36 protein-coding genes, 1 tRNA gene and 1 pseudogene (1 of these 38 cut by a window edge) are annotated in these 44,000 nt (G+C 70.8%); 15 read left to right on the top strand and 23 right to left on the bottom strand.

What is annotated here, in order from left to right; genetic code table 11:
• Positions 1-251: the 3' end of an ABC transporter ATP-binding protein gene (locus SSP08S_RS11095; RefSeq protein ID WP_019067662.1), read on the top strand. The gene continues 466 nt to the left of window position 1, outside the view; 251 of the gene's 717 nt are visible here — the last part of the coding sequence; its start codon lies off the left edge, out of view; it ends in the stop codon at positions 249-251.
• A gap of 83 nt (positions 252-334) precedes the next feature.
• Here the strand turns inward: SSP08S_RS11095 and SSP08S_RS11100 are convergent, their stop codons facing one another.
• Positions 335-991 (bottom strand): ANTAR domain-containing response regulator, encoded by a 657-nt coding sequence (locus SSP08S_RS11100; protein WP_019062225.1) that lies wholly within the window; start codon positions 989-991, stop codon positions 335-337.
• 103 nt (positions 992-1,094) lie between these two features.
• Between SSP08S_RS11100 and SSP08S_RS11105 the strand changes: the two genes are divergently transcribed.
• Positions 1,095-1,167: transfer RNA gene (locus SSP08S_RS11105), tRNA-Leu, on the top strand.
• A 104-nt stretch (positions 1,168-1,271) separates the two neighbouring features.
• Positions 1,272-2,039, top strand: coding sequence for a hypothetical protein (locus tag SSP08S_RS11110; protein ID WP_026178385.1), 768 nt, complete (start codon positions 1,272-1,274; stop codon positions 2,037-2,039).
• A 10-nt stretch (positions 2,040-2,049) separates the two neighbouring features.
• Here the strand turns inward: SSP08S_RS11110 and pyk are convergent, their stop codons facing one another.
• Together pyk and SSP08S_RS11120 are read right to left on the bottom strand one after the other, a co-directional pair.
• Positions 2,050-3,486 carry a pyruvate kinase gene (gene pyk, locus SSP08S_RS11115; RefSeq protein ID WP_026178386.1) on the bottom strand — a complete coding sequence of 479 codons (1,437 nt, stop codon included), beginning with the start codon at positions 3,484-3,486 and terminating at the stop codon, positions 2,050-2,052.
• 145 nt (positions 3,487-3,631) lie between these two features.
• On the bottom strand, positions 3,632-4,351 hold the full coding sequence (locus SSP08S_RS11120; RefSeq protein WP_019067665.1) for an SIMPL domain-containing protein: 720 nt from the start codon (positions 4,349-4,351) through the stop codon (positions 3,632-3,634).
• 127 nt (positions 4,352-4,478) lie between these two features.
• On the opposite strand from SSP08S_RS11120, the gene SSP08S_RS11125 reads away from it, so the two are divergent.
• Positions 4,479-6,284, top strand: a complete 1,806-nt coding sequence (locus SSP08S_RS11125) for a bifunctional metallophosphatase/5'-nucleotidase (RefSeq protein WP_019067666.1) — start codon at positions 4,479-4,481, stop codon at positions 6,282-6,284.
• Between the two features lie 15 nt (positions 6,285-6,299).
• Here the strand turns inward: SSP08S_RS11125 and SSP08S_RS11130 are convergent, their stop codons facing one another.
• The 6 genes from SSP08S_RS11130 to SSP08S_RS11155 form a co-directional block, all read right to left on the bottom strand.
• Positions 6,300-7,751 carry a lysine N(6)-hydroxylase/L-ornithine N(5)-oxygenase family protein gene (locus tag SSP08S_RS11130; protein ID WP_019067667.1) on the bottom strand — a complete coding sequence of 484 codons (1,452 nt, stop codon included), beginning with the start codon at positions 7,749-7,751 and terminating at the stop codon, positions 6,300-6,302.
• A complete protein-coding gene (locus tag SSP08S_RS11135) occupies positions 7,748-9,115 on the bottom strand; it encodes a pyridoxal phosphate-dependent decarboxylase family protein (protein ID WP_019067668.1) in 1,368 nt (455 codons plus the stop codon). Before SSP08S_RS11135 ends, SSP08S_RS11130 begins: the two co-directional genes overlap by 4 nt.
• A 178-nt stretch (positions 9,116-9,293) precedes the next feature.
• Positions 9,294-11,891, bottom strand: coding sequence for an aminopeptidase N (gene pepN, locus SSP08S_RS11140; protein WP_026178387.1), 2,598 nt, complete (start codon positions 11,889-11,891; stop codon positions 9,294-9,296).
• Positions 11,892-11,947: 56 nt separating this feature from the next.
• A complete protein-coding gene (locus tag SSP08S_RS11145; RefSeq protein ID WP_019067670.1) occupies positions 11,948-12,478 on the bottom strand; it encodes a response regulator in 531 nt (176 codons plus the stop codon).
• 153 nt (positions 12,479-12,631) lie between these two features.
• A complete protein-coding gene (locus SSP08S_RS11150) occupies positions 12,632-12,982 on the bottom strand; it encodes a chorismate mutase (protein WP_019067671.1) in 351 nt (116 codons plus the stop codon).
• A 34-nt stretch (positions 12,983-13,016) separates the two neighbouring features.
• Positions 13,017-13,916 (bottom strand): helix-turn-helix domain-containing protein, encoded by a 900-nt coding sequence (locus tag SSP08S_RS11155; protein ID WP_019067672.1) that lies wholly within the window; start codon positions 13,914-13,916, stop codon positions 13,017-13,019.
• 95 nt (positions 13,917-14,011) lie between these two features.
• Between SSP08S_RS11155 and SSP08S_RS11160 the strand changes: the two genes are divergently transcribed.
• Positions 14,012-15,829: a glycoside hydrolase family 35 protein gene (locus SSP08S_RS11160; protein WP_019067673.1), complete on the top strand. Its 1,818-nt coding sequence runs from the start codon at positions 14,012-14,014 to the stop codon at positions 15,827-15,829.
• Here SSP08S_RS11160 and SSP08S_RS11165 read toward each other — a convergent pair.
• The 3 genes from SSP08S_RS11165 to SSP08S_RS11175 form a co-directional block, all read right to left on the bottom strand.
• Entirely contained in the window at positions 15,760-17,028 is a 1,269-nt protein-coding gene (locus SSP08S_RS11165) for a vWA domain-containing protein (protein ID WP_019067674.1), read from the bottom strand. The genes SSP08S_RS11160 and SSP08S_RS11165 overlap by 70 nt on opposite strands.
• Positions 17,025-18,266, bottom strand: coding sequence for an AAA family ATPase (locus SSP08S_RS11170; RefSeq protein WP_019067675.1), 1,242 nt, complete (start codon positions 18,264-18,266; stop codon positions 17,025-17,027). Before SSP08S_RS11170 ends, SSP08S_RS11165 begins: the two co-directional genes overlap by 4 nt.
• A gap of 90 nt (positions 18,267-18,356) precedes the next feature.
• A complete protein-coding gene (locus tag SSP08S_RS11175) occupies positions 18,357-19,733 on the bottom strand; it encodes a hypothetical protein (protein ID WP_019067676.1) in 1,377 nt (458 codons plus the stop codon).
• Positions 19,734-19,904: 171 nt separating this feature from the next.
• Here SSP08S_RS11175 and SSP08S_RS11180 point away from each other — a divergent pair, with 171 nt between their 5' ends.
• A complete protein-coding gene (locus tag SSP08S_RS11180; protein ID WP_026178388.1) occupies positions 19,905-20,786 on the top strand; it encodes a hypothetical protein in 882 nt (293 codons plus the stop codon).
• Between the two features lie 32 nt (positions 20,787-20,818).
• On the opposite strand, the gene SSP08S_RS11185 is transcribed toward SSP08S_RS11180, so the two are convergent.
• Together SSP08S_RS11185 and SSP08S_RS11190 are read right to left on the bottom strand one after the other, a co-directional pair.
• A complete protein-coding gene (locus SSP08S_RS11185) occupies positions 20,819-21,739 on the bottom strand; it encodes an SDR family oxidoreductase (protein ID WP_019067678.1) in 921 nt (306 codons plus the stop codon).
• Position 21,740: 1 nt separating this feature from the next.
• A complete protein-coding gene (locus tag SSP08S_RS11190) occupies positions 21,741-22,499 on the bottom strand; it encodes an SDR family oxidoreductase (protein ID WP_026178389.1) in 759 nt (252 codons plus the stop codon).
• Between the two features lie 85 nt (positions 22,500-22,584).
• On the opposite strand from SSP08S_RS11190, the gene SSP08S_RS11195 reads away from it, so the two are divergent.
• The 4 genes from SSP08S_RS11195 to SSP08S_RS11210 are packed head-to-tail and all read left to right on the top strand — an operon-like array spanning position 22,585 to position 25,974.
• Positions 22,585-23,349 (top strand): enoyl-CoA hydratase family protein, encoded by a 765-nt coding sequence (locus SSP08S_RS11195; protein ID WP_019067680.1) that lies wholly within the window; start codon positions 22,585-22,587, stop codon positions 23,347-23,349.
• Positions 23,346-24,194, top strand: coding sequence for a CoA transferase subunit A (locus SSP08S_RS11200; protein ID WP_019067681.1), 849 nt, complete (start codon positions 23,346-23,348; stop codon positions 24,192-24,194). The genes SSP08S_RS11195 and SSP08S_RS11200 overlap by 4 nt, the downstream gene beginning before the upstream one ends.
• Positions 24,194-24,922 carry a CoA-transferase subunit beta gene (locus SSP08S_RS11205; RefSeq protein ID WP_019067682.1) on the top strand — a complete coding sequence of 243 codons (729 nt, stop codon included), beginning with the start codon at positions 24,194-24,196 and terminating at the stop codon, positions 24,920-24,922. Before SSP08S_RS11200 ends, SSP08S_RS11205 begins: the two co-directional genes overlap by 1 nt.
• Positions 24,922-25,974, top strand: a complete 1,053-nt coding sequence (locus SSP08S_RS11210; RefSeq protein WP_019067683.1) for an NAD(P)H-dependent flavin oxidoreductase — start codon at positions 24,922-24,924, stop codon at positions 25,972-25,974. The genes SSP08S_RS11205 and SSP08S_RS11210 overlap by 1 nt, the downstream gene beginning before the upstream one ends.
• Before the next feature lie 16 nt (positions 25,975-25,990).
• On the opposite strand, the gene SSP08S_RS11215 is transcribed toward SSP08S_RS11210, so the two are convergent.
• Genes SSP08S_RS11215 through SSP08S_RS11225 form a run of 3 tightly spaced genes read right to left on the bottom strand, consistent with a single transcriptional unit; the run spans position 25,991 to position 28,614 of the window.
• Complete coding sequence (locus SSP08S_RS11215; protein WP_019067684.1) at positions 25,991-27,148, bottom strand: acetyl-CoA C-acetyltransferase; 1,158 nt, start codon at positions 27,146-27,148, stop codon at positions 25,991-25,993.
• A 26-nt stretch (positions 27,149-27,174) separates the two neighbouring features.
• Positions 27,175-27,786: a TetR/AcrR family transcriptional regulator gene (locus SSP08S_RS11220; RefSeq protein ID WP_019067685.1), complete on the bottom strand. Its 612-nt coding sequence runs from the start codon at positions 27,784-27,786 to the stop codon at positions 27,175-27,177.
• A gap of 39 nt (positions 27,787-27,825) precedes the next feature.
• Complete coding sequence (locus tag SSP08S_RS11225; protein WP_019067686.1) at positions 27,826-28,614, bottom strand: SDR family oxidoreductase; 789 nt, start codon at positions 28,612-28,614, stop codon at positions 27,826-27,828.
• 48 nt (positions 28,615-28,662) lie between these two features.
• On the opposite strand from SSP08S_RS11225, the gene SSP08S_RS11230 reads away from it, so the two are divergent.
• Together SSP08S_RS11230 and SSP08S_RS11235 are read left to right on the top strand one after the other, a co-directional pair.
• On the top strand, positions 28,663-29,802 hold the full coding sequence (locus tag SSP08S_RS11230) for an acyl-CoA dehydrogenase family protein (RefSeq protein ID WP_019067687.1): 1,140 nt from the start codon (positions 28,663-28,665) through the stop codon (positions 29,800-29,802).
• The gene (locus tag SSP08S_RS11235) at positions 29,802-30,944 is read left to right on the top strand and encodes an acyl-CoA dehydrogenase family protein (protein ID WP_019067688.1); all 1,143 of its coding nucleotides are present in this window, start codon (positions 29,802-29,804) and stop codon (positions 30,942-30,944) included. Before SSP08S_RS11230 ends, SSP08S_RS11235 begins: the two co-directional genes overlap by 1 nt.
• On the opposite strand, the gene qcrB is transcribed toward SSP08S_RS11235, so the two are convergent.
• The 3 genes from qcrB to SSP08S_RS11250 are packed head-to-tail and all read right to left on the bottom strand — an operon-like array spanning position 30,919 to position 33,911.
• Positions 30,919-32,568: a cytochrome bc1 complex cytochrome b subunit gene (gene qcrB, locus SSP08S_RS11240; protein WP_019067689.1), complete on the bottom strand. Its 1,650-nt coding sequence runs from the start codon at positions 32,566-32,568 to the stop codon at positions 30,919-30,921. The two genes, SSP08S_RS11235 and qcrB, sit on opposite strands and share 26 nt — an antisense overlap.
• 54 nt (positions 32,569-32,622) lie before the next feature.
• Entirely contained in the window at positions 32,623-33,186 is a 564-nt protein-coding gene (locus SSP08S_RS11245) for a HutD/Ves family protein (RefSeq protein ID WP_019067690.1), read from the bottom strand.
• Between the two features lie 5 nt (positions 33,187-33,191).
• Positions 33,192-33,911 (bottom strand): vWA domain-containing protein, encoded by a 720-nt coding sequence (locus SSP08S_RS11250; protein WP_019067691.1) that lies wholly within the window; start codon positions 33,909-33,911, stop codon positions 33,192-33,194.
• A gap of 115 nt (positions 33,912-34,026) precedes the next feature.
• Between SSP08S_RS11250 and SSP08S_RS11255 the strand changes: the two genes are divergently transcribed.
• Positions 34,027-34,866: a chitosanase gene (locus SSP08S_RS11255; RefSeq protein ID WP_019067692.1), complete on the top strand. Its 840-nt coding sequence runs from the start codon at positions 34,027-34,029 to the stop codon at positions 34,864-34,866.
• 127 nt (positions 34,867-34,993) lie between these two features.
• Here SSP08S_RS11255 and SSP08S_RS11260 read toward each other — a convergent pair whose 3' ends face one another.
• The 3 genes from SSP08S_RS11260 to SSP08S_RS11270 form a co-directional block, all read right to left on the bottom strand.
• Positions 34,994-36,457 (bottom strand): glutamate synthase subunit beta, encoded by a 1,464-nt coding sequence (locus SSP08S_RS11260; protein WP_019067693.1) that lies wholly within the window; start codon positions 36,455-36,457, stop codon positions 34,994-34,996.
• Positions 36,450-41,045, bottom strand: coding sequence for a glutamate synthase large subunit (gene gltB, locus SSP08S_RS11265; protein ID WP_078532406.1), 4,596 nt, complete (start codon positions 41,043-41,045; stop codon positions 36,450-36,452). The genes SSP08S_RS11260 and gltB overlap by 8 nt, the downstream gene beginning before the upstream one ends.
• Positions 41,046-41,410: 365 nt before the next feature.
• The gene (locus SSP08S_RS11270; RefSeq protein ID WP_019067695.1) at positions 41,411-42,142 is read right to left on the bottom strand and encodes a VIT1/CCC1 transporter family protein; all 732 of its coding nucleotides are present in this window, start codon (positions 42,140-42,142) and stop codon (positions 41,411-41,413) included.
• Between the two features lie 281 nt (positions 42,143-42,423).
• Here SSP08S_RS11270 and SSP08S_RS11275 point away from each other — a divergent pair, with 281 nt between their 5' ends.
• Positions 42,424-43,632, top strand: a complete 1,209-nt coding sequence (locus SSP08S_RS11275) for an ADP-ribosylglycohydrolase family protein (protein WP_019067696.1) — start codon at positions 42,424-42,426, stop codon at positions 43,630-43,632.
• Positions 43,629-44,000: pseudogene (locus tag SSP08S_RS63035) on the top strand (hypothetical protein); the annotation flags it as partial. The gene SSP08S_RS11275 and the pseudogene SSP08S_RS63035, both read left to right, overlap by 4 nt.

The following is a 44,000-nucleotide window of genomic DNA, read 5'->3' on the forward strand; positions in this document are numbered from 1 at the left end:
CGAAACTGCTCATGCTGGACGAGCCGTCCATGGGCCTCTCCCCGATCATGATGCAGAAGATCATGGCGACCATCGTGGAGCTCAAGGCCTCCGGCACGACGATCCTCCTCGTCGAACAGAACGCCCAGGCAGCCCTGTCCCTCGCCGACCAGGGCCACGTCATGGAGGTCGGCAACATCGTCCTCTCCGGCTCGGGCGAGGACCTGCTGCACGACGAGTCGGTACGGAAGGCGTACCTCGGCGAGGACTAGGTCCTTTCCGTTCGCTTCCTACGACGAGGCCCGCACCCCCAGCTTGGGGGGCGCGGGCCTCGTCGTAGTCGCTGTCCCGTGTGTCAGCCCTTCGAGGACTTCTTCTCGTCCGCGTCCTGGATGACCGCCTCGGCGACCTGCTGCATCGACATCCGACGGTCCATCGACGTCTTCTGGATCCACCGGAACGCGGCGGGCTCGCTCAGGCCGTACTCCGTCTGCAGAATCGACTTCGCTCGGTCGACCAGCTTGCGGGTCTCCAGCCGCAGCGTGAGGTCGGCGACCTCCTGCTCAAGCTGCTTGAGCTCGGTGAAGCGCGACACCGCCATCTCGATCGCGGGCACGACGTCACTCTTACTGAACGGCTTCACGAGGTACGCCATCGCACCGGCGTCCCTCGCCCGCTCGACGAGGTCGCGCTGCGAGAACGCGGTGAGCATCAGCACGGGCGCGATGCCCTCCTCGGCGATCTTCTCGGCGGCGGAGATACCGTCCAGCTTCGGCATCTTCACGTCGAGGATCACCAGGTCGGGCTTGTGCTCACGGGCCAGCTCGACGGCCTGCTCACCGTCACCGGCCTCACCGACGACGGTGTACCCCTCTTCTTCGAGCATCTCCTTGAGATCGAGCCGAATCAGGGCCTCGTCCTCGGCGATGACGACACGGGTCGTCAGCGGAGGCACGTGCGACTTGTCGTCGTCGGGCGCGTCTACGGGCTGGGGCGACTCGGGGGCGGTCACGGGGGCTCCTCGTTCAGGGCACGGGGGTAGTGCTGACAAGAGCCTACCTAGCTGCGATAAGGTAGGAGCACAGCGGGAGACCGCTGACCTTCGTTTCAAAGGGGCCCCGGTAGCCCAGCGGTAGAGGCAATGGATTCAAAACCCATCAAGCGTCGGTTCGAATCCGACTCGGGGTACTTTTCCTTCAAATCGAAGGCCGACATTTAAGCGGAGGTTCACGTTCGCGTGAACCTCCGCTTTTTGCTGCGTGTCGCGACGATCACTCTCACAGAGTGTCCACATGGAACAGCACAGCCCTTCGATTCGCGCTCAAGCTGTCGCACTCATGCGCCAGGGCATCCCCAACCGAATAGTCGCAGAGCGCCTCAACATCCCCCGCGGGACCGTCGGGTGGTGGCGCAGCGAGGACCGCAAAGCGCGCGGAGAAGCCTATGAACAGCCGACAGATTGCCCCCGCTGCACCACCCGCGACCTCGACGAGTCGGCGTACGCCTACCTGCTAGGCCTCTACCTCGGCGACGGCCACATCATCTCGAAGCGCAAGCAGCACCACCTGTCCATCTTCTGCAACGCAACCCAGACCGGCCTGGTCGCCGCCGCTGAGGACGCGATGCGCAAGGTGATGCCACTGCCCAGCGTCAGCCAGCGCCACAGGTCCGGGTGCACCGAGGTGAAGTCGTACACCAGACATTGGGCCTGCCTGTTCCCCCAGCACGCCCCCGGCAAGAAACACGAGCGCCGAATCGCCCTCGCCTCCTGGCAGCAGGAAATCGTCGACGCCCACCCCTGGGAATTCATCCGGGGCCTCATCCACTCGGACGGCTGCCGAATCACCAACTGGACGACTCGCGTCGTAGGCGGTGAGCGAAAGCGCTACGAATATCCCCGCTACTTCTTCACCAACCTGTCCGCGGACATCAGGCAGCTCTACACCGACACCCTCGACAAAGTCGGCGTCAGCTGGAAACAGGCGAACGCCCAGAACATCTCCGTCGCCCGCAAAGCCTCAGTAGCCCTAATGGACACCCACGTAGGCCCCAAACACTGACCCCCGCCGCCTACTTGGGACTGTCGTCCTCGCCGACATGGTGCACGCGGACGAGGTTCGTGGAGCCGGCCACCCCGGGGGGCGAGCCCGCCGTGATGACGACGATGTCGCCCTTCTGGCAGCGGCCGTACTTGAGGAGGAGTTCGTCGACCTGGTCGACCATCGCGTCGGTGGAGTCGACGTGGGGGCCGAGGATGGTCTCGACGCCCCAGGTGAGGGTGAGTTGGGCGCGGGTGGCCGGGTCGGGGGTGAAGGCCATCACGGGGATGGGGGACCTGTAGCGGGAGAGCCTGCGGACCGTGTCGCCGGACTGGGTGAAGGCGACCAGGTACTTCGCGCCGAGGAAGTCGCCCATTTCGGCGGCCGCTCGGGCCACCGCGCCGCCCTGGGTGCGGGGCTTGTTGCGCTCGGTCAGTGGGGGCAGGCCCTTGGCGAGGATGTCCTCCTCGGCGGCTTCGACGATGCGGGCCATGGTGGTGACGGTGGCGATGGGGTAGTTCCCGACGCTGGTCTCGCCGGACAGCATCACCGCGTCCGTGCCGTCGATGATGGCGTTCGCGACGTCGGAGGCCTCCGCGCGGGTGGGGCGGGAGTTCTCGATCATCGAGTCGAGCATCTGCGTGGCGACGATGACCGGCTTGGCGTTGCGCTTGGCGAGTTTGATGGCTCGCTTCTGGACGATCGGGACCTGTTCGAGGGGCATTTCGACGCCGAGGTCGCCGCGGGCGACCATGATGCCGTCGAAGGCGGCGACGATGTCGTCGATGGCCTCGACCGCCTGGGGTTTCTCGACCTTGGCGATGACGGGGAGGCGGTGGCCCTCCTCGTCCATGATGCGGTGGACGTCGTCGATGTCCTTGCCGCTGCGGACGAAGGAGAGGGCGATGACGTCGAAGCCGGAGCGGAGCGCCCAGCGGAGGTCGTCCTCGTCCTTGTCGGAGAGGGCGGGGACGGAGACGGCGACTCCGGGGAGGTTGAGGCCCTTGTGGTCGGAGACCATGCCGCCTTCGACGACCTTGGTGTGGACGCGGGGGCCGTCGACGGAGGTGACTTCGAGGCAGACCTTGCCGTCGTCGACGAGGACGCGTTCGCCGGGGGTGACGTCGGTGGCGAGGCCGGCGTAGGTGGTGCCGCAGGACTGGCGGTCACCTTCGGCGCCGTCTTCGACGGTGATGGTGAAGGTGTCTCCGCGTTCAAGGAGTACGGGGCCTTCGGTGAATCGGCCGAGTCGGATCTTCGGGCCTTGAAGGTCGGCGAGCATTCCGATGCTGCGGCCGGTCTCTTCGGCGGCCTTTCGGACCCGCTGGAAGCGCTCCTCGTGTTCGGCGTGGGTGCCGTGGCTGAGGTTGAAGCGGGCTACGTCCATTCCGGCTTCGACCAGGGCTTTGATCTGGTCGTACGAGTCGGTGGCGGGGCCCAAAGTACAGACGATTTTTGCTCGGCGCATGGTTTGAGCCTAGGCCTTACCGGCGGGTAGGGAATTGGTCGCGCATGACTACTCAACAACCTTTGGGTGAAGGGTTATTGACAAGGCTTGAATGTGCGGCCGGGTGCTCCAATGAGCGTTCGAATGGTCGCCGTGTGAACTCCGGTCACAGAATCGGGGGTGCCATCGTGAAGCGTGCGTTGACCTGGGCGTAGACGTGTTGCCGTTGGGGTTCGAGGTCGAGGGGTGCGGCGGCGGTGTCCTCGGCGGCTGCGCCGGCGAGGGACATGGAGCGCATACGGCGTTGGGGGGTGCCGTAGGTTTCGGCGTTCTCGGCGCCGATGTCGGCGAGTTCGACGAGGGCGGCGAGGGTGGTGCCGAGGGCTTCGGCGTATTCGCGGGCGCGTTGGACGGCTTCGCGGACGGCTTGCTGGCGGGCCTGACGGTGGACGGGTGAGTCGGGGCGCAGGGCCCACCAGGGGCCGTCGACGCGGGTGAGGTCGAGGTCGGCGAGGCGGGTGGTGAGTTCGCCGAGGGTGGTGAAGTCGGTGAGTTCGGCGGTGATGTGGACGCGGCCGAGGTAGGCGCGGACGCGTTCGCCGCGGGCGTGCGGGTTGAGTTCGGGGGTGATGGAGAAGCCGCCGGTTTCGAGGCGTTCGACTGCTTCGCCATAGGTTTTGACCAGGTCGAGGACGGCGGCGTTGCGGCGGGTGAGGTCGTCGAGGGCGGTACGGCGGTCGGTGCCGCGGGCGGCGACGGTGATGCCGATGCGGGCGATCTCGGGGTCGACTTCGAGGCGGGCTTCGCCGCGGACGGCGATGCGGGGTGCGTCGGGGGTGCCGTAGGGGACGGGGGGTTGCTGGTCGTCCGTGCTGGGCGTGGTCATACGTCCCACTCTGTCAGTCGTGCCGCCTGCTGGTCATCAGATCGAAACCTGCGGGACCTGTCGCATCCAGTAAGAAGCAAGTAAGAATCTACGCGCGTTGTTGACCGTTTCCCGAGGAGATCCAGAGATGCCCTTGAACCGCCGGAAGTTCCTGAAGAAGTCCGCCGTGACGGGTGCGGGGGTGGCGCTGGCCGGTGCGGCGGCGGCTCCGGCGGCGCAGGCCGCGGAGAAGCAGAAGCCGGGGCGGCACCCGAAGCGGTATTCGCTGACGGTGATGGGCACGACGGATCTGCACGGGCATGTCTTCAACTGGGACTACTTCAAGGATGCGGAGTACGCGGACGCCAAGGGCAACGCGATGGGTCTGGCGCGGGTGTCGACCCTGGTGAACCAGGTCCGGCAGGAGAAGGGGCGGCGGAACACGCTGCTGCTGGACGCGGGCGACACGATCCAGGGCACTCCGCTCACGTACTACTTCGCGAAGGTGGACCCGATCACCGCCAAGGGTGGTCCGGTGCATCCGATGGCGCAGGCGATGAACGCGATCGGGTATGACGCGGCGGCGCTGGGGAACCACGAGTTCAACTACGGCATCGAGACGCTGCGGAAGTTCGAGGACCAGTGCCGTTTCCCGCTGCTGGGGGCGAACGCGCTGGACGCGAAGACGTTGAAGCCCGCGTTCCCGCCGTACTTCATCAAGAAGTTCCAGGTGCCGGGGGCGCCGCCGGTGAAGGTGGCGGTGCTGGGGCTGACGAACCCGGGGATCGCGATCTGGGACAAGGCGTATGTGCAGGGGAAGTTGACGTTCCCGGGGCTTGAGGAGCAGGCGGCGAAGTGGGTGCCGAAGCTGCGGTCCATGGGTGCGGACGTCGTCGTGGTGTCGGCGCATTCGGGGTCGTCGGGGACGTCGTCGTACGGTGATCAGCTGCCGTACGTGGAGAACTCGGCGGCGCTGGTCGCGCAGCAGGTGCCGGGGATCGACGCGATTCTGGTGGGTCACGCGCATGTGGAGATCCCGGAGTTGAAGGTCACGAACACGGCGACCGGCAAGACGGTCGTGCTGTCCGAGCCGCTGGCCTACGCCGAGCGGTTGAGCGTGTTCGACTTCGAGTTGGTCTTCGAGAAGGGGCGTTGGACGGTCGAGTCGGTGGCGGCCTCGCTGCGCGACGCGAAGACGGTCGCGGACGATCCGAAGATCACGCGGTTGCTGAAGGACGAGCACGCGCTGGTCGTGGAGTACGTCAACCAGGTGGTCGGCACGGCGACGGCGACGCTGACGACGGTGGACGCGCGGTACAAGGACGCGCCGATCATCGACCTCATCACCAAGGTCCAAGAAGACGTGGTGAAGGCGGCGTTGGCGGGGACGGCGTATGCGTCGCTGCCGGTGATCGCGCAGGCGTCGCCGTTCTCGCGGACCTCGGAGATCCCGGCGGGCGAGGTGACGATCCGGGATCTGTCGGGTCTGTACGTGTACGACAACACGCTGGTCGCGAAGCTCCTGACGGGTGCTCAGGTGCGGGCGTACCTGGAGTACTCGGCGCAGTACTTCGTGCAGACGGCCGCCGACGCGGTCGTCGACCCGGAGAAGCTGACGAACGCGAACGGCCGTCCGGACTACAACTACGACTACGTGTCGGGGTTCTCGTACGAGATCGACATCGCGCAGGCGGCCGGTTCGCGGATCAGGAACCTGACGTACAACGGTGCGGCGCTGGACGACGCACAGCAGTTCGTGCTGGCGGTGAACAACTACCGGGCGAACGGCGGCGGCGCGTTCCCGCATGTGGCGTCGGCGACCGAGGTGTGGTCGGAGTCGACGGAGATCCGGACGCGGATCGCGGAGTGGGTGACCGCGAAGGGTGTGCTGGATCCGGCGGAATTCGCCTCGGTGGACTGGAAGTTGACGCGGAACGGGACGCCTGTCTTCTAGGGCCTGCTGGAGCCCTCACCTTCCTTCGACGAGGGGGGTGAGGGTGCGGGCGGCCTGCCGGGCCGGGGGGATCTGCGGCTGCGGGTCGAGTCCGAAGGTCGTGAAGGCCGTCCGGTCCGGCAGGGGGTAAGGCTCTTTGCCGGTCAGGGAGTTGAGGATGGTGGCGCTGCGCCAGGCGGCGAGGCCGAGGTCGGGGGCGCCGACTCCGTGGGTGTGGAGTTCGGCGTTCTGGACGTAGACCTGGCAGCCGGCGCCGGTGACGGAGGGGTCGAGGACGAGTCTGAACTGCTCGTCGACGCGCGGGCGTTCGGCGCTGTCGCGGCGCAGGTAGGGGTCGAGTCCGGCGAGGATGCGGCCGAGGGGGCGTTCGCGGTAGCCGGTGGCGAGGACGACGGCGTCGGTGGTGAGGCGGGAGCGGGTGTTCTGCTGGACGTGTTCCAGGTGGAGTTCGACCTTGGTGGTCGCGATCCGGCCGGCGGTGCGGACGCGGACGCCGGGGGTGAGGACGGCGTCGGGCCAGCCGCCGTGCAGGGTACGGCGGTAGAGCTCGTCGTGGATGGCGGCGATGGTGTCGGCGTCGATGCCCTTGTGGAGTTGCCACTGGGCGGTGACGAGGCGGTCGCGGACGGGTTCGGCGAGGGCGTGGAAGTAGCGGGTGTAGTCGGGGGTGAAGTGCTCCAGGCCGAGCTTGGAGTACTCCATGGGGGCGAAGGCCTCGCTGCGGCCGATCCAGTGGAGTTTCTCGTGTCCGGCGGGCCGCTTGCGGAGCAGGTCGAGGAAGACTTCGGCGCCGCTCTGTCCTGAGCCGATGACGGTGATGTGCTCGGCGGCGAGGAAGGTCTCGCGGTGGGCGAGGTAGTCGGCGGCGTGGATCACGGGAACGCCGGGGGCTTCGACGAGCGGCTTGAGCGGGTCGGGGACGTAGGGGGCGGTGCCGACGCCGAGGACGATGTTCTTGGTGTACGTGCGGCCGAGGGCTTCGGCTTCGCCGTCGCTGTCGAGCTGGGTGAAGTCGACCTCGAAGACGTCGCGTTCGGGGTTGAAGCGGACGGCGTCGACCTGGTGGCCGAAGTGGAGTCCGGGGAGGCTGTCGGCGACCCAGCGGCAGTAGGCGTCGTATTCGGCGCGCTGGATGCGGAAGCGCTCGGCGAAGTAGAAGGGGAAGAGCCGGTCGCGGACCTTGAGGTAGTTGAGGAAGGACCAGGGGCTGGCGGGGTCGGCGAGGGTCACCAGGTCGGCGAGGAAGGGGACTTGGACGGTGGTGCCGTCGATGAGCAGGCCGGGGTGCCAGTCGAAGCCGGGGCGCTGTTCGTAGAAGGCGGTGTCGAGTTCGGTGAGGGGGTGGGCGAGGGCGGCCAGCGAGAGGTTGAAGGGGCCGATGCCGATGCCGACCAGGTCGCGGGGTGGATCGGGTTCGTGGCGTGGGGGGTTGGGGGTCCGGGGGTGACCCGTCGGGGGGTGGCTCATCGGGGGGTGTGTCCTTCCACCAGTTTCAGGAGGGCGGCCAGGTCGTCGGGCCGGGTGTGGGGGTTGAGGAGGGTGGCCTTGAGCCAGAGCCGGCCGTCGAGGGCGGCCCGGCCGAGGACGGCGCGTCCGTCGTGGAGGAGTTGTCGGCGTACGGCGGCCACGGCCTCGTCGCCGGCTTCGGCGGGCCGGAACAGGACGGTGCTGATGACGGGCGGGTCGTAGAGCTCGAAGCCGGGGTGGTTGTGGACCATGGCGGCGAACTCCCGGGCGCGGGCGCAGACTTGGTCGACGAGGGTGCCGAGTCCGGTGCGGCCGAGGGTTTTCAGGGTGACGGCGAGTTTGAGGACGTCGGGGCGTCGGGTGGTGCGCAGGGAGCGGCCGAGGAGGTCGGGGAGGCCGGCTTCGGTGTCGTCGTCGGCGTTGAGGTAGTCGGCGCGCTGGGTGAGGGCGGCGAGGTCGCGGGGGTGGCGTACGGCGAGGAGGCCGGCGGCGACGGGCTGCCAGCCGAGTTTGTGCAGGTCGAGGGTGACGGTGTGGGCGCGGTCGAGGCCGGCGAGTTTGTCGCGGTGGCGGTCGCTGAAGACGAGGCCTCCGCCGTAGGCGGCGTCGATGTGGAGGCGGGCGCCGTGGGCGGCGCACAGGCCGGCGATCTCGGGGAGCGGGTCGATGAGGCCGGCGTCGGTGGTGCCGGCGGTGGCGGCGACCAGGACGGAGCCGCGTGGGCCCGGGAGTGCGGTGAGGGCTTCGTCGAGGGCGGCGGGGTCGAGGGTGCCGGCGGGGGCGGGGACGACGACGGGGTCGGGCAGGCCTAGGAGCCAGGCGGCGCGGGGCAGGGAGTGGTGGGCGTTGCTTCCGCAGACCAGTTGCACGGTGCCGCTGTGGGCTTCGCGGGCGAGCAGCAGGGCGAGTTGGTTGGCTTCGGTGCCGCCGGTGGTGACGAGGGCGTCGGCGAGGCCGATCTCGTGGGCGAGGGTGCGGGTGACGAGGGCTTCGAGGGCGGAGGCGGCGGGGGCCTGGTCCCAGGAGTCGAGGGAGGGGTTGAGCGCGCTGACGGCGAGGTCGGCGGCGGCGCTGACGGCGAGCGGCGGGCAGTGCAGGTGTGCCGCGCAGAGCGGGTCGGCGGGGTCGGCGGCGCCTTCCGCGAGGGCGTGCACGAGGGTGCGCAGGGCGGTCGGGTCGCCGTCTTCGGGGAGTACGTCGCCCACGGCGTCCCGGAGCCGGGCGGCCACCGCGTCGGGGCCGCCCGCCGGGAAGGGTCCGCCGCGCGCCCGTCGTCCGGTGCCGAGCGCGTCGAGGACGGTGTCGAGCAACGGCCGCAGGGCGTCGGGTCCTTCGGCGCCTGAGGCGAGGGGCGCGTTGCTCATGGGCTGTCCTCCGGGGCGCGGGCAGGGGGTTCCAGCTTGGACCCGGATGAGTCGACGCGCCCGGGGAGAACAACGATCAGAACCCGAAAGGGTGTTGTTCAGTGCCCGTGTGTCGGTGCGGGCGTTGCTGGGGGCCGCGCCCCCAGACCCCCGCTTCGGCCCTGAAGGGGCCTCGTCCTCAGACGTCGGACGGGCTGGATTGTGCTCCCCTCACTCGCAGTGCGCGCTCCAGGTCGTCGAGTTGGTCGACGAGCTTGCGGCGCAGGGACGGGGTGAGGTCGGCGTCGCGGAGGCATTCCTCGCCGAGGCGGAGGTTTTCGGGGTCGACGGCGTGGGTGGGGAAGGTCCAGCGGCCGGCGGCGTCGGCCATGGCGGGGCCGCGGCGGGCGGCGAGGGTGACCGCGTCCTCGTAGAAGCGGGGCACGTACTCCCGTACGAGGTCGGCCTGTTCGGGTTGCCAGAAGCCCTGGGCGGTGGCGGTGAAGAGGTAGTTGGAGAGGTCGTCGGTGGTGAACATCGCGTCCCAGGCCGCGCGTTTGGCCTCGGGGTCGGGCAGGGCGGCGCGGCAGCGGGCGGCGCCTTCCTGGCCGGTGGCGGACGGGTCGCGTGCCAACTCGGCGGCGATCGCGGTCTCTTCGGTGGCGCCGAGAACGGCGAGGCGGGCCAGGACGCGCCAGCGCAGCTCGGGGTCGAGTTCGGGGCCGCCGGGGACGGTGCCTTCGGCGAGCCAGGCGGCGATGGTGTCGGGGTGGGCGGCGACGTCGATGAAGTGGCGTACGGCGATGAGGCGCAGGCCGGGGTTGGAGCCGTCCTCGGTGCGGCGGATGAGGTCGCGGCAGAGGTCGGTGAGGGTGGCGAGGGCGGCCGGGCGGGCCTCGGGGGTGAGGTAGCGGTCGGTGACCTGGGCGGAGGCGAAGGCGAGGACGCCCTGGACGAGGGCGAGGTCCGTCTCGTGCGGGAGGTGGGCGCGGGCGGCGTCCAGGTAGGTGGCGGCGGGGAGTTCGCCGTCGCGGACCGCGTCGCGCAGGGCGTTCCAGGCGACCGCGCGGGTGAGGGGTTCGGGGAGGCCGGAGAGGCTGGTGCGGACCGTTTCGAGGGACTCGGCGTCGAAGCGGATCTTGGCGTAGGTGTAGTCGCCATCGTTGAGGAGGACGAGGGCGGGACGGGGGCCGGAGGTGGCCCGAAGGCTGTTTCCGCCGGTGGTGGAGAGGTCCTCCTCGATACGGCCGCGCAGGGTGAGGCGGCTCGCGTCGTGGAGGTCGTGGTCGTAGAGGCCGATGGTGATGCGGTGCGGGCGGGTGGCGCCGGCCGACTCGAGGGTGCTGAGGTGAGTGAGTCCGTCCCGGTCCTGGGCGGGGTCGGGCCCGCTCCAGACTCCGGGGCTGCCCTCGTGCTGGATGGCGAGGCTCCAGTGGCCGTCCTCCGCGCGGACTTCGGGTGTGAGGGTGTCCACGCCCGTTGTGCGCAGCCACGCGTCCGCCCAGGCGTGGACGTCTCGTTCGGTGCCGGAGGCGAGGGAGTCGAGGAAGTCGGCGAGGGTGGCGTTGGCGAACTTGTGGCGGGCGAAGTGGGTGTTGATGCCGGCGAGGAAGTCCTTCTCGCCGAGCCAGGCCACCAACTGCCGTAGTGCGGAGGCGCCCTTGGCGTAGGAGATGCCGTCGAAGTTGAGGAGGGCGGAGGCCGTGTCGTCGACGTTCTCGGGGGCCACGGGGTGGGTGGAGGGGCGCTGGTCGGCGTCGTAGCCCCAGGCCTTGCGGACGACGCCGAAGTCGGTCCAGGTGTCGGTGAAGCGGGTGGCCTCGGTGAGGGTCTGGTAGCCCATGTACTCGGCGAAGGACTCGTTGAGCCAGATGTCGTCCCACCACTGGAGGGTGACGAGGTCGCCGAACCACATGTGGGCCATCTCGTGGGCGATGACCATGCCGCGGGTCTGGCGCTCGGTGTCGGTGACGGCGGAGCGGTAGACGAACTCGTCGCGGAAGGTGACCAGTCCGGGGTTCTCCATGGCGCCGGCGTTGAACTCGGGGACGAAGGCCTGGTCGTAGGAGTCGAAGGGGTAGGGCTCCTCGAACTTCTCGTGGTAGCGGTCGTAGCACTGGCGGGTGATGTCGAGGATCTCCTCGGCGTCCGCGTCGAGGTGGGGGGCCAGGGAGCGGCGGCAGTGGATGCCGAAGGGCAGGCCTCGGTGTTCGGTGCGGATCGAGTGCCAGGGGCCGGCGGCGACAGCGACGAGGTAGGTGGAGATGAGGGGGGTGGGGGCGGCCTGCCAGCGGCCTTCGCCGAGGTGTTCGGTGATGCCGTTGGCGAGGACGGTCCAGCCTTCGGGGACCGTGACGGTGAGGTCGAAGACGGCCTTGAGGTCGGGCTGGTCGAAGGCGGCGAAGACGCGCTGCACGTCCTCCATGAACAGCTGGGTGTAGAGGTAGGTCTCGCCGTCGGTGGGGTCGGTGAAGCGGTGCATGCCCTCGCCGGTGCGGGAGTAGCGCATGCTCGCGTCGACGCGCAGTTCGTGCTCGCCGGGGGTGAGGGCGGGCAGCGGGAGCCGGTTCTCGACGAGCTGTTCCGGGTCGAGGGGGTGTCCGTCGAGGGTGACGGAGCGCAGCTCGGCGGGCTTGAGTTCGACGAAGGTGTCCGCTTCGGCACGAGCGGTGAACCGGATGACGGTGCGGGAGTCGAAGGTGTCTTCGCCCGTCGTCAGATCGAGTTCGATCGTGTAGCGGTGGACGTCGAGGAGCCTGGCACGGGTCTGCGCTTCGTCGCGCGTCAGTACGGACATGGTGGACATGCTGCCTGATGGCACTGACATGGCACAGAGCCGGTCCGGTACGCGGCCTATGTCCGGTCGGGAGTGGTGGCGGTGTTCTGGGGGTCGCGCTGGTAGGGCACGCGCGTGTCCGGGTGCGGCAGGGCGGGGCGGGATTCCTGGGGCTCCTCGAGGAGGGCGCGCAGTTCGCGGAGCTCCTGTTCCAGGGCCTGGTGGCGCTGGTGGGCGTCGTAGAGGTAGCGGATCTTGGTGCGCAGGGTCCAGGGGTCGACGGGTTTGGTGATGAGGTCGGCGACGCCGAGGCCGAAGGCGGTGGCGGTGAGTTCGGGGTCGAGGCCGAAGCCGGTGAGGAGGACGACGGGGATGTGCTGGGTCTGTTCGAGGCGGCGCAGATAGCGGACCACGTCCAGGCCGCTGACGCCGGGCATCCGCACGTCGAGGAGGAGCAGGCCGACCTGTCCGCGGAGCACCTGCTTGAGCGCCTCGTCGCCGCTGGTGGCGCGGGCGAGCCGGTAGCCGAGCGGGGCGAGGGCGCTCTCCAGCGCGTACAGCGTGTCCTCATGGTCGTCGACGATGAGGATCCTGGCATCCGACGGCATGACCCGAGGTCCCTCCCGCGTGGGACGACCAGTTTATGACGCAGGCGCTGACGGGGTGTGCCCGTCGGCTGACGAGGAGTGCACAAGCAGGTGCACAGCGCAGCATCGCCCCGAACACACCCCGGTGTCACGCCCCTTACGGGTCCGGCGGGGTCAGTTCGCCGTGGGTGAACCGCCGTTCACGGCGTCCTCGGCGATGCGCTCGTGGTGCCGGATCACCTCGGCGATGATGAAGTTGAGGAACTTCTCGGCGAACGCCGGGTCCAGCTTGGCGTTTTCGGCCAGGGTGCGCAGGCGCTCGATCTGGCGGGCCTCGCGGGCCGGGTCGGCGGCCGGCAGCCGGTGGGTGGCCTTGAGGAAGCCGACCTGCTGGGTGGCCTTGAAGCGTTCGGCGAGCATATGGACGACGGCCGCGTCGATGTTGTCGATGCTGTCGCGCAGCCTGGCCAGTTCCTCGCGCACGGCGGGGTCGACGTCACCGGTTCCGTTGTTGCTGGTGGTCATGGGCGACCACCCTACGTGGAGTGCGTCCACCCGATCATCCGGCCTCTGTGGAGTGCGCCCACCCGATGATCGGCGGATCGGCCGGATCGGGGACCTGGTCGCTCCAGCCGCCGGGGACGGTGCGGCCCTGCTGGGCGCGGAAGCGGACGGGGGGCATGCCGACGCGGCGGGTGAACAGTCGGGAGAAGTAGGCGGGGTCGTCGTAGCCGACGCGGCGGGCGACGGCGGCGACGGGGAGTTCGGTGGCGGCGAGAAGTTCCTTGGCGCGGCCCAGGCGGATGCCGAGGAGGTAGTCCTTGGGGCTGCAGCCTGCGCCCCTGCGGACGGCGGCGCGCAGGGCGGCGGGGGTCATGCCGTGCCGGGCCGCGTGGTCGGCGACGGTCAGCGGAAGGCAGGCGTCGCGGGCGAGGCCCTGGAGGACCGGGTCGCCGTCGGGGGCGAGGTCCGCGCGGGCCCGGCGCAGGGCGACGAGGAGTTCGTGGACGGCGGCTCCGGTCTCCACCTCCAGGAGGGGGTTTCCGCGCCGTGCGGCGCGGGCCATGCGCCCGATGACCGCGCGGGGTCCGCTCGCGTCCGAGAGGGCCACCACGGGCCGTTCCGGCTCGATGTAGCCCAGTTCGGTGTACGTCGCCGTAGCGGGCCCGGTGAAGTCGACGAACCCCTCGTCCCAGCCGGCGCCGGGGTCGGGCGCGTAGTGGTGCGGCACACCGGGGGTGAGCCACAGCAGGGCGGGCGCGGTGACGGTCGTACGACGGCCGTCGGGGGTCAGGTACCAGCCGCCGCCCGCGCTGATCACCACGGCCACGTGGTGGTCGAGGGTGCGGGGGCCGACCGTGGGGAGCTCGCCGTACTGGAGGCCGACGCCGAGGCAGGCGAGGCCGAGGCGGTGGTGGGCGGGTGTGGGCGTGAAGAACCGCATCCAGGTGTGGTACATCGGCGCCCCCTCACGCATTACTCGGTCTGCTGCGTCCAAGTAGAGGCGATCTTTGTCCATGGACGTGATCGACGCCAAGGGGAGAGAGTCGGCGCATGAGCGAGTTCACCGTGGGCGACAGGGACTTTCTGCTGGACGGGCGGCCGGTGCGGCTGCTGTCCGGGGCGCTGCACTACTTCCGGGTGCACGAGGGGCAGTGGGGGCACCGGCTGGCGATGCTGCGGGCGATGGGCCTCAACTGCGTGGAGACGTACGTCCCGTGGAACCTGCACGAGCCGGCGCCGGGCGACTTCCGGGACGTGGAGGCGCTGGGCAGGTTCCTGGACGCGGCCCGGGAGGCGGGCCTGTGGGCGATCGTGCGCCCGGGGCCGTACATCTGCGCGGAGTGGGAGAACGGCGGGCTGCCGCACTGGCTGACGGGCGAGCTGGGGCCACGCGCGCGTACCCGTGACGCGCGCTTCCTGGGCCACCTGGAGCGCTGGTTCGGCCGGCTGCTGGCCGAGGTCGTGCCGCGCCAGGTCGACCGCGGCGGCCCGGTGATCATGGTGCAGGTCGAGAACGAGTACGGCAGTTACGGCTCCGACGCGGTCTATCTGCGGCAGGTGGAGGCGCTGTTGCGGGACCAGGGGGTGACGGTTCCGCTGTGCACCTCGGACGGTCCCGAGGACCACATGCTGGACGGCGGCTCGCTCCCCGGTGTGCTGGCGACGGTGAATTTCGGGTCCCACGCGCGCGAGGCCTTCGAGACGCTGCGCGCGTTCCGCTCCGAGGGGCCGCTGATGTGCATGGAGTTCTGGTGCGGCTGGTTCGACCACTGGGGCGGCGAGCATGTCGTCCGCGATGCCGGGGACGCGGCGTCCGCCCTGCGCGAGATCCTGGAGTGCGGCGCGTCGGTCAACGTCTACATGGCGCACGGCGGCACCAGCTTCGCCGGCTGGGCGGGCGCCAACCGGGGCGGCGGCGCCCTGCACGAGGGCCCGTTGGAGCCCGATGTGACGTCGTACGACTACGACGCCCCGATCGACGAGTACGGGCGCCCCACGGAGAAGTTCTGGCGGCTGCGCGAGGTGTTCGCCGAGTACGCCGACGCCCCGCTGCCCGAACTCCCGCCCGCACCGCCCGTGTTGGGCCACCCGGCGGAGGTGAGCCTGACCGGCTGGGCGCCCTTGAGTGACGTACTGGAGGCACGCGGCGGGCCGGAGTCCGAGGGTCCGGTCCCGCCCACCTTCGAGGAGTTGGACGTCGACCGCGGTCTCGTCCGCTACGCGGTGACCGTGCCGGGGCCGCGCGCCGCGTATCCGCTCACCGCACGGGGGCTGCGGGACCTGGCGGTGGTCCACGTCGACGGGGAGCGGGCCGGGATCCTCACGGAGGGCGACGAGCAGCTCAAGGAGCCCGTCGGCGGGCACGCGCGCGTGGAGCTGTGGGTGGAGTCCCTGGGGAGGGCCAATTACGGGCCCCGGCTCGGGGAGCCGAAGGGGATCACCGGGGGTCTGTTGCACGAGCGGCAGTATCTGCACGACGTCCGCGCGCGTGGGCTGCGGTTGGACGCGCTGAACGACGTAGAGGGGATTGCGCTGGGGGCGCTGCCCCCGGGCGACTCCCCCGGCCTGTACCGGGGCACCGTCGAAGTGCGGGGCGCCGGGGACGCCGTACTCGAACTGCCGGGCTGGACGCGGGGGTTCGTGTGGGTCAACGGGTTCAACCTGGGGCGGTACTGGTCGGCCGGGCCGCAGCGGGAGCTGTACGTGCCCGGGCCCGTGCTGCGGGAAGGGGTGAACGACGTGTGGGTGCTTGAGCTCCAGGAGGCGCCGCTCGCCGGGAAGTCCGTCTCCTTGCGTGCTCAGCGGGAGACGGGGGCGGAGCCGATCTCGACCACGCGCGCCCAGTCGGGCGGGGTGTCCGGCACGTAGTCGGGGTCGTCCTCGGCGTACATCCCGGTCTCGTAGCGGCGCGGGAACAGGCCCACCACCGTCCGGCACGGCGGTCGCCGCTCCGGCCAGGGGGTCTGGCCGTCGGTGAGGACCACGACGGCGTCGGGCCGGGTGCGCAGCGCCTTGGTGAAGCCGCTGCGCAGATCCGTCCCGCCGCCGCCGAGCAGCTCGATGCCCTCGGCGCGGCACAGGGACTGCGCGACCCGGGCCGCCGCGTCGCAGGACACCACGGTGACCAGGTCGCGGCGGCCGCCGACCGCCCTGGAGATCGCGGCGACTTCGAGGAGCGCGCTGCCCAGTTCGGCGTCGCTGACCGACCCGGAGGTGTCGATGACCACGCAGACCCGGGGCGGCCGGCGGCGCAGGCTCGGCAGCACCACACCGGGCAGTCCGGCCGAGCGGCGCGAGGGCCTGCCGTAGCTGTAGTCCTCGCCCGCGCCGGGGGCGGAGACCGCCGAGCGGACCGCCGCACCCAGCAACTCCCGCCAGGGCTGCGGCGGATGGAACGCCTCCTCGGCCCACCGCCGCCAACCGCTCGGGGCGCTGCCCGGGTGGCCGGTGATGCCCTGTGCCACCCGGAAGCGGACCGCGTCGCGCTGCTGTTCGCTGAGCCCGTGGGCGCCGTCCGGGCCCAGCTCCCAGCCCCGGTCGAGCCCGTCGGCGCCGCTGCCGCAGTCCAGCCACGCCAACGCCTGGGTGCGCGGCCCCAGTTGGAACCAGCGCAGATAGTCCTCCATCAGGTTCCCGGCGGGCAGGCCCAGCGTCTTCGGCTCGACCGCGCCCGCGGGGGTGACCAGGCCCTCGCCGTACGCGTCGTCGTTGATCTCCATGTCGGCGGCGATGTTCATCCGCAGCCGCTCCCCCGGGCCGGTCAGCCCGCGTTCGCGGGCGAGCCGGTCGCCGCGTCCGTGGTGGTCGCGCAGCAGGTGGGAGACCTCGTGGACCCAGACTCCGGCCAGGTCCTCGACCGGCGTCCGGTCCACGAACCCCGGCGAGACGTAGCAGCGCCAGTGCCGGTCGACGGCCATCGTCGGCACCTGCCGTGACGCGACGGTGTGCAGGGCGAACAGGGCGGTGGCCAGGTAGGGGCGGACGCGGGCCGCGTAGAGGCGGGCGGCGAAGAGCTTGTCGACGTCGAGGGCGAGGTCGAGGTCCGTGGCCGCCGGGTCCGGGTTCATCGGCCGCCCTTCACGGTCGCGGCGGCGCGGTCCGCCCGTTGGGACAGGGCGACCACTCCGGCGAGTTGCTCGATGGACTCGGGTACGTCCCAGTCCTCCCGGCGCAGCGAGGCGAGGGTGGTCGCGGGGACGACGACGAGGTCCGGGGCGCCGGTCTCCAGGGCCCGGACCAGGAGCGCCCAGGCCGCGTCCCAGCGGGCCCGGTCGGGACGGTTGCGGACCGCGGCCACCACGCCGTCGAGGACGGCCTGGCGCAGATCCCCGCGCTCGGGCAGCTCACCGGCGGCCGGATCGGCGAGGAACGTCTCGGGGTCGGGGAGGTCCATCCGGTCCACGGCGGCCAGCAGTTCCAGCCCGGGGCCGTCCCCGACCGTGCCTCGGACCAGCAGGGACAGCACCTCCCGGGAGGAGCCGGCCGCGGTCGCGAACGCGGTCAGGCACACGGCCATCTCCCAGCTCCGGGGCGAGGGCCAGGCACCGCCCCGCCGCGCTTCGCTGCTGGGCAGTTGGTGGACCAGCTTGGGGCGGCCGGTGAGCAGTCCGCACACCGCGCGGCGCGCGTAGTCCACGGCTCCGGGCAGCTTCTCCGGGTCGAGTCGCGGCAGGGTCGCGCGGGGCCAGGTGCCGCCGAGTCCGCGTACGACGACCTCGTGGTCGTGGGTCCACTGGAGGTGCACGAATCGGTTGGCCAGCGGCGGGCTCAGCTCCCAGCCGTCGGCCGCCGAGGACCGGGGGTTGGCGGCGGCCACGATACGAACACCCGGCGGCAGCCGCAGCGCGCCGATCCGCCGCTCCAGCACCAGCCGCAGCAGCGCGGCCTGCACGGCGGGCGGCGCGGTCGACAACTCGTCCAGGAACAGCAGCCCCCGGCCCGCCCGCACGAGCCGTACGGCCCAGTCCGGCGGGGCCATCGGGACGCCCTGCTCAGCCGGGTCGTCACCCACGACGGGCAGCCCGGAGAAGTCCGACGGCTCGTGCACGCTCGCGATCACCGTCGTCAACGGCAGATCCAGGGCCGCGGCGAGCTGTGTCAGCGCCGCCGTCTTGCCGATGCCCGGCTCGCCCCACAGCAGCACGGGGAGGTCGGCGGCGACGGCGAGGGTCAGGGCCTCCAGCTGGTTGTCGGGGCGCGGTTCGGTGGTGGTGTCACGCAGGAGGGTCAACAGGTCGCCGGCGATGTCGAGTTGGGTGGGGTGGGCAGGGGTGTCGGTGGTGGCGTACAGGGTGCGTGTGGGCATATGGGGTCACCTTTGGGTTGTGGTGGGGCGTGCGTGGGTGAGAGATGGAGCGCGCATGAGGAATGAGGACGGGGTTGAAGTCCCGTGCGGTCAGCGGCCGTTGGTGCGCCGGGGGCGTCCCTTCCGGGGGAGCGGAAGTCCCGGGAAGAAGTGGCCGGAGCGAGGCCCGGGGCCGGTCAGGCCCGCCCTGAACAGCCCGTACGTGAGCCGCCGTTGGGCCGCCGCCCGGAGTTCGTCCCGCAGCGCGCCGCCGCGCAGCACCGCGTCGGGACCGAGCAGTCCCTCTACGACGGCCAGCGCGCCGGCGGTGTCGCCGTGGATGAGGCGTTCGCGGACACCGGTGAGGCAGTCCGGGTGGCGGTGGGCGTCGTCGACGGCCTGGAGGCAGGGCAGCGGGGTACCGGTCAGCGCGACGAGCAGTTCCTCGCGCCGGATCTCGTCCGGATCGTGGTCGAGGGGTGCCAGTACGCCGTCGACCAGGCCGATCCGGTGCAGGGCGCCCCGGCATTCGACCAGGTGCGGTTGCCCTGCCCGGTCCGGGATCCGTGCGGAACCGTCCGGCCGGGGCCGCCGATCCGGTACGAGTGCGGCGGCGACCAGCGGATGGAGCCGGCCGGCCTCGATCGCGCCGGTGCGGAGGAGTTCCAGGTCGGGCGGGACCCAGGTCGCCGCGTCGGGCAGGACCGGGAGGGCGGCGGCGCTGCCGTCGGTCGGTGCCGGTGTGATCCGTAGGGTGTCCGCGGCCGGATCCAGCACGAACCGGTGGCGGGAACCGAACCGTACGGTGACGGGACCGGTCGTCCCGCCCTCGGCGCGGAGCAGGATGGCTGCCTCGGCGGCCCACCGGTCGACGGCACAACTGCGTCCCTCCGGCACTGTCTCCAGCGGATCCGGGAGCGGCGGAGGCTCGTCGGCGGGCGGCCGGTCGGCCCCCGACCGGGCCCACAGTTCACCGCTCCTTCCCGCGTCCCACAGGTGCCGGTGCAGATCGAGGCGGAACCGTCGGTTCGGCCGGGGATGCGGATGCCGTCGGGCCACGGCATCCCGGCAGGTGCCGTCCCACAGCGCGAGGCCGATCCGCTGGCCGCCGTCGGCCCAGGCCGGCGGGGTCCGGACCACCAGGTGGAGCGGGTGCGCGGCATCCTGCCCGTAGCGGGCCAGGGTGAGGGTCAGTCCCGGGCGCAACAGCCCGTCGGGCGCGATCCTCGGCAGATGCCAGCGGAGCAGGTCGGGGGCGAGTCGGCGGAGATCGGCGCGTACCCGGGCGGCCAGTTCCCGGCCGTGGGTGCGCGCGAGGGACCGTAGGTCGAGATCGACGTCGACACCGGCGGCGGCGCAGGCGCCCGCCCAGTCCCCGGCGGCGCGGCGGACCGTGGCGGTCTCGATCATGGAGGGCGGCACGGCGAACTCGCGCACGCGCGGCCAGAAGGAAAGCCGGGAATTCCCGTTCGCGGTGTGAGGGAGCATCAGCACTCACCTTGCGCGGACGGGACCCCCATTCTGTGAACAGAGTGAGTCTTCATCGCGGGGAGCATAGCCTTCTCCGCCGCGATCCGGCAGGGAATTATTGGGGGCGTGCATCCACGCGCCTCGGCATAGAGTGGATGCGGGTTCAGGGCGTCTCTGGGGGTTGTGGACGTGGCGGACGACGGACCGGTCGAGCACGGCTACCCGCATCTGGACACGGTGCGGGACTCCATCACCGCGCTCTACAAGCGCTTGTCGTACGACACCGTCCAGACGTTCGCGACCAGTGTGGCCCCCGTCGACGTGGCGTTCTGCGACACGGACGATCTGCATCTGGGGGCGCAGCGGGTGGCCCGGGAGATGGTGCGGCACTACCGGCTTCCGGATGCCCGGCTGATCGTCAGCTTCCGTGAGATGACGCATGCGGCGAACGTCGAACTCACGGCCGGGCCCGAGTACTTCGTGGAGCTGAACGACCGGTTCCGCACCCATCGGCGGGACATCGGCGCGGCTCTCGCGCACGAGGTCATGCATGTCTACCTGCACCGCCTCGACCTTTCCTTCCCCGGCACCCGGGAGAACGAGATCCTCACGGACACGGCGGCGACCTATCTCGGCGCGGGGTGGCTGCTGCTGGACGCGTACCGGGAGGACTCGGCGTCCTCGCAGAAGCTCGGCTATCTCACGCCCGAGGAATTCGGGTACGTCCTCGCCAAGCGGGCGCTGGTCTTCGGCGAGGATCCTTCGGTGTGGTTCACGAGTCCGCAGGCCTACACGGCGTACGTCAAGGGCATGGAACAGGCCCGGCGCGACGAGCAGCAACCGCCCCTTACGGCGGCGGGGTGGGCGGGGCGGAGGCGCTATGCGCACGACCGGCGGCACGGGCCCGGAACGCAGAAAGGGGTGCCGTACGCCTTCACCGGCGACGGGCACGGCAGCCTGCGGGTGTCGTTCCCTTGCCCTACGTGTCATCAGCGGATCAGGGTGCCGGTGCGGGGGCGAGTCCGGGCGCGGTGTTCCTTGTGCCGGACGGTACTGGAGTGCGACACGTAGGGGCGGCGGTACAGGGGGTGTGCCTCCAACCGCTAACTCCCGTACACCGCCCCCGGAATCTCCGCCTCCGCCAGCAGTTTCAGTACCGCCTCTCCCGCCTCCCCCGCGCTCCACCGCGCCCCTTTGTCCGCGCTCGGGCCCGCCCTCCATCCCTCCATCACGGTGATGCGTCCGCCCTCCGCCTCGAAGATCCGGCCCGTGACCCCCGTGCTCGCGGCGGAGCCCAGCCATACCACCAGGGGGGAGACGTTCTCCGGGGCCATCGTGTCGAAGCCGGAGTCGGGGGCCGTCATCGTCTCGGCGAAGGTGTGTTCCGTCATGCGGGTGCGGGCCGCGGGGGCGATGGCGTTGACCTGGACGCCGTAGCGGGAGAGTTCGGCGGCCGCCACGAGGGTGAGGCCTACGATGCCGGCCTTGGCGGCGCTGTAGTTGCCCTGGCCGACCGAGCCCAACAGGCCTGCTCCGCTGCTGGTGTTGATGATGCGGGCGGTGGGGGTGCGGCCCGCCTTGGACTCGGCGCGCCAGTGTGCGGCGGCGTGTTTGAGGGGCAGGAAGTGGCCCTTCAGGTGGACGCGGAGTACCGCGTCCCAGTCGTCCTCGTCGAGGTTGACGAGCATGCGGTCGCGCAGGTAACCCGCGTTGTTGACAAGGGTGTCGAGGCGGCCGTAGGTCTCCAGGGCGGTCGTGACCAGGGACTTGGCACCGGTTCCGGTGGCGATGTCGCCGCCGTGGGCGACCGCCTCGCCGCCCGCCGCGCGGATCTCCGCGACGACCTGGGCGGCGGGGCTGTCGGGGTCCGGGGTGCCGTCGAGGCCGACGCCGAGGTCGTTGACGACGACCTTGGCACCCTCGGCGGCGAAGGCGAGGGCATGGGCCCGGCCCAGGCCCCGGCCCGCGCCGGTGACGACGACGACCCGGCCGTCGCAGAGAGCACTGGCACTACTGGCACTCATCTCACTTCTCCTTGTTGGCAGTTGCGGCGTCCAGGAAGGCCGGCCGCTCCCCGCCCCCGTGGACCAGGAGACTCGCGCCGCTGATGTACGCGGCGGCGGGGGAAGCGAGGAAGACCGCCGCCGCGCCCACGTCGGAGGGGTCGGCGAGGCGGCCGAGCGGGACGGTGCGGGAGACGGCCGCGATGGCGTCCTCGTCGCCGTAGTGCAGGTGGGACGACTCCGTGCGGACCATGCCGACGACGAGGGTGTTGACGCGGATGTCCGGCGCCCACTCCACCGCCATCGAACGGGCCAGGTTCTCCAGGCCCGCCTTGGCCGCCCCGTACGCCGCCGAACCGGGCGAGGGCCGGCTGCCGCTGACGCTGCCGATCATCACGACCGACCCCCTGGCCCGCCTGAGGTGTTCGTACGCGGCGAGGGAGGCGGTGAGCGGGGCGAGGAGGTTCAACTCGATGATCCGCGCGTGGCGTTCGGCCGTCGCGTCGACGAGCGGGCGGTACGGTGCGCCGCCCGCGTTGTTGACGAGGACGTCGAGCCGGGGCAGCGCGGCGAAGAACTCCCGTACGGCGTCCGGGTCGCGCAGGTCCAGGGGGCTGAACTCGGTTCCCTCGACCGGGACTTCGGGCGGTTTGCGCGCGCAGGTCAGCACATGGGCGCCGGCCTGGACGAAGGCGCGCGCGATACCGGCGCCGACGCCTCGGGTGCCGCCGGTGACGAGGACGGTCCGGCCGTTCAAAGGGGGGTCGGGCGAGTTATCCACAGGGTCTCCCGCTCGGATTCTGCGGCTGCTAGCTTCGAAGCCTCACACCTAACAAATGTTTGGTGGAAAGGTAGCTGATGCGGCCATGGGTGTCTCCACCTCCTCTCCGGAAAACTTGTCGGCGAGCAAGGGGATTTCGATCGTCACGGTCGACTTCCCGCCGGTGAACGCGCTGCCGGTGGACGGCTGGTTCGCACTGGCCGACGCCGTGCGTGCGGCCGGCCGCGACCCCGGCGTGCGCTGTGTGGTGCTGGCGGCCGAGGGGCGCGGCTTCAACGCGGGCGTGGACATCAAGGAGATACAGGCGCGCGGACAGTCGGCCCTGGTCGGGGTGAACCGGGGCTGTTTCGAGGCGTTCGCCGCGGTGTACGAGTGCGAGGTGCCCGTGGTGGCGGCCGTACAGGGCTTCTGTCTGGGCGGGGGCATCGGCCTGGTGGGCAACGCGGACGTGATCGTGGCGAGCGAGGACGCCACCTTCGGACTGCCCGAGCTGGACCGGGGCGCCCTGGGCGCCGCCACGCATCTGGCCCGGCTGGTCCCCCAGCACCTGATGCGTGCCCTGTACTACACCTCGCGCACGGCGACGGCGGCCGAGCTGCACGCGCACGGCTCGGTGTGGCGGGTCGTACCGCGCGCCGAACTGCTGCCCACCGCACTGGAGTTGGCGGCCGAGATAGCCGCCAAGGACGGCGAGCTGATCCGGCTCGCCAAGTCCGCGATCAACGGCATCGACCCCGTCGACGTCCGCCGCAGCTACCGCTTCGAGCAGGGCTTCACCTTCGAGGCGAGCGTCAGCGGGGTGGCGGACCGGGTGCGCGACACGTTCGGGAAGGAGGGTGGTGACCGGTGACCGACAAGACGACGACCGCCGACGAGGTCGTGTCCCGGCTGACGAGCGGCATGACCCTGGGCATCGGCGGCTGGGGTTCCCGCCGCAAGCCGATGTCACTGGTCCGAGCGCTGTTACGGAGCGGCATCGGCGATCTCACCCTGGTCTCCTACGGCGGCCCGGACGTCGGGATGCTGGTGGCGGCAGGACGGGTCCGCAGACTGGTGGCGCCCTTCGTCACCCTCGACTCCGTCCCGCTCGAACCGCACTACCGGGCGGCGCGCGAGCGCGGGGAGTTCGAGCTGACGGAGGTCGACGAGGCCATGTTCATGTGGGGCCTGCGCGCGGCGGCGAACCGGCTGCCGTTCCTGCCGGTGCGCGCGGGGATCGGCTCGGACGTGATGCGGGTCAACCCCGGCCTGCGGACGGTGACTTCGCCGTACGAGGACGGGGAGACGTTCGTGGCGATGCCCGCGCTGCGTCTGGACGCGGCGCTGGTGCACGTCAACCGGGCCGACCGGCTGGGCAACGGGCAGTATCTGGGCCCGGACCCGTACTTCGACGACCTGTTCTGCGAGGCGGCGGACGCGGCCTATGTCTCCTGCGAACGGATCGTGGACACGGCCGAGTTGACGAAGGAGGCGCCACCGCAGTCCCTGCTCGTCAAGCGGCTGCACGTGACCGGGGTCGTCGAGGCGCCCGGCGGCGCCCACTTCACGTCCTGCGCCCCCGACCACGGCAGGGACGAGGAGTTCCAGCGGCTGTACGCGACGACACCCTGGGCGGAGTTCTCCGAGCGCTTTCTCGCCGGGGACGAGGCGGACTACCGGTCGGCGGTACGCAACTGGCAGGAGGAACAGGGGTGATGGAGGTACTGCGTTCCGAATACTGCGTGATCGCCTGTGCGGAGGCGTGGCGTGACGCCGGTGAGATCCTGGCCAGCCCCATGGGCCTGATCCCGTCCGTCGGCGCGCGGCTGGCCCGGCTCACCTTCGCGCCCGACCTGTTGCTGACCGACGGCGAGGCGATGATCGTCCGTCCGGACGGGACACCGGAAGGCTGGTTGCCGTACCGGCAGCACCTCGCCCTGGTGTCCGGCGGGCGCCGGCACGTGATGATGGGCGCGAGCCAGATCGACCGGTACGGCAACCAGAACATCTCGTGCATCGGCGACTGGGCGCGCCCGAAGCGGCAGTTGCTCGGGGTGCGCGGGGCGCCGGTCAACACGCTGAACAATCCGACGAGTTACTGGATACCGCGGCACTCCCGGCGGGTCTTCGTGGAGCAGGTCGACATGGTGTGCGGGGTGGGGTACGACCGGGTCGCCGAGCACCCGGGGACGGCCCGCTTCCACCGCATCCCCCGGGTCGTCTCCGACCTGGGCGTGTTCGACTTCGCGACCCCGGACCGCTCGATGCGGCTGGCCTCGCTGCATCCGGGGGTCACGGTGGAGCAGGTCAGGGAGGCGACCGGCTTCGAGCTGACGGTCCCGGACGAGGTTCCGCCGACCCGTGAACCCACCCCGGAGGAGCTGCGGTTGATCCGTGAGGTCATCGACCCGGCCGACACCCGCCGCAGGGAGGTGGCGGTCTGATGGAGACCGCGCTGACCAGGCTGGTCGGGGTGCGGCATCCGATCGTGCAGACGGGGATGGGCTGGGTGGCGGGCCCGCGGCTGGTGTCGGCCACGGCGAACGCGGGCGCGCTGGGCATCCTGGCGTCCGCGACCATGGACACCGACCGGCTCCGGGAGGCGATCCGCGAGGTCAAGTCCCGTACGGGGGCGCCGTTCGGGGTGAATCTGCGGGCGGACGCGGCGGACGCGGGCGACCGGGTGCGGATCATGATCGAGGAGGGTGTGCGGGTCGCGTCCTTCGCGCTCGCGCCGTCCGCCGAGCTGATCGCCGAACTGAAGGAGGCGGGCGTGGTCGTGATCCCGTCGATCGGGGCGCGGCGGCACGCGGAGAAGGTCGCGGCATGGGGCGCGGACGCGGTGATCGTGCAGGGCGGAGAGGGCGGCGGCCACACCGGGGAGGTGGCGACGACGGTGCTGCTGCCGCAGGTGGTGGACGCGGTGGACATACCGGTGGTGGCGGCGGGCGGCTTCTTCGACGGGCGGGGGCTGGTCGCGGCGCTGGCCTACGGGGCGGCGGGCGTCGCCATGGGCACCCGTTTCCTCCTCACCTCGGACTCGACGGTCCCGGACGCGGTGAAGGCGGCCTATCTGGCGGCGACGGTCAAGGACGTCACGGTCACACGGGCGGTCGACGGCCTGCCGCACCGCATGCTCCGCACGGAACTGGTCGACGCCCTGGAGCACTCCGGCCGGGCGAGGACCCTGCTCCAGGCGATACACCGAGCCGCCGGCTTCCGCCGACTGTCCGGCCTGACCTGGCCGCGCATGATCCGCGACGGCCTCGCCATGAAGCACGGCAAGGAGCTGACCTGGAGCCAGGTCCTGCTCGCCGCGAACACCCCGATGCTCCTCAAGGCGTCAATGGTGGACGGCCGTACGGACCTCGGGGTGATGGCGTCCGGACAGGTCGCCGGAGTGATCGACGACCTGCCGTCGTGCGCGGAGCTGGTGGCACGGGTGATGAAGGAGGCGGAGGAGGTGCTGTGGACGCTGGTGCGGGCCGACTCCTGAAGAACGCGAGGCGGTCTCACAGCCGTTCGATGATCGTCACATTGGCCTGGCCACCGCCCTCGCACATGGTCTGGAGGCCGAACCGGCCGCCGGTGCGCTCCAGTTCGTGGAGGAGGGTGGTCATGAGTTTGACGCCGGTCGCGCCGAGGGGGTGACCGAGGGCTATCGCGCCGCCGTTGACGTTCACCCTGTCGGGGTCGGCGCCCGTCTCCTTCAGCCAGGCGAGGACGACGGGCGCGAAGGCCTCGTTGATCTCGACGAGGTCGATGGCGTCGATGGTCAGGCCGGTCTTCTTCAGGGCGTGGGCGGTGGCCGGGATCGGGGCGGACAGCATGCGGATCGGGTCCTCGCCACGGACGGAGAGGTGGTGGATACGGGCGCGGGGCGTCAACCCGTGTTCCCGTACCGCCCGTTCGGAGGCAAGCAGCATGGCCGCCGCGCCGTCGGAGACCTGGGAGGAGCACGCGGCGGTGATGGTGCCGCCGTCGACGACCGGTTTCAGGCCGGCCATCTTCTCCAGTGACGTGTCCCGGCGCGGGCCCTCGTCGACCGCGACCGCGCCGTGGGCCACCGTCTCGCGTGCGAAGCGGCCCTCGTCGATGGCGCGCAGGGCCCGCCGGTGCGAGCGCAGGGCGAACTCCTCCTGGTCCTGCCGGCTGATGCCCCACTTCGCGGCGATCATCTCGGCGCCGGCGAACTGGTTCACCGGCTGCGTTCCGTACCGGGCGCGCCAGCCCTCGCTGCCCGCGAAGGGGCCGTCCGTGAGGCCGAGCGGCAGGGCGGCCTGGCGGGAGGCGAAGGCGATGGGGATCAGCGACATGTTCTGGACGCCGCCCGCGACGACCAGGTCCTGGGTGCCGGACAGCACGCCCTGCGCCGCGAAGTGCACGGCCTGCTGCGAGGACCCGCACTGCCGGTCCACCGTCACGCCCGGCACCTCCTCGGGCAGCCCGGCCGCCAGCCAGGCGGTCCGCGCGATGTCCCCGGCCTGCGGCCCCACCGCGTCCAGACACCCGAAGACGACGTCCTCGACGGCGGCAGGATCGATCCCCGACCGCGCGACCAGCTCCCCCAGCACATGAGCCCCGAGGTCGGCGGGATGGACCCCGCTCAGCCCTCCCCCGCGCCGCCCGACGGGCGTACGGACCGCTTCGACGATATAGGCCTCGGCCATGCCAACTCCCCATACAGACGAGTGAGTTACGTGCGTACGGCGATCCCGTCCAGCACCATCGACAGGTACTGCCGGGCGATCTCCTCGGCGCTGTGCTGTCCGCCGGGCCGGTACCAGGACGCGGCGACCCACACCGTGTCCCGCACGAACCGGTAGGTGAGCCGGACGTCGAGGTCGGCCCGGAAGACCTTGGCGGCGACCCCGCGCTCCAGCGTGGACAGCCACGCCTTCTCGAACTTGCGCTGCGACTCGGCGAGGAACGCGAACCGCTCCTGCGCGACCAGTTGCTTGCTCTCCTTCTGGTAGATCGCGACGGCCGCGCGGTGCCGGTCGATCTCCCGGAACGACTCCGTGACCAGGGCCTCCAAGGTCTCGCGCGGCCCGAACTCGGCGTCCAGGACGGTGTCGTAGCCGCCCCACAGCTCGTCGAGGAAGGTCCGCAGGATCTCCTCCAGCATCGATTCCTTGGAGTCGAAGTGGTAGTAGAGGCTGCCCGCGAGCATGCCCGCGTGGTCGGCGATCTTCCGTACGGTGGTGGCGTTGTAGCCCTGCTCGGCGAAGACCTCGGCCGCCGTGTCGAGGAGTTCACGACGGCGGGCCGGAGCGGCGGTCACCGGGGGTTTCTTCTTGGTCGGCACAGGACCATTGTCGTGCCACAACCCTGCCCCCTCGTCCCGCTACGCATGCTGGCTGCTCACGGAGACGACCTCGCCGGTCATGTACGAGGAGTAGTCCGAGGCCAGGAAGACGATCACGTTGGCCACCTCCCAGGGCTCGGCGTACCGACCGAAGGCCTCGCGCGCGGTGAGGTCCGCGAGCAGTTCGGGGGTCGTCACCTTCACGAGGTGCGGGTGCATGGCGAGGCTCGGCGAGACCGCGTTGATCCGCACCCCGTACTCGGCGGCCTCGATCGCCGCGCACCGGGTCAGCGCCATCACGCCCGCCTTTGCCGCCGCGTAGTGCGCCTGTCCGGCCTGGGCGCGCCAGCCGACGACGGAGGCGTTGTTGACGATCACCCCGCCGCCGGTTCCGCGCATCGCGCGCAGCGCGGCCCGGGTGCAGCGGAAGGTGCCGTTCAACGTCACGTCCAGCACCTTCGACCACTGCTCGTCGCTCATGTCGACGAGGTCCGAAGTGCCGCCCAGGCCCGCGTTGTTGACGACGACGTCCAGCCGCCCGTGCGCCGCGACGGCCGCGTCGAACAGCGCCCGCACCTGCGTCTCGTCGGTGACGTCGCACGGCAGCGCGGCGACCGACTCCGCGCCGAACTCCCCTGCCAGCTCTGCCTCGTACTCCTTCAGCCGCCGCGTGTGCGCGTCGCTGATCAGCACGCGGGCGCCCTCCTGGAGGAAGCGGCGCGCGGTGGCCCCGCCGATGCCCGCGCCTGCGGCGGCGGTGACGACGGCGGTGCGCCCCTTCAGCAGCCCGTGCCCGGGGACGTATGCCGGACTCTCGACGCCTGTCATACGGCCACGCTAACCTACCAAACACTTGTTAGGGAAGGACGGTTGGCGATGGACCTCGACTTCACTCCCGCCGAGGAGGCGTTCCGCGCCGAGGCCCGCACGTGGCTGCGCGCGCATGTGCCGGCCACGCCACTCCCCTCCCTGGAGACGAAGGAGGGCTTCGCCGCGCACCGTGCCTGGGAGGCCCAACTCGCCGCGGACCGTTGGTCGGTGGTGTCCTGGCCCGAGGAGTACGGCGGCCGGGGCGCGGACATCGTGCGGTGGCTGCTGTTCGAGGAGGAGTACTACGCGGCGGGCGCGCCGGGCCGGGTCGGCCAGAACGGCATCAGCCTGCTCGCCCCGACCCTCTTCGACCACGGCACACGGGAGCAACGCGCGCGTGTGCTGCCGTCGATGGCGACCGGCGAGGTGGTGTGGGCGCAGGCGTGGTCGGAGCCGGAGGCGGGTTCGGACCTGGCCTCGCTCACCTCACGGGCGGTGCGCACGGGCGGGGGCTGGCTGCTGAGCGGGCAGAAGACGTGGTCGTCGCGGGCGGCCTTCGCGGACCGCGCGTTCGGCCTGTTCCGCAGTGAGCCGGACACCCCGAGGCCCCAACAGGGCCTGACCTACCTGATGTTCGACCTGCGCGCACCCGGCGTCACGGTCCGCCCGATCGGCCGCCTGGACGGCAAACCGGCCTTCGCGGAGCTCTTCCTGGACGAGGTGTTCGTGCCCGACGAGGACGTGATCGGCGAGCCGGGCCAGGGCTGGCGGGTCGCCATGTCGACGGCCGGCAACGAACGCGGTCTCACCCTCCGCTCCCCCGGCCGCTTCCTCGCCGCCGCCGACCGCCTGCTCGACCTCTGGCGGGAGCAGGGCAGTTCGGCCACCGCAAGGGACCGGGTGGCGGACGCGGTGATCGGCGCCCGCGCCTACCAGCTCTTCACCTACGCCAACGCCTCCCGTTTCCTCGGCGGCGAGTCCATCGGCCCGGAGTCCAGCCTGAACAAGGTCTTCTGGTCCGAGTACGACATCGCCCTGCACGAGACGGCCCTCGAACTGCTGGGCCCGGAAGGCGAGTTGGCGGACACCGACTGGGCCGAGGGCTATGTCTTCTCCCTCGCCGGCCCCATCTACGCCGGTACGAACGAGATCCAGCGCGACATCATCGCCGAGCGCCTGCTCGGCCTGCCGAAGGGCCGCCGCTGATGCGCTTCCTCCTCGACCCCGAACAGCGGGCGTTCGCCGACTCGTTGAACGCGATGCTGACGGCCGCGGAGACTCCGTCGGTCGTACGGGAGTGGAGTCGCGGGGAGCATGCGAGCGGGCGCGCGTTGTGGCGCCGTGTCGCAGCAGCGGGGGTGTTCGCGCTGGCGGTACCGGAGGCGTACGAGGGATTGGGGCTCCGGCCCGTCGAACTCGCCGTGGCGTTCGTGGAGTTGGGGCGACACGCGGTGCCGGGGCCGCTGGTGGAGTCGGTCGCGGCGTCGGCCCTGCTGACCGCCCTGGACGACCCCGCTCCGGCCAAGAGACTGCTGCCCGCGCTGGCCTCCGGCGAGTCGGCGGCCACGCTGGCGACGGGGCGGTACGCGCTGGACGCGGACATGGCGGACGTGCGCCTGACGGTCTCGGCGGCACGCGGCCCGGCGAGGAGGGCCGCCGGAGAAACGGCCGCAGAGCCTGCGTCAGCGGGCGAATTGGCGTCCGGCGCAGCCGAGTCGGCACCCGAGGCGGGCGAGCCGGCGATGGAGCGGCAGCTCGCCCCCCGGCCCGGCGGCGCGCCCTCGGCTGATGAGTTGCGGCTCGCGCCCGCGGCGACCGTGCCCCACGCCTCTCTCGACCCCGCCCGCCGACTCTTCCCCACCCCCATCGGCGGTGAACTCCTCGCCGTCGGCCCGCAGGTGCCCGCCGCCCTGGCCCACGCCCTCACCTGGGCCCGCCTCGCCACCGCCGCCCAGGCCCTGGGCGTCGGCCTCACTCTCCTCGACCGGACCGTCGCCTACGTCAAGCAGCGCACCCAATTCGGCGTCCCCGTCGGCTCGTTCCAGGCGGTGAAGCATCAACTGGCCGATGCGAAGATCGCGTTGGAGTTCGCGCGTCCGCTGGTCTTCGGTGCCGCGCTCACCATGGACCCGGCCGATGTGGCCGCCGCGAAGGTCACGGCGTGCGAAGCGGCGTACGCGACGGCCCGTACCGCGCTTCAGCTGCACGGCGCGATCGGCTACACGGCGGAGTACGACCTGTCGCTGTGGCTGACCAAAGCCCGTGCCCTGCTGGCGAGTTGGGGCGACCCGGGCGAGTGCCGGGCCGCCGTCCTAGAAGGCTTCAGTGGTGATGGTCGCCGCTCGTAAGCTCCTTGTACTCCTCCACCGTCGGCTTCGCGATCCGCGTCTCCGGTCCGAACATCGCCTTGGCGAGCCGGGCCCGCACCCGCTGCCCGCCCTTGACCTGCCGCTGCACGCCGTTCGCGTCGACGAGCGGGCCGATCTCGTAGGGCGGTTCCTGTTCGTGCTGGGTGAGTCTGAACAGCTCGTCCTGCGCGAGGGGTTCGTGGACCTCGACGTACTCGCCGTGCGGCAGCATCTTGATGAGGCCGGACTCGCGGCCGTGCAACACCTTGTCCCGGTCCCGCCGTTGGAGTCCCATGCAGACGCGCTTGGTGACGAGGAAGGCGGCCACCGGCATCACGAAGAACGAGACCCGTACGAACCAAGTGATGGCGTTGATCGAGAGGTTGAGATGGGTGGCGACCACGTCGTTGCCGCCGCCGATCAGCAGCACGCCGTACAGGCTCAGCCAGGCCACGCCGAGTCCGGTGCGCACGGGCATGTTGCGCGGCCGGTCCAGGATGTGGTGTTCGCGTCTGTCGCCGGTGATCCAGGCCTCGATGAAGGGGTAGGCGCCGATGGCGGCGAGGATCAGCGGGAAGAGCGTGAAGGGGATGAAGACGCCCAACTCCAGTGTGTGGCCCCAGGCGTTGATCTCCCATCCCGGCATCACGCGGATGAGTCCCTCGGAGAAGCCGAGATACCAGTCGGGCTGGGCGCCGGTCGTCACCAGGTCGGGGCGGTACGGTCCGAAGGCCCACACGGGGTTGATGCTGGCGATGCCGCCCATGACGGCGAGCACCCCGAAGACGAGGAAGAAGAAGCCGCCCGCCTTGGCCATGTAGACGGGCAGGAAGGGCATGCCGACCACGCTCTTCTGGTCGCGGCCGGGCCCGGGGTACTGCGTGTGCTTGTGGTAGAAGACCAGGATCAGATGCGCGACGACCAGGCCCAGCATGATCCCCGGAAGCAGCAGGACATGGACGGGGAAGAGCCGCGAGATGATGTCGTGCCCCGGGAACTCCCCGCCGAACAGGAACATCGACATGTACGTCCCGACGATCGGCACGGACAGGATCGCGCCGTCCGCGAAGCGGATGCCGGTGCCGGAGAGCAGGTCGTCGGGGAGCGAGTAGCCGGTGAGTCCGGTGATGATGCCGAGGAACAACAGGGTCCAGCCGAACACCCAGTTGAGCTCGCGCGGCTTGCGGTAGGCGCCGGTGAAGAACACCCGCATCATGTGGATGAGCATGCCCGCGATGAAGACAACGGCGGCCCAGTGGTGGATCTGCCGGATCAGCAGGCCGCCGCGCACGTCGAAGCTGATGTCGAGCGTGGACTCGAACGCCCGGGTCATCGGGATGCCGTTCAACGGCGTGTACGAGCCGTGGTAGATGACCTCGACACCGCTCGGCTCGAAGAACAAGGTGAGATAGACGCCGGTCAGGATGAGGATGATGAAGCTGTAGAGGCAGATCTCGCCCAGCATGAAGGACCAGTGGTCGGGGAAGACCTTGCGCATATTGGCCTTGGCCAGCGCGTACAGCCCGAGCCGTCCGTCCGCCCAGTCGGCGAGCTTCTCCCCCTTGCCGGCCTCACCCGGCCGTCCGCCGCCCGCCGTGCCGTTCACCGTTCGTGCGCCGTCCATACGTTCGCCGCCCTCCCCGTCCGGATCACCCCACAGGGTGTCACGGGGGCCGGGCTAAGCCAACGGTGCGTCAGCGGGCAATGACAGCCCGATCACGGCGGTACGACCCCGGGCGTGCAGTACGGCCTCCTCGTCGCCCAACTGCACGGCGTCGTACGGCCCGAGGGTCAGCCCGGCCACCTCGGCGGTCCCGTCGAGCGCTACCACCAGGGCGCCCGCGCACACCCGCAGCCGCCCCCGGACGACGGCGACCGTGGGAGCCGTGGCGACCGCGCCTCTGCGCCACATGACGTTGAGGTTGACGACCGGGCCGTCCAGCAAGCGGCCGTCGGTCGGCAGGTCGCCCCTGAAGTCGCTCGGCACATAAGGGGAGTTGACGAGCACCCGGGTGCCGCCCACGGTGAGGTCCATGCCGGCGCCCTCGACGACGGTCAGGGTGCGGTCGACGTCGGGGAAGGCGGAGAACGGCCCGTCCGCGCCGACCTCGGCGAGGCTCACCCGCCACGCGAAGTCGTCCATGCCGGAACCCTCGGGCCACGCGGCGATCTCCCGCGTCACACCGCCACCGTTCTTCCAGGGCACGGCGGTTCGCGCCGAGGCGGGCAGGAGGCGGGTCACCGGACTCACTGGACGATCCCCCGCTCGCGTGCCGTCGACAGCCACTGCGGGAACTCGCCCACGAGCCGGTCGTAGAGCTCCGTGTCGGACATCTTCAGCGGGTCCGAACCGGCATGGAAGAAGCCCGCGTTGTCGACGGCACGCTTCTGCGGCACCGCCAACTCGTCGAGTTTGCGCAGGAATTCGAACTGCTTGCTCTTCGCGTCGCCGAAGCCGACGAACTGCCAGAACATCGGTAGCTTGGCGGCCTTGCACACATAGCGTTCCGCGGCGAGCTTGTTGATCGGGCCGCCGTCGGTCTGGAAGACGACGAGCGCGGGCTCCTTGGAACCGCTGTCGAGGTAGTGGTCGATGACGGCGTCCATGGCGAGGTGGTAGCTCGTCTTGCCCATGTGCCCGAGTCCGGCCACGATGCGGTCGATCCGGCCCGCGTGGTCGGCGAGGGCGATCTCCGTGACGGCGTCGACGTCGGTCGAGAAGAAGACGACCGGTACGGTCCCGTCGTCGTCCAGGTGCGCGGACAGGCCCAACACCCGGTCGGCGAGCGCCTGCACGCTGCCGTCCTTGTAGTACGGCTTCATGGAACCCGAGTAGTCGACCACCAGATAGACGGCCGCCCGCTGCCCGTCCAGCCCGTGTTTGCGCAGCGAGACCCCGGCGCTCTTGTACAGGCTGACCAGCGCGGGCGCGGTCTCCTCGACCTTGCTGAGCGAGATCGCGGCCACAGGGGCTCCCTTCGGATCACGGCGAAAGCATCGAGATTACGCCACGCAGGTCCGGCAGTCCCCATGTCCCCCCAACCCCCGGAATAAGGGACGTATCCGCCCCTACTCTGGCCCCATGAAACGCGCCGGCGTCCTGATCCTCGCCGCCGTACCCCTCGTCCTCCTCGCGGCGACGGCCTACGGCTCCTCACCCACCGCCCACGACGACCCGCCGCCCGCCCACCCGGCCGCCGCGGCGCAGCGCAGAGCACCCGAGGGACTGGCCGCGCCGGCCATGAAGAACCTCGCGCAGGAGCTGGTGGCCAGCGCCGAGAACTCGACGCTCGACTGGCGCAGCGCGTACGGGTATGTGCAGGACATCGGCGACGGCCAGGGCTACACCGCGGGCATCATCGGCTTCTGCACCGGCACCCACGACCTGCTCGTCCTGGTCGAGAAGTACACCGCCGCCCACCCCGACAACGGCCTCGCCCGCTACCTCCCCGCCCTGCGCAGGGTCGACGGCACGGACTCCCACCAGGGCCTGGACCCCGGCTTCCCGGCCGCCTGGCGCGCCGAGGCGAAGGTCCCGGCGCTCCAGGCGGCGCAGGACGCGGAGCGCGACCGCATCTACTTCGACCCGGCGGTCAGCGAGGCCAAACGCGACGGCCTGGGCCCGCTGGGGCAGTTCATCTACTACGACGCGATGGTCTTCCACGGCCCGGGCACGGACGGCTTCTACGGCATCCGCACGCGCGCGATGCAGCGGGCCGCGCCCCCGGCCCAAGGCGGCGACGAGAAGGCCTACTTGAGCGCCTTCCTCGACGTCCGCCGCGCCACGATGCGGGCCAAGCACCCCGGGATCGACACCTCCCGCGTCGACACGGCCCAGCGGAAGTTCCTGGAGGAGGGGAACCTGGCGCTGCGGCCGCCGTTGGTGTGGAAGGTGTACGGGGAGACGTACCGGGTGCCGTAGAGGTGGGGCCGGACGCGCCGCGGCGCCTGCCGGTCCGGTCGGGGACTGAGCAGGCGCCGCGCTCTGTTCCGCACGCCATTGTGCGGGACGTCTATTGAGGGGATTCCCCTATATTTTCTTCCTGCCGTCAGACCATCAGCGAGCGGTCCGTCGGGCGGATCGGGGCCGGGAGTTCGCTGGCGCCCGTGAGGAAGCGGTCGACACCGCGGGCGGCCGAGCGGCCCTCCGCGATCGCCCACACGATGAGGGACTGGCCGCGGCCCGCGTCACCGGCGACGAAGACGCCGGGGACGTTGGTCTGGAAGTCGGCGTCGCGGGCGATGTTGCCGCGCTCGTCGAGGTCCAGGGCGAACTGGTCGACGAGACCGTTCTCGCGGTCGGTGCCGGTGAACCCCATGGCCAGGGTGACCAGTTGGGCGGGGATCTTGCGCTCCGTGCCCGGCTTCTGGGTCAGCTTCCCCTCGACGAACTCGACCTCGACGAGGTGCAGCCACTGGACGTTGCCGTCCTCGTCGCCCTCGAAGTGGGTGGTGTTGACGGAGTAGACCCGCTCACCGCCCTCCTCGTGCGCGGAGGTCACCTTGTAGAGCATCGGGAAGGTCGGCCAGGGCTGGGAGACCGGGTTCCGCTCGTCGCCCGGGCGGGGCATGATCTCCAACTGCGTGACGGAGGCGGCCCCTTGGCGGTGCGCCGTACCCACGCAGTCCGCGCCGGTGTCGCCGCCGCCGATCACGACGACGTGCTTGCCCGCGGCCGAGACCGGGGCGGTGACGTAGTCGCCCTCCTGCACCTTGTTGGACAGGGGCAGGTACTCCATCGCCTGGTAGACACCGGTCAACTCCCGCCCGGGGACGGGGAGATCACGCGCGGTGGTGGCACCGGCGGCGATGACGACGGCGTCGTAGCGCTTGCGCAGGTCGGTGGCCTTGAGGTCGCGGCCGATCTCGACGCCCGTGCGGAAGCGGGTGCCCTCCGCGCGCATCTGCTCGATACGGCGGTTGATGTGCCGCTTCTCCATCTTGAACTCGGGGATGCCGTACCGGAGAAGACCCCCGATGCGGTCCGCGCGCTCGTAGACGGCGACGGTGTGGCCGGCCCGGGTCAGCTGCTGGGCGGCGGCGAGGCCCGCCGGGCCCGAGCCGACGACCGCGACGGTCTTGCCGGAGAGGCGCTCCGGGGCCTGCGGGGCGACATCGCCCGTCTCCCAGGCCTTGTCGATGATGGAGACCTCGACGTTCTTGATGGTGACCGGCGGCTGGTTGATGCCCAGCACGCACGCCGACTCGCAGGGAGCCGGGCACAACCGCCCGGTGAACTCGGGGAAGTTGTTGGTGGCGTGCAGGCGCTCGGAGGCCGCCGTCCAGTCACCGCGGTAGGCGTAGTCGTTCCACTCGGGGATCAGGTTCCCCAGCGGACAGCCGTTGTGGCAGAACGGGATACCGCAGTCCATGCACCGGCCGGCCTGCTTGCCGATGATCGGCAGCAGTGAACCGGGGACGTAGACCTCGTTCCAGTCCTTCAACCGGACGTCCACGGGACGGGACTTGGCGACCTCGCGCCCGTGGTTCAGGAAGCCCTTCGGGTCAGCCATTGATCGCCGCCTCCATCATCTTCTCGGTGATCTCGGTCTCGGAGAGACCCGCTCGCTCGGCGGCGTCCTTGGCGGCGAGCACTGCCTTGTATGCGCTGGGGATGATCTTGCTGAAGCGGTCCACGGAGACGGCCCACTCGGCGAGCAGCTTCTCGGCGACCGTGGAACCGGTCTCCTCGGCGTGACGGCGCACCACGTCGTGCAGCCACTGCTTGTCGGTTTCGTCCAACTCCCCTACGGCGCCCGCGTTTCCGACATTCACGTTGTCGGGGTTCAGGTCGATGACGTAGGCGATACCGCCGGACATGCCCGCCGCGAAGTTGCGGCCGGTCTCGCCGAGCACGACGGCACGACCGCCGGTCATGTACTCGCAGCCGTGGTCGCCCACGCCCTCGGAGACCACGGTGGCACCGGAGTTGCGGACACAGAACCGCTCACCGGTACGGCCGCGCAGGAACAGCTCGCCGCCGGTCGCGCCGTAGGCGATGGTGTTGCCCGCGATGGTGGAGAACTCGGCGAGGTGGTCGGCGCCCCGGTCGGGGCGGACGATCACCCGGCCGCCCGAAAGGCCCTTGCCCACATAGTCGTTGGCGTCGCCCTCCAGGCGCAGCGTGACACCGCGCGGGAGGAAGGCGCCGAAGGACTGGCCCGCGGAACCCGTGAAGGTGATGTCGATGGTGTCGTCGGGCAGGCCCGCCCCGCCGAACTTCTTCGTCACCTCGTGGCCGAGCATCGTGCCGACCGTGCGGTTGATGTTGCGGATCGCGACCTGGGCGCGGACCGGCTGGGCGTCGGTGGCGCTGGACGCGGCGAGGGCGTCGGCGGCGAGCTTGATCAGCTCGTTGTCGAGCGCCTTCTCCAGGCCGTGGTCCTGCTGGATGACCTGGTGCAGCGCGGCGCCCTCGGGCATCTCGGGCACGTAGAAGAGGGGGGCCAGGTCCAGGCCCTGCGCCTTCCAGTGGTCGACGGCGCGCTCGACGTCGAGCGTGCCGGCCTGGCCGACGGCCTCCTCGATGGTGCGGAAGCCCAGCTCGGCGAGGATCTCGCGGACCTCTTCGGCGATGAACTGGAAGAAGTTCACGACGTATTCGGCCTTGCCGGCGAACCGGTCGCGTAGCACCGGGTTCTGCGTGGCGATGCCGACCGGGCAGGTGTCGAGGTGGCAGACGCGCATCATGACGCAGCCGGAGACGACGAGCGGCGCGGTCGCGAAACCGAACTCCTCGGCGCCGAGCAGCGCGGCGATGACGACGTCACGGCCGGTCTTGAGCTGGCCGTCGGTCTGGACGACGATCCGGTCCCGCAGGCCGTTCAAAAGGAGCGTCTGCTGGGTCTCGGCGAGGCCCAACTCCCAAGGCCCACCAGCGTGCTTGAGAGAGGTGAGCGGCGAGGCGCCCGTACCGCCGTCGTGGCCGGAGATGAGGACGACGTCCGCGTGCGCCTTCGACACACCTGCGGCGACCGTGCCGACACCGACCTCCGAGACCAGCTTGACGTGAATCCGCGCCTGCGGGTTCGCGTTCTTCAGGTCGTGGATCAGCTGGGCGAGGTCCTCGATGGAGTAGATGTCGTGGTGCGGCGGCGGCGAGATGAGGCCGACACCGGGGGTCGAGTGACGCGTCTTGGCGACCCACGGGTAGACCTTGTGGCCGGGCAGCTGGCCGCCCTCGCCGGGCTTGGCGCCCTGGGCCATCTTGATCTGGATGTCGTCCGCGTTGACCAGGTACTCGGAGGTGACGCCGAAGCGGCCGGAGGCGACCTGCTTGATGGCGCTGCGCCGGGCCGGGTCGTAGAGCCGGTCCGCGTCCTCGCCGCCCTCACCGGTGTTGGACTTGCCGCCCAGCTGGTTCATGGCGATGGCGAGGGTCTCGTGCGCCTCCAGGGAGATGGAGCCGTACGACATGGCGCCGGTGGAGAAGCGCTTGACGATCTCGGAGACGGGCTCGACCTCGTCGATGGAGATCGACGGGCGGTCCGACTTGAAGCCGAAGAGGCCGCGCAGGGTCATCAGCCGCTCGGACTGCTCGTTCACGCGGTCCGTGTACTTCTTGAAGATGTCGTAGCGGTTGGTGCGCGTCGAGTGCTGGAGGCGGAAGACCGTCTCCGGGTCGAACAGGTGCGGCTCGCCCTCGCGGCGCCACTGGTACTCGCCGCCTATGTCGAGGGCACGGTGCGCGGGCGCGATGCCGCTCGCGGGGTACGCCTTGGCGTGCCGGGCGGCGACCTCCTTGGCGATGACGTCGATGCCGACGCCGCCGATCTTGGTGGCCGTACCGCTGAAGTAGCTGTTGACGAACTGCTCGTCCAGGCCGACCGCTTCGAAGACCTGGGCGCCCCGGTAGGAGGCGACCGTCGAGATGCCCATCTTGGACATGACCTTGAGGACGCCCTTGCCGAGCGCGTAGATCAGGTTCCGGATGGCCTGCTCGGCCTCGATGTCGGTGAGGAACGTGCCCGCGCGGACGAGGTCCTCGACGGACTCCATCGCCAGGTACGGGTTGACGGCCGCGGCGCCGAAGCCGATGAGCAGGGCGACGTGGTGGACCTCGCGGACGTCACCGGCCTCGACCAGCAGGCCCACCTGGGTGCGCTGCTTGGTGCGGATGAGGTGGTGGTGGACGGCGGCGGTGAGCAGCAGCGAGGGGATCGGCGCGTGCTCGGCGTCGGAGTGGCGGTCCGAGAGGACGATCAGCCGGGCGCCGTTCTCGATGGCCGCGTCGGCCTCGGTGCAGATCTCGGCGAGGCGGGCGGCGAGGGCGTCGCCGCCGCCGGAGACCCGGTACAGGCCGGAGAGGGTCGCGGCCTTCATGCCGGGCATGTCGCCGTCGGCGTTGATGTGGATGAGCTTGGCCAGCTCGTCGTTGTCGATCACCGGGAAGGGCAGGGTGACGCTACGACAGGAGGCGGCCGTCGGCTCCAGCAGGTTGCTCGCGGGACCGAGGGACGAGCGCAGGGAGGTCACGAGCTCTTCCCTGATCGCGTCCAGCGGCGGGTTGGTGACCTGCGCGAACAGCTGGGTGAAGTAGTCGAAGAGCAGGCGCGGACGCGAGGACAGCGCGGCGATGGGCGAGTCGGTGCCCATCGAGCCGATCGGCTCGGCACCGGCCTTGGCCATCGGCGCGAGGATGACGCGCAGCTCTTCTTCGGTGTAGCCGAAGGTCTGCTGGCGGCGGGTGACCGAGGCGTGCGTGTGCACGATGTGCTCGCGCTCGGGCAGGTCGGACAGCTCGATCTCGCCGGCCTCCAGCCACTCCGCGTACGGCTTCTCGGCGGCGAGGCCGGCCTTGATCTCGTCGTCCTCGATGATGCGGTGCTCGGCGGTGTCCACGAGGAACATGCGGCCGGGCTGGAGGCGGCCCTTGCGGACGACCTTCGCGGGGTCGATGTCGAGGACGCCGACCTCGGAGCCGAGGACGACGAGGCCGTCGTCGGTGACCCAGTAGCGGCCGGGGCGCAGGCCGTTGCGGTCGAGGACCGCGCCGACCTGGGTGCCGTCGGTGAAGGTGACACAGGCCGGGCCGTCCCAGGGCTCCATCATCGTGGCGTGGAACTGGTAGAAGGCGCGGCGGGCCGGGTCCATGGAGTCGTGGTTCTCCCACGCCTCCGGGATCATCATCAGCACGGAGTGCGGCAGCGAGCGCCCGCCGAGGTGGAGCAGCTCCAGCACCTCGTCGAAGGACGCGGAGTCGGAGGCCTCGGGCGTGCAGATCGGGAAGATCCGGTCGATCTTGTCCTGGTCGCCGAAGAGGTCGGAGGCGATCTGGGACTCGCGGGCCGCCATCCAGTTGCGGTTGCCCTTGACCGTGTTGATCTCGCCGTTGTGCGCGACGAAGCGGTACGGGTGGGCGAGCGGCCACGACGGGAAGGTGTTCGTGGAGAACCGGGAGTGCACGAGCGAGATCGCGGAGGCGAAGCGCCGGTCGGACAGGTCCGGGAAGAAGGGCTCGAGCTGACCGGTGGTGAGCATGCCCTTGTAGACGATGGTCCGCGCGGAGAGCGACGGGAAGTAGACACCGGCCTCGCGCTCGGCGCGCTTGCGCAGCGCGAAGGCCTTGCGGTCGAGGTCGATGCCCTGGGTCTCGCCGTCGCTCACGAAGACCTGCCGGAAGAGCGGCATGGTGGAGCGGGCGGTGGCACCGAGGAGTTCGGGCGCGGTCGGAACCTCGCGCCAGCCGAGGACGGTCAGGCCCTCTTCTGCGGCGACCGTCTCGATCTGTGAGACGGCGGCGTCCGCGCCGTCCGGGGGCAGGAAGGCGATGCCGACCGCGTATCCACCGGCGGCGGGCAGGTCGAATCCGGCCACCTCACGGAAGAAGGCGTCCGGCACCTGGGACAGGATGCCCGCGCCGTCGCCGGAGTCGGGCTCGGCACCCGTCGCACCGCGGTGCTCCAGGTTGCGCAGCACCGTGAGCGCCTGCTCGACCAGCGCGTGGCTCGCCTCGCCTGTGAGGGTGGCCACGAAGCCGACGCCACAGGCGTCGTGCTCGTTGCGGGGGTCGTACATACCCTGGGCGGCAGGGCGAGCATCCATGAAGGACCACTTCTGGCCATTCGTGGGCTGCTGGGACGGCTGGCGCGGCGTACGCATCGGCTCTCCCGTTGTCGTCGTGGCATATGCATGGGCATAGGGACGACGTTGGCCCTCTGCGGGTAAGCGCAAAATTTCGTGCAGGTTACATGATGGAACGGTTCTCGGGAACCGGATACTCCGTTCCAACATGCGGACGCCGCGGGGTGGCGGCGGTGCACCGCATCAGCGGTGGAGATGAAGGGGACCAAAGCGGACAGATCGATGTCCGCCGGACCAGGGCAGAGGGAGCGTCGTCGCCCATCCCGCGGGTGCGCCCCGGGCGTCGTTGCCCGCAGCGCTTACGGCTCATGCCCAGTGGTTAAGCGTTCGAAACCAGCGAGTAACGGCTACTTATGCGGACCACCGCATAAGTGCGCGTCGAGCTATCCTACGACCGTTCCGAACAGGGTGCCCAGGGCGTACGTCACACCGGCCGCCGCGCCGCCCAGCGCGAGCTGCCGCAGCCCGCTGAACCACCAGGTCCGCGCGGTCACCCGGGCCACCACCGCACCACAGCCGAACAGCCCGACGAACGCGAGCAGCAGCGCCGGCCACAGCGCGGTCGCGCCGAGCAGGAACGGCAGTACGGGAAGCAGCGCGCCCAGCGCGAACGAGCCGAAGGACGAGACGGCGGCGACGAGCGGCGAGGGCAGGTCGCCCGGGTCGATCCCCAACTCCTCCCGGGCGTGTATCTCCAGGGCCTGCTCGGGATCGCGCGAGAGCTGCCGGGCGACTTCGCGAGCCAGCCCCGCCTCGACCCCGCGGCTCTCGTAGAGGGCGGCGAGCTCGCTCTCCTCGTCCTCCGGATGCTTGCGCAACTCCCGCCGCTCGACGTCGAGTTCGGCCTCGACCAGCTCACGCTGGGAGGCGACGGAGGTGTATTCGCCGGCCGCCATGGAGAAGGCACCGGCGGCGAGCCCGGCCAGCCCGGTGATGACGACGGTCTGATGGCTGACGGCGCCGCCGACGACACCGGTCATCAGCGCGAGGTTGGAGACGAGACCGTCCATCGCGCCGAACACCGCGGGGCGCAGCCAGCCGCCGTTCACATCGCGGTGGGTGTGGTTGTCGCGGTGCGCCTCGTGGAGCGTCGCCTCGGTCTCGATGATGGCCATGCGGTGATCCCCCAGGGGCTAAGGTAAGGCTAAGTTTAGACAAGTTCTACTCTTCGACAACACCGAACATACGCCGATCATTTCCCGCTCACCAGCAAGGAAAGGCTGGGCTAACCAGCACGTTCACTCTCGAACGCTCATCCGAGCCACTAGCCCATCAAATGTCGACCGGGTGATGCTGCACTCCGTCAGGCTCTGCCGAAGGCCTCCCGTGGGAGACATCCGCAAAGGGTTCCGCGCCCTGAGGCGCTCTGAGGGAACCCCGTAGGGAGAGGCCGCGTATGGCATCGATCGCCTGCATTCCCCCGGTCCCGGCGCCCAAGAACGCCACCGAACTCCGCGAACGGGCACGCGGCGCGCTGCTCGGCCTGGCGGTCGGGGACGCCCTGGGCGCACCGGCGGAGAACATGAAGCCCTCCGAGATCCGCGCCCGCTGGGGCCGTATCGAGGGATACGTGGCGGAGAACCCGGCGGGCACGGACGACACCGAGTACGCGATCTTCTCCGGCCTCCTCCTCGCCCGCCACGGCTCGGCCCTCACCCCCTCCCATGTGGAGGCGGCCTGGCACGAGTGGATCGCGGACCGGGACGAGGGCCCGTTCCGGGGCGCGGGCTTCAGCGAACGCGGCACCCTGGAGAACCTCCGCCGGGGCCTCGCCGCCCCCATCTCCGCCCAGCACCGCCACGCCTGGAGCGACGGCCTGGCCATGCGCGCGGCCCCCTTCGGCGTCTTCGCGGCGGGCCGCCCGGCGGAAGCAGCCCGATTGGTGGCGATCGACGGCTCGGTGAGCCACGACGGCGAGGGCATCTACGGCGGCCAGGCCGTGGCAGCGGGCGTAGCGGCGGCGATGGCGGGAGCCCCGACGATCGCGGTGGTCGCCTCCGCCCTCGCCGTCGTCCCCGACGACTCCTGGACGGCCCGCTCCCTGCGCCGCGCGGTGGCGGTCGCCCACCGCGGCGAACGCGCGGTCCGCTCCGCGGTCGTCATCGGCGGCTACCCCTGGACCGACCTCGCCCCCGAGGCGGTCGCCCTCGCCTTCGGCGCCTACGCGGCAGCCGACGGCGACTTCGTGGACTCCGTCCTCACCGCGGTCAACATGGGCCGCGACGCGGATACGACGGCGGCGGTGGCGGGCGCGTTGGCGGGAGCGACACGGGGCGCCTCCGCGATCCCTCTGGACTGGGCATCAGCGATCGGCCCGGCGCGCGGCAGCTGCCTGCCGGCGATGGCGGGCCATCACGTCCTGGACATCGCGGAGTTGCTGGTGCCGGGGGAGGACACCAAGTGGGGTGGCGCGGTGCGCCGCGATCGGGGGGAGGGCGGCGGGGGGCGTGGCACGGCGGGACGAGATCAGAGGGAGGACGCCGGGGGGCGCGACGCGGCGGGGCGAGATCAGAGGGAGGGCACCGGGTGGGGCCACGCGGCGGGGCGGGATCAGGGGGAGGACGAGTACGTGCTGGCGGCGGACGAGGACGAGGTGCAGGCATGAGAACAGCCAACGACGACGGACTCGCCGCCGGGGACGCGAACACTCCGCAGTATCCGCTGGGTGCGGGAGCGGAGACGGGAGCAGGAGCGGAGGTAGGAGCGGAGACGGGAGCGGGAGCGGAAGTAGGAGCGGAGACGGGAGCGGGAGCGGCTGAGGGCGGTTGCGCGCCGATGGGGCCGCCCGCGCCCGACACGGTTCGGCGCACACGCCGCGAACTCGCGGCCGGCGATGGCGAGTCCGCCCCGGTGCGGCCACCTGCACCCGACACCGCTCACCCCACACACCTCGCCGTAGCACCCGCACCCGCACCCGCACCCGCACCCGCCAACGGCGAGTCCGCCCCGGTGGGGCCACCGCACACCCTTCAT

The sequence above is a fragment of the Streptomyces hokutonensis genome, assembly GCF_000376565.1.
GTDB lineage: Bacteria > Actinomycetota > Actinomycetes > Streptomycetales > Streptomycetaceae > Streptomyces > Streptomyces hokutonensis.

Excerpts from the sequence above, each read along its gene's own strand:
- SSP08S_RS11215 (WP_019067684.1), bottom strand. The coding sequence starts at position 27,148 with ATGGCCGAGGCCTATATCGTCGAAGCGGTCCGTACGCCCGTCGGGCGG.
- SSP08S_RS11185 (WP_019067678.1), bottom strand. The coding sequence starts at position 21,739 with ATGAGTGCCAGTAGTGCCAGTGCTCTCTGCGACGGCCGGGTCGTCGTC.
- SSP08S_RS11255 (WP_019067692.1), top strand. The coding sequence starts at position 34,027 with ATGAAACGCGCCGGCGTCCTGATCCTCGCCGCCGTACCCCTCGTCCTC.
- pepN (WP_026178387.1), bottom strand. The coding sequence starts at position 11,891 with ATGTCCGTACTGACGCGCGACGAAGCGCAGACCCGTGCCAGGCTCCTC.
- SSP08S_RS11120 (WP_019067665.1), bottom strand. The coding sequence starts at position 4,351 with ATGACCACGCCCAGCACGGACGACCAGCAACCCCCCGTCCCCTACGGC.
- pyk (WP_026178386.1), bottom strand. The coding sequence starts at position 3,486 with ATGCGCCGAGCAAAAATCGTCTGTACTTTGGGCCCCGCCACCGACTCG.
- SSP08S_RS11125 (WP_019067666.1), top strand. The coding sequence starts at position 4,479 with ATGCCCTTGAACCGCCGGAAGTTCCTGAAGAAGTCCGCCGTGACGGGT.
- SSP08S_RS11235 (WP_019067688.1), top strand. The coding sequence starts at position 29,802 with ATGCGCTTCCTCCTCGACCCCGAACAGCGGGCGTTCGCCGACTCGTTG.
- SSP08S_RS11260 (WP_019067693.1), bottom strand. The coding sequence starts at position 36,457 with ATGGCTGACCCGAAGGGCTTCCTGAACCACGGGCGCGAGGTCGCCAAG.
- SSP08S_RS11195 (WP_019067680.1), top strand. The coding sequence starts at position 22,585 with ATGGGTGTCTCCACCTCCTCTCCGGAAAACTTGTCGGCGAGCAAGGGG.
- SSP08S_RS11230 (WP_019067687.1), top strand. The coding sequence starts at position 28,663 with ATGGACCTCGACTTCACTCCCGCCGAGGAGGCGTTCCGCGCCGAGGCC.
- SSP08S_RS11270 (WP_019067695.1), bottom strand. The coding sequence starts at position 42,142 with ATGGCCATCATCGAGACCGAGGCGACGCTCCACGAGGCGCACCGCGAC.
- SSP08S_RS11155 (WP_019067672.1), bottom strand. The coding sequence starts at position 13,916 with ATGTACCACACCTGGATGCGGTTCTTCACGCCCACACCCGCCCACCAC.
- SSP08S_RS11225 (WP_019067686.1), bottom strand. The coding sequence starts at position 28,614 with ATGACAGGCGTCGAGAGTCCGGCATACGTCCCCGGGCACGGGCTGCTG.
- SSP08S_RS11110 (WP_026178385.1), top strand. The coding sequence starts at position 1,272 with ATGGAACAGCACAGCCCTTCGATTCGCGCTCAAGCTGTCGCACTCATG.
- SSP08S_RS11130 (WP_019067667.1), bottom strand. The coding sequence starts at position 7,751 with ATGAGCCACCCCCCGACGGGTCACCCCCGGACCCCCAACCCCCCACGC.
- SSP08S_RS11150 (WP_019067671.1), bottom strand. The coding sequence starts at position 12,982 with ATGACCACCAGCAACAACGGAACCGGTGACGTCGACCCCGCCGTGCGC.
- SSP08S_RS11170 (WP_019067675.1), bottom strand. The coding sequence starts at position 18,266 with ATGCCCACACGCACCCTGTACGCCACCACCGACACCCCTGCCCACCCC.
- SSP08S_RS11145 (WP_019067670.1), bottom strand. The coding sequence starts at position 12,478 with ATGCCGTCGGATGCCAGGATCCTCATCGTCGACGACCATGAGGACACG.
- SSP08S_RS11160 (WP_019067673.1), top strand. The coding sequence starts at position 14,012 with ATGAGCGAGTTCACCGTGGGCGACAGGGACTTTCTGCTGGACGGGCGG.
- SSP08S_RS11210 (WP_019067683.1), top strand. The coding sequence starts at position 24,922 with ATGGAGACCGCGCTGACCAGGCTGGTCGGGGTGCGGCATCCGATCGTG.
- SSP08S_RS11135 (WP_019067668.1), bottom strand. The coding sequence starts at position 9,115 with ATGAGCAACGCGCCCCTCGCCTCAGGCGCCGAAGGACCCGACGCCCTG.
- qcrB (WP_019067689.1), bottom strand. The coding sequence starts at position 32,568 with ATGGACGGCGCACGAACGGTGAACGGCACGGCGGGCGGCGGACGGCCG.
- SSP08S_RS11175 (WP_019067676.1), bottom strand. The coding sequence starts at position 19,733 with ATGCTCCCTCACACCGCGAACGGGAATTCCCGGCTTTCCTTCTGGCCG.
- SSP08S_RS11165 (WP_019067674.1), bottom strand. The coding sequence starts at position 17,028 with ATGAACCCGGACCCGGCGGCCACGGACCTCGACCTCGCCCTCGACGTC.
- SSP08S_RS11275 (WP_019067696.1), top strand. The coding sequence starts at position 42,424 with ATGGCATCGATCGCCTGCATTCCCCCGGTCCCGGCGCCCAAGAACGCC.
- SSP08S_RS11205 (WP_019067682.1), top strand. The coding sequence starts at position 24,194 with ATGGAGGTACTGCGTTCCGAATACTGCGTGATCGCCTGTGCGGAGGCG.
- gltB (WP_078532406.1), bottom strand. The coding sequence starts at position 41,045 with ATGCGTACGCCGCGCCAGCCGTCCCAGCAGCCCACGAATGGCCAGAAG.